This window comes from Melioribacter sp. Ez-97 (assembly GCF_051488665.1).
Classification (GTDB): Bacteria; Bacteroidota; Ignavibacteria; order Ignavibacteriales; family Melioribacteraceae; genus Melioribacter.
The window spans coordinates 1-57,671 of the sequence record NZ_JBPSEG010000010.1 but is presented as its reverse complement, the minus strand read 5'-3'; the positions used below and the strand labels follow the sequence as shown (position 1 = coordinate 57,671).

At 36.3% G+C, this 57,671-nt stretch carries 52 protein-coding genes and 5 tRNA genes; 44 read left to right on the top strand and 13 right to left on the bottom strand.

Annotated features, from left to right (window positions below; all coding sequences use genetic code 11):
* Positions 1-239 precede the first annotated feature (239 nt).
* The 25 genes from ACSSWA_RS11380 to wecB all read left to right on the top strand — a co-directional run bounded on the left by ACSSWA_RS11380 (position 240) and on the right by wecB (position 22,351).
* A complete protein-coding gene (locus tag ACSSWA_RS11380) occupies positions 240-416 on the top strand; it encodes an NAD-dependent epimerase/dehydratase family protein (protein WP_437356698.1) in 177 nt (58 codons plus the stop codon).
* A gap of 52 nt (positions 417-468) precedes the next feature.
* Positions 469-1,515 carry a GDP-mannose 4,6-dehydratase gene (gmd, locus tag ACSSWA_RS11375; RefSeq protein ID WP_437356697.1) on the top strand — a complete coding sequence of 349 codons (1,047 nt, stop codon included), beginning with the start codon at positions 469-471 and terminating at the stop codon, positions 1,513-1,515.
* A 2-nt stretch (positions 1,516-1,517) separates the two neighbouring features.
* Positions 1,518-2,045, top strand: a complete 528-nt coding sequence (locus ACSSWA_RS11370; protein WP_437356696.1) for a dTDP-4-dehydrorhamnose 3,5-epimerase family protein — start codon at positions 1,518-1,520, stop codon at positions 2,043-2,045.
* A gap of 1 nt (position 2,046) precedes the next feature.
* Positions 2,047-3,231 carry a DegT/DnrJ/EryC1/StrS family aminotransferase gene (locus ACSSWA_RS11365; RefSeq protein ID WP_437356695.1) on the top strand — a complete coding sequence of 395 codons (1,185 nt, stop codon included), beginning with the start codon at positions 2,047-2,049 and terminating at the stop codon, positions 3,229-3,231.
* 172 nt (positions 3,232-3,403) lie between these two features.
* Positions 3,404-3,931: a GNAT family N-acetyltransferase gene (locus ACSSWA_RS11360; RefSeq protein ID WP_437356694.1), complete on the top strand. Its 528-nt coding sequence runs from the start codon at positions 3,404-3,406 to the stop codon at positions 3,929-3,931.
* A gap of 157 nt (positions 3,932-4,088) precedes the next feature.
* Complete coding sequence (locus tag ACSSWA_RS11355; protein WP_437356693.1) at positions 4,089-4,373, top strand: hypothetical protein; 285 nt, start codon at positions 4,089-4,091, stop codon at positions 4,371-4,373.
* A 4-nt stretch (positions 4,374-4,377) separates the two neighbouring features.
* A complete protein-coding gene (locus ACSSWA_RS11350; RefSeq protein ID WP_437356757.1) occupies positions 4,378-4,494 on the top strand; it encodes a hypothetical protein in 117 nt (38 codons plus the stop codon).
* Positions 4,495-4,556: 62 nt separating this feature from the next.
* A complete protein-coding gene (locus tag ACSSWA_RS11345; protein WP_437356692.1) occupies positions 4,557-5,510 on the top strand; it encodes a glycosyltransferase family 2 protein in 954 nt (317 codons plus the stop codon).
* Positions 5,510-6,955, top strand: coding sequence for a lipopolysaccharide biosynthesis protein (locus tag ACSSWA_RS11340; protein WP_437356691.1), 1,446 nt, complete (start codon positions 5,510-5,512; stop codon positions 6,953-6,955). The genes ACSSWA_RS11345 and ACSSWA_RS11340 overlap by 1 nt, the downstream gene beginning before the upstream one ends.
* Positions 6,955-8,145 carry a glycosyltransferase family 4 protein gene (locus ACSSWA_RS11335; protein WP_437356690.1) on the top strand — a complete coding sequence of 397 codons (1,191 nt, stop codon included), beginning with the start codon at positions 6,955-6,957 and terminating at the stop codon, positions 8,143-8,145. The genes ACSSWA_RS11340 and ACSSWA_RS11335 overlap by 1 nt, the downstream gene beginning before the upstream one ends.
* 61 nt (positions 8,146-8,206) lie before the next feature.
* Positions 8,207-8,680 (top strand): hypothetical protein, encoded by a 474-nt coding sequence (locus ACSSWA_RS11330; protein WP_437356689.1) that lies wholly within the window; start codon positions 8,207-8,209, stop codon positions 8,678-8,680.
* A 104-nt stretch (positions 8,681-8,784) separates the two neighbouring features.
* A complete protein-coding gene (locus tag ACSSWA_RS11325) occupies positions 8,785-9,090 on the top strand; it encodes a hypothetical protein (protein ID WP_437356688.1) in 306 nt (101 codons plus the stop codon).
* A 65-nt stretch (positions 9,091-9,155) separates the two neighbouring features.
* Positions 9,156-9,596, top strand: coding sequence for a hypothetical protein (locus tag ACSSWA_RS11320; RefSeq protein ID WP_437356687.1), 441 nt, complete (start codon positions 9,156-9,158; stop codon positions 9,594-9,596).
* Between the two features lie 254 nt (positions 9,597-9,850).
* A complete protein-coding gene (locus ACSSWA_RS11315; protein WP_437356686.1) occupies positions 9,851-10,900 on the top strand; it encodes a glycosyltransferase family protein in 1,050 nt (349 codons plus the stop codon).
* 7 nt (positions 10,901-10,907) lie between these two features.
* Positions 10,908-12,371 carry a hypothetical protein gene (locus tag ACSSWA_RS11310; RefSeq protein WP_437356685.1) on the top strand — a complete coding sequence of 488 codons (1,464 nt, stop codon included), beginning with the start codon at positions 10,908-10,910 and terminating at the stop codon, positions 12,369-12,371.
* Position 12,372: 1 nt separating this feature from the next.
* Positions 12,373-13,347: a glycosyltransferase family 2 protein gene (locus tag ACSSWA_RS11305; RefSeq protein ID WP_437356684.1), complete on the top strand. Its 975-nt coding sequence runs from the start codon at positions 12,373-12,375 to the stop codon at positions 13,345-13,347.
* 311 nt (positions 13,348-13,658) lie between these two features.
* Complete coding sequence (locus ACSSWA_RS11300; RefSeq protein ID WP_437356683.1) at positions 13,659-14,738, top strand: glycosyltransferase family 4 protein; 1,080 nt, start codon at positions 13,659-13,661, stop codon at positions 14,736-14,738.
* Positions 14,725-15,876: a hypothetical protein gene (locus ACSSWA_RS11295; RefSeq protein ID WP_437356682.1), complete on the top strand. Its 1,152-nt coding sequence runs from the start codon at positions 14,725-14,727 to the stop codon at positions 15,874-15,876. Before ACSSWA_RS11300 ends, ACSSWA_RS11295 begins: the two co-directional genes overlap by 14 nt.
* 102 nt (positions 15,877-15,978) lie before the next feature.
* The gene (locus ACSSWA_RS11290; RefSeq protein ID WP_437356681.1) at positions 15,979-16,173 is read left to right on the top strand and encodes a hypothetical protein; all 195 of its coding nucleotides are present in this window, start codon (positions 15,979-15,981) and stop codon (positions 16,171-16,173) included.
* Between the two features lie 178 nt (positions 16,174-16,351).
* A complete protein-coding gene (locus ACSSWA_RS11285) occupies positions 16,352-17,275 on the top strand; it encodes a polysaccharide deacetylase family protein (RefSeq protein ID WP_437356680.1) in 924 nt (307 codons plus the stop codon).
* Positions 17,272-17,907, top strand: coding sequence for an HAD family hydrolase (locus ACSSWA_RS11280; RefSeq protein WP_437356679.1), 636 nt, complete (start codon positions 17,272-17,274; stop codon positions 17,905-17,907). The genes ACSSWA_RS11285 and ACSSWA_RS11280 overlap by 4 nt, the downstream gene beginning before the upstream one ends.
* Positions 17,886-19,052: a carboxylate--amine ligase gene (locus ACSSWA_RS11275; protein WP_437356678.1), complete on the top strand. Its 1,167-nt coding sequence runs from the start codon at positions 17,886-17,888 to the stop codon at positions 19,050-19,052. Before ACSSWA_RS11280 ends, ACSSWA_RS11275 begins: the two co-directional genes overlap by 22 nt.
* Entirely contained in the window at positions 19,030-20,148 is a 1,119-nt protein-coding gene (locus ACSSWA_RS11270; RefSeq protein WP_437356677.1) for a DUF354 domain-containing protein, read from the top strand. Before ACSSWA_RS11275 ends, ACSSWA_RS11270 begins: the two co-directional genes overlap by 23 nt.
* Before the next feature lie 355 nt (positions 20,149-20,503).
* Positions 20,504-20,881 carry a hypothetical protein gene (locus tag ACSSWA_RS11265; protein ID WP_437356676.1) on the top strand — a complete coding sequence of 126 codons (378 nt, stop codon included), beginning with the start codon at positions 20,504-20,506 and terminating at the stop codon, positions 20,879-20,881.
* A gap of 369 nt (positions 20,882-21,250) precedes the next feature.
* A complete protein-coding gene (gene wecB, locus ACSSWA_RS11260) occupies positions 21,251-22,351 on the top strand; it encodes a non-hydrolyzing UDP-N-acetylglucosamine 2-epimerase (protein WP_437356675.1) in 1,101 nt (366 codons plus the stop codon).
* Positions 22,352-22,360: 9 nt separating this feature from the next.
* Here the strand turns inward: wecB and ACSSWA_RS11255 are convergent, their stop codons facing one another.
* Entirely contained in the window at positions 22,361-23,485 is a 1,125-nt protein-coding gene (locus ACSSWA_RS11255; protein ID WP_437356674.1) for an O-antigen ligase family protein, read from the bottom strand.
* A 65-nt stretch (positions 23,486-23,550) separates the two neighbouring features.
* Here ACSSWA_RS11255 and ACSSWA_RS11250 point away from each other — a divergent pair, with 65 nt between their 5' ends.
* The 4 genes from ACSSWA_RS11250 to ACSSWA_RS11235 all read left to right on the top strand — a co-directional run bounded on the left by ACSSWA_RS11250 (position 23,551) and on the right by ACSSWA_RS11235 (position 27,269).
* Positions 23,551-25,482, top strand: coding sequence for a sugar transferase (locus ACSSWA_RS11250; RefSeq protein ID WP_437356673.1), 1,932 nt, complete (start codon positions 23,551-23,553; stop codon positions 25,480-25,482).
* A 1-nt stretch (position 25,483) separates the two neighbouring features.
* Positions 25,484-26,170 (top strand): YjbH domain-containing protein, encoded by a 687-nt coding sequence (locus tag ACSSWA_RS11245; protein ID WP_437356672.1) that lies wholly within the window; start codon positions 25,484-25,486, stop codon positions 26,168-26,170.
* A gap of 647 nt (positions 26,171-26,817) precedes the next feature.
* Complete coding sequence (locus tag ACSSWA_RS11240) at positions 26,818-27,027, top strand: 2-oxoisovalerate dehydrogenase E1 subunit beta (RefSeq protein ID WP_014857326.1); 210 nt, start codon at positions 26,818-26,820, stop codon at positions 27,025-27,027.
* Positions 27,024-27,269: a type II toxin-antitoxin system HicA family toxin gene (locus ACSSWA_RS11235; protein ID WP_437356671.1), complete on the top strand. Its 246-nt coding sequence runs from the start codon at positions 27,024-27,026 to the stop codon at positions 27,267-27,269. Before ACSSWA_RS11240 ends, ACSSWA_RS11235 begins: the two co-directional genes overlap by 4 nt.
* Before the next feature lie 748 nt (positions 27,270-28,017).
* Here the strand turns inward: ACSSWA_RS11235 and ACSSWA_RS11230 are convergent.
* Together ACSSWA_RS11230 and ACSSWA_RS11225 are read right to left on the bottom strand one after the other, a co-directional pair.
* Positions 28,018-28,647, bottom strand: coding sequence for a sugar transferase (locus ACSSWA_RS11230; RefSeq protein WP_437356670.1), 630 nt, complete (start codon positions 28,645-28,647; stop codon positions 28,018-28,020).
* A gap of 589 nt (positions 28,648-29,236) precedes the next feature.
* Complete coding sequence (locus ACSSWA_RS11225) at positions 29,237-30,727, bottom strand: PAS domain S-box protein (protein ID WP_437356669.1); 1,491 nt, start codon at positions 30,725-30,727, stop codon at positions 29,237-29,239.
* Positions 30,728-31,556: 829 nt separating this feature from the next.
* On the opposite strand from ACSSWA_RS11225, the gene nifJ reads away from it, so the two are divergent.
* Together nifJ and ACSSWA_RS11215 are read left to right on the top strand one after the other, a co-directional pair.
* A complete protein-coding gene (nifJ, locus tag ACSSWA_RS11220; protein ID WP_437356668.1) occupies positions 31,557-35,147 on the top strand; it encodes a pyruvate:ferredoxin (flavodoxin) oxidoreductase in 3,591 nt (1,196 codons plus the stop codon).
* Positions 35,148-35,218: 71 nt separating this feature from the next.
* On the top strand, positions 35,219-36,217 hold the full coding sequence (locus ACSSWA_RS11215) for a dihydroorotate dehydrogenase-like protein (protein WP_437356667.1): 999 nt from the start codon (positions 35,219-35,221) through the stop codon (positions 36,215-36,217).
* Between the two features lie 98 nt (positions 36,218-36,315).
* Here ACSSWA_RS11215 and ACSSWA_RS11210 read toward each other — a convergent pair whose 3' ends face one another.
* Positions 36,316-36,453 (bottom strand): hypothetical protein, encoded by a 138-nt coding sequence (locus ACSSWA_RS11210; protein WP_437356666.1) that lies wholly within the window; start codon positions 36,451-36,453, stop codon positions 36,316-36,318.
* A 63-nt stretch (positions 36,454-36,516) separates the two neighbouring features.
* Positions 36,517-38,325, bottom strand: coding sequence for a TonB-dependent receptor (locus ACSSWA_RS11205; RefSeq protein ID WP_437356665.1), 1,809 nt, complete (start codon positions 38,323-38,325; stop codon positions 36,517-36,519).
* A gap of 112 nt (positions 38,326-38,437) precedes the next feature.
* Between ACSSWA_RS11205 and ACSSWA_RS11200 the strand changes: the two genes are divergently transcribed.
* On the top strand, positions 38,438-38,911 hold the full coding sequence (locus tag ACSSWA_RS11200; RefSeq protein ID WP_437356664.1) for a GlcG/HbpS family heme-binding protein: 474 nt from the start codon (positions 38,438-38,440) through the stop codon (positions 38,909-38,911).
* Positions 38,908-39,741 carry a VOC family protein gene (locus ACSSWA_RS11195; protein WP_437356663.1) on the top strand — a complete coding sequence of 278 codons (834 nt, stop codon included), beginning with the start codon at positions 38,908-38,910 and terminating at the stop codon, positions 39,739-39,741. The genes ACSSWA_RS11200 and ACSSWA_RS11195 overlap by 4 nt, the downstream gene beginning before the upstream one ends.
* Positions 39,742-40,414: 673 nt before the next feature.
* Here ACSSWA_RS11195 and ACSSWA_RS11190 read toward each other — a convergent pair.
* From ACSSWA_RS11190 to ACSSWA_RS11155, 8 genes are all read right to left on the bottom strand, one after another.
* Complete coding sequence (locus tag ACSSWA_RS11190) at positions 40,415-42,202, bottom strand: M20/M25/M40 family metallo-hydrolase (protein ID WP_437356662.1); 1,788 nt, start codon at positions 42,200-42,202, stop codon at positions 40,415-40,417.
* 13 nt (positions 42,203-42,215) lie between these two features.
* Positions 42,216-42,938: an MBL fold metallo-hydrolase gene (locus ACSSWA_RS11185; protein ID WP_437356661.1), complete on the bottom strand. Its 723-nt coding sequence runs from the start codon at positions 42,936-42,938 to the stop codon at positions 42,216-42,218.
* A gap of 10 nt (positions 42,939-42,948) precedes the next feature.
* Positions 42,949-44,973: a FeoB small GTPase domain-containing protein gene (locus tag ACSSWA_RS11180; RefSeq protein ID WP_437356660.1), complete on the bottom strand. Its 2,025-nt coding sequence runs from the start codon at positions 44,971-44,973 to the stop codon at positions 42,949-42,951.
* 2 nt (positions 44,974-44,975) lie between these two features.
* Positions 44,976-45,203 (bottom strand): FeoA family protein, encoded by a 228-nt coding sequence (locus ACSSWA_RS11175; RefSeq protein ID WP_437356659.1) that lies wholly within the window; start codon positions 45,201-45,203, stop codon positions 44,976-44,978.
* Positions 45,196-45,654: a Fur family transcriptional regulator gene (locus ACSSWA_RS11170; RefSeq protein WP_014857312.1), complete on the bottom strand. Its 459-nt coding sequence runs from the start codon at positions 45,652-45,654 to the stop codon at positions 45,196-45,198. Before ACSSWA_RS11170 ends, ACSSWA_RS11175 begins: the two co-directional genes overlap by 8 nt.
* A 92-nt stretch (positions 45,655-45,746) precedes the next feature.
* A complete protein-coding gene (locus ACSSWA_RS11165; RefSeq protein ID WP_437356658.1) occupies positions 45,747-46,445 on the bottom strand; it encodes an ABC transporter ATP-binding protein in 699 nt (232 codons plus the stop codon).
* Positions 46,438-47,664, bottom strand: coding sequence for an FtsX-like permease family protein (locus ACSSWA_RS11160; protein ID WP_437356657.1), 1,227 nt, complete (start codon positions 47,662-47,664; stop codon positions 46,438-46,440). Before ACSSWA_RS11160 ends, ACSSWA_RS11165 begins: the two co-directional genes overlap by 8 nt.
* Before the next feature lie 2 nt (positions 47,665-47,666).
* Complete coding sequence (locus ACSSWA_RS11155; protein ID WP_437356656.1) at positions 47,667-48,881, bottom strand: FtsX-like permease family protein; 1,215 nt, start codon at positions 48,879-48,881, stop codon at positions 47,667-47,669.
* 133 nt (positions 48,882-49,014) lie between these two features.
* Between ACSSWA_RS11155 and ACSSWA_RS11150 the strand changes: the two genes are divergently transcribed.
* From ACSSWA_RS11150 to ACSSWA_RS11100, 11 genes are all read left to right on the top strand, one after another.
* Positions 49,015-49,089: transfer RNA gene (locus tag ACSSWA_RS11150), tRNA-Pro, on the top strand.
* Between the two features lie 49 nt (positions 49,090-49,138).
* Positions 49,139-49,212: transfer RNA gene (locus tag ACSSWA_RS11145), tRNA-Arg, on the top strand.
* A gap of 39 nt (positions 49,213-49,251) precedes the next feature.
* Positions 49,252-49,325 (top strand) — tRNA-His (locus tag ACSSWA_RS11140).
* Between the two features lie 7 nt (positions 49,326-49,332).
* Positions 49,333-49,404: transfer RNA gene (locus ACSSWA_RS11135), tRNA-Glu, on the top strand.
* A 32-nt stretch (positions 49,405-49,436) separates the two neighbouring features.
* A tRNA-Glu gene (locus ACSSWA_RS11130) sits at positions 49,437-49,508 on the top strand.
* Positions 49,509-49,661: 153 nt separating this feature from the next.
* On the top strand, positions 49,662-50,447 hold the full coding sequence (locus ACSSWA_RS11125; RefSeq protein ID WP_437356655.1) for a lysophospholipid acyltransferase family protein: 786 nt from the start codon (positions 49,662-49,664) through the stop codon (positions 50,445-50,447).
* A 77-nt stretch (positions 50,448-50,524) separates the two neighbouring features.
* The gene (locus ACSSWA_RS11120; protein WP_437356654.1) at positions 50,525-51,310 is read left to right on the top strand and encodes a hypothetical protein; all 786 of its coding nucleotides are present in this window, start codon (positions 50,525-50,527) and stop codon (positions 51,308-51,310) included.
* A gap of 85 nt (positions 51,311-51,395) precedes the next feature.
* Positions 51,396-52,142 carry a T9SS type A sorting domain-containing protein gene (locus ACSSWA_RS11115; RefSeq protein ID WP_437356653.1) on the top strand — a complete coding sequence of 249 codons (747 nt, stop codon included), beginning with the start codon at positions 51,396-51,398 and terminating at the stop codon, positions 52,140-52,142.
* A 121-nt stretch (positions 52,143-52,263) separates the two neighbouring features.
* Positions 52,264-52,884, top strand: coding sequence for a hypothetical protein (locus ACSSWA_RS11110; RefSeq protein WP_437356652.1), 621 nt, complete (start codon positions 52,264-52,266; stop codon positions 52,882-52,884).
* Between the two features lie 184 nt (positions 52,885-53,068).
* Positions 53,069-55,867 carry a TonB-dependent receptor domain-containing protein gene (locus tag ACSSWA_RS11105; RefSeq protein WP_437356651.1) on the top strand — a complete coding sequence of 933 codons (2,799 nt, stop codon included), beginning with the start codon at positions 53,069-53,071 and terminating at the stop codon, positions 55,865-55,867.
* A gap of 15 nt (positions 55,868-55,882) precedes the next feature.
* The gene (locus tag ACSSWA_RS11100; protein ID WP_437356650.1) at positions 55,883-57,520 is read left to right on the top strand and encodes a T9SS type A sorting domain-containing protein; all 1,638 of its coding nucleotides are present in this window, start codon (positions 55,883-55,885) and stop codon (positions 57,518-57,520) included.
* Positions 57,521-57,671: the final 151 nt, after the last annotated feature.

Below are 57,671 nucleotides of genomic sequence, written 5' to 3'. Positions count from 1 at the left end.
GGTGGAAGGCGAAGACGAAACTGAAAATGCTTGTTAACATTAAGGTAAATGGCGAATTGAAAAGAGTTATAGAAATAGGATATGAATCATAAAATTAACTGTCCACTGAACACTGATATACTGAACGCTAATCAACTGAACGCTGAATATTATGAAAAACAAACGAATCTACATCGCCGATCATACCGGAATGCTTGCCCGTCTCTGACGGGGTTGGTTAAAATAATAGGATTGATTACATGAATTTTCAAGATAAAAAAATTTACATCGCTGGTCATACGGGAATGGTAGGTTCTGCCGTTTTGCGAAAATTATCCGCTGAAGGTTATGACAGTTTTGTTTTAAGAACATCAAAAGAATTAGATCTCAGCAATCAAAAAGCGGTAAATGATTTTTTGAAAAAGAAAAAAAATTGATTTTGGCTTAATGTAAATTATATTAGTAATTTAATATTATGTTGGAGAGATAATGAGTAATAAAGTTGCATTAATAACAGGTGTAACAGGACAAGATGGTTCTTATTTAGCAGAATTTTTACTTGAAAAGGGTTATGAAGTTCATGGTATAATACGTCGTGCTAGTGTTTTTAATACTGAGAGAATAGATCCGATTGCTGATAAATATAATAAAGATGAAAAAAGATTTTTTGGATATTATGGTGATATGACTGATTCAAGTAATCTAAACCGGATATTGGAAAAAGTTCAACCAGATGAAATATATAATTTAGCTGCTCAGAGTCATGTTCAGATATCTTTCGAAGTACCAGAGTATACTGCGGAAGTAGATGCTCTTGGAGTGCTCAGATTTTTAGATGCTATTAAAAATACGAGAATAAATACGAAATTCTATCAGGCTTCAACAAGTGAATTATATGGTAAAGTGCAAGAAATACCTCAAAATGAGAACACTCCTTTTTATCCTAGATCTCCTTATAGTGTAGCAAAATTATATGCATTCTGGATAGTGAAAAATTATCGTGAAGCTTATAATCTTTTTGCGTGTAATGGTATATTATTTAATCATGAATCTCCTAGACGAGGGGAAAATTTTGTTACAAGAAAAATTAGCTTATCTGCCGCCAGAATTAAGTTAGGACTTCAAGAAAAATTATACTTGGGGAATTTAGATGCAAAAAGAGATTGGGGCTTTGCACCTGAATATGTGGAAGGAATGTGGAAAATATTACAATTCGAAAGACCAGAGGATTTTGTTTTAGCTACAGGTGAAGCTCATTCGGTAAGAGAGTTTGCTAATAAAGCATTTGAAATTCTTGGGTTTAATATTGTCTGGGAAGGAGAAGGAATTAATGAAAAAGGAGTCGATAAAAATAGTGGTAAGATTTTGATTGAAATTGATCCTAAATATTTTCGACCTACGGAAGTAGATTTATTATTGGGTGATTATAATAAAGCAAATAAGTTACTTAAATGGGAACCTAAAACAAAATTTGAAGAATTAGTGGAAATAATGGTAAAAGCAGATTATGATAATTTGAAAAAAATAGGGATATAGCTATGAATATAAAAGATGTAAAAATAGAAAGGTCTGGAGTATTGCCTGAAGTAATTATTTTTCAACCAAGCGTTTATGTTGATAACAGAGGTGATATATATACTTCTTATTTTAAAATTATATATGAAGATTTTTTACCAGCAAACTTAATGTTTAATCATGATAAATTTGCTACTTCGAAAAAGGATGTATTGAGAGGGCTGCATGGAGATCATAAAACTTGGAAGTTGGTTTCTTGTGTCTACGGAAAGATATTTGAAGTAGTTGTTGACATGAGAGAAAATTCGCCTACCTATTTAAAATGGGATAGCTGGATTTTGGATGATAAAAATAAAAAAGCGGTATTAATTCCTGCGGGCTTTGTAAATGGATATTGTGTTATTAGTGAAATAGCTGTTTTTCACTATAAATTGGCATATGAAGGAGAATATGTGGACTCAGACCAACAACTGGTAGTAAAGTGGAATGATGCAAGATTAGATATTAATTGGCCTTGCAAAAATCCTATATTACAAAAAAGGGACGAATGACATGAAAATGAATGACAAATCTTTGGCCATAAATGAAGGCAGGCCTGTTTCAAAAGAAATAATTCCGATTCATAAACCCTATCTTGATGAAGAAGATTTTCAGGCAATTGATAAAACGGCACGAAGTACTTTTATTTCGGGTAATGGCCCTCAATGCATGCAATTCGAAAGGGAATTAGGCGAATACCTGGGGATGAAGCACGTTCTATTTACAAACAGCTGTACTACTGCTCTCGATCTGGTATTTAAAGCAAAAAACTTTCCCGCTGGCAGCGAGGTTATTGTTCCCAATTTTACTTACACTTCAACCGCACTAGGACCGTTATTGAACAACCTGAAAATCCGTTTATGCGATGTATATGAAGATAACGGAAACATTAATCCCGAAAAAATTGAAGCGCTTATTAATAAAAAAACTGTTGCTATAGTGCCTGTGGATTATGCAGGTAATCCCGCTGATATGGATATAATAAATGAAATTGCAAAAAAACACAATCTTTTTGTTGTGCAGGATGCTGCACAATCCATTGGTGCTGTATATAAGGGGAGAAAAGTTGGAACATACGCTGATGTAACCTGTTTTAGTTTTCACGGAACCAAAAATATTACAACAGGTGAAGGGGGGGCATTGGTAACGAATGATGATGAACTGGTAGATCGAGCAATTTTTATTCGGGAAAAAGGGACAAATAAACAATCTTTTTTAATAGATAATAAAAACAGGGGCTTTTATGAATATGTAACCATTGGGAGCTCGTTTGTTCAATCTAATATTCTTGGAGCCTTAGGATGTACGCAGCTAAAAAAAACTGATTGGATAACTGCAGAAAGAACAAGGATTGCTAAATTTTATTATGAAAATCTTAAAGACCTGCCCAATATTAAATTTAACAGAGTTACCGATAGTGCGGTACCCAACTGGCATATTTTCGGTATTCTTGTTCCGCCCGAACACAGATACTGGATAATGGATGCGTTACGTGCAGAAGGTGTGATGGCAAATGTTCATTACACCCCTTTACATCGAAATAAATTTTATATGGGATTAGCAACAGATGAAGAAATGCAAGGATCGATGAAATATTTCAATCAATTGCTTCGTTTACCAATTTATCCTTCACTTACACATGAAGAAATGGAAAAGGTAGTGGAAGCTACAAGAAAAGTAATGCAGGCATTATTGTAATATGAAAAAAACTATCCTTGTTTTCGGTGCGGGTTTAAATCAATATCTTTCGATCAAAGCTGCAAGAGACATTGGGGTCACTTCAGTAGTACTAGATCCCAATCCGGATGCACCGGAACAAGACATCATAGTATATTTAACAGAGCAATAAACCATTAAAATAAGGTATCATATGTTCATTTATAAAGATATTGCATTTCGAGTTATAGAAAAAGAAGATTTAGAGATTTTACGCAAGTTACATAATGATCCTTCAACATGGATTAATTTATATAACATTGATTTCGTAGACGAAGAAGGGCAGATTGAGTGGTGGAAAAATCTTCATAAAAATAAAAATGATAAGCGATACGTTATCTGCTTTGCTGAGAAACCAAAAGAAATAATTGGACGACTGCGAATACAAATTATTAATCACCAACATCAAAACTGTGAAATTGGTTTGGATATTTTATCTGAATATCGTGGAAAAGGATATGGAAAAAAAAGTTATGAAATGATTCTCGAGTTTTTATTCAATCATTTTAATATGAATATGGTATATTTAAAAGTTGCTGACTTTAATCCCAATGCAAAGAAACTTTATGAAAAAGTAGGTTTTAAAGAGACAGGCAGACTACCTCAATCATATTTTAGAAATGGAAAATATTGGGATTATATTATAATGTGTTTAACAAAAGACGAATTTAAAAAAATATAAACTTTCCCTATTAGGTCTTCCAAAAACCTTACTTTTAAATTTTCATTATTTCCCTTTCCATATTGCCGTTAAGCTTCCGGTATGGTTAACGCATAAGGTTCGATTGAAATGCATAAAAGGTAAAGCCGTTTTAGAATCAAAAAATATCAGGCGGGGGATGATTACGATTGGTTATGCACATGTAAGTATTAATGATGTGAATGAAAATTCTCTATGGAATGTTGAAGGTACTGTGATTTTTAAGGGAAGAGCTGGATTTGGAGCCGGTACGAAAATTGCCGTAGGTGAGGGGGCAATCCTTACCTTTGGAAATAATTTTTTAATTACTGCCAGGACAGAAATAGCTTGTTTTAAAGAAATTACTTTTGGTGATTATTACCTTCTTTCCTGGGATATTCTTGTATGGATACAGATGCTCATCCTGTTTATAATAAAAAAGTGAAAGAATAAACGAAGACAAGCCAATTCAAATTGGTAATCATGTATGGATTGGGTGCTGGTCCGTTCTATTAAAAGGAACTTATATCGCAGATGGGTGTATTGTCGGAGCAGGGTCGTTTTAACCCCAAAATATGCCTTAAATAATACAGTAATTGAGGGAATTTAGGAAAAACAGTTTTTGAATATGTCTGATGATAAGAAAAATTCTTTAATGGTTACCGTAGCAATACCTGTATATAATGGAAAAAAATTTATTCGAAATGCTATTGATAGCATACTAAAACAAAGAAATTTAGTAAAAAGTATATTCGTTATCGATGATGCATCTAACGATGGAATTGATGATATTATTAAAGAATATCAATCTAAAACTGAAATAATAGAATATTATAAAAATCCAACCAATCTTGGATATCCAAAGAATTGGAATAATTGTTTTTACCATTGTAAAACAAAATATTTGATAATATTGCATCAGGATGATGAATTGACGCTAAATTCAATTGAAAAGCTAATAAATTTCATACAAAATCATCCGGATGTCGCATTAGTAGGCGGATTGGAAGATTTTATTGATGAAAAGGGTCGATTAATTAGTAAAAGTCATACCAAAGAAACAAAAATATTTCAAAAGGGACAAATTTATGAATTTGTTAAAGAAACCGGTTCCTATATACCTTGCTCCAGTGTGATGTTTGATATGGAAAAAATAAGAAATGTGGGTTTTTTTGATGAAAACTATCTAGCTACAGATGAACTATTTTGGCCAAAAGTATTGACAAAATTTCCTATAGCAATTCTTGGTGAATCTTTGATATTAAGGCGTATACATCCGGAACAAACAGAGTATAGCGATTTTGCCAACAAATTCGATAAAATCATAGAAGCAGCAAAAGAACAGTATCATATAGCCAGTTATGAAGAAAATTTGTTTCAGCGAAGAAAAACTTTGAAAATTTTACAAGAAAAGGCATCTCGAAATTGTATTCGAATTGCTTATAAAGTATTTAAAACGCAAAAAGATTTTTATACTGCATTAAGATATTTGAAAGTTGCATGGAAGGAATATCCGAAAATATTCTTTTCAAAGTTTTTTATAAAATTTAGTATAAAAGCTATTTTGGGAAAAATACATTAGTGGATTTGAAGAAGAAAAGCCTCAGCGCTTTAATTTGGAGTTTTGTTGACTCTTTTGGCGTATATGTAGTTAGGTTTGGTTTTACAATTGCTATCGCCAGAAAATTATCTCCAAAGGATTATGGTTTAGCAGGGATGGTTACGATATTTATCGCTCTTGCAACACTTATTGCAGAGAGTGGTTTTTCAATGGCTCTGATACAGAAGAAGAATAGTGATCAGAGGGATTACTCTACCGTTTTCTTTTTCAATCTTATCGCTTCCATATTTTTGTATATAGTTCTTTTTTTTTCTGCTGGTTTAATTGCTAATTTTTATAATGAACCGATTGTTAAAGACATTACAAGAGTAGCTTCTATAGGAGTAGTTTTTAGTGCTCTTATCACAGTTCATATTACAATTCTTACCAAAAATTTAGAATTCAAGATTCCTGCTTTTATTAGGATGTGCTCTGCGCTCATATCTGGTGTTTTAGGTGTCTTTATGGCATATAATGGTTTTGGAGTTTGGGCGTTAGTTTATCCAACTCTTGCTGGTTCCTTGCTATCTGTTTTGTTATTTTGGATTTTCAATAGATGGAAGCCTTCTATGGTTTTTTCTATTGAGTCATTTAAGTTGTTGTATAAATATGGTGTTAATATTTTTGCACAAGGATTCACTTCGATATTGCTAGACCAAATATATTATCCTCTTATTGGAAAATTTTATAGTGCAACGGAATTGGGATATTTCTCAAACGCAGATAGGTTTTATCAGATATTTGTGAGAAGAATAACCATTTCCTATGGTAGGGTTGCCTTCCCAGCGTTTTCAAGTTTGCAAGATAAACCAATTGATTTTGCAAATGCTTATCGAAAAACAACCATTTCTTTAGCTTTTATTTTACTGCCGTTAACTGCCTTGCTTATTGTATCAGCAAAACCGGTGATACTAATTTTATTAACAAATAAATGGGCAAATAGCATCCCCTTTTTGCAATTACTTTATTTGGATGGATTTATATTTCCTTTTTTATTACTGAACCAAAACGTTTTAAATGCTCTTGGTAAAAGCAAATTATCCCTAATTATTGATACAGTAAAAAAAATATTTGTAATAATTGGTGCATTTATAGCATTTAAGATTGGTATTCAAGCGTTGATTATTAGCCAAATAACAAGCACTGCAATTGGACTTTTAGTGAGTATCTTTTTTATAAAAGAAAACATTATTAAACAGAATTTAATATATGATTTAATCATAATAATATTTACCACACTTATATTTACTTTATGTTCAATATTAGTTTTAAATATAATTTTATCGAATATTGTCACTGTGTTTATTCAAATACTTTTATTTCTGATGTACTTCTTCACACACAAATATCTTCAATCTAATGGGTATAAGTATTTTATTAAATTTATTTCCCCAATAATTCCTGAACCAATTCAAAAATATATTTGATGAAAACGAAGACATTTTTGACATTTTTCCCAGGGTATGAGGATTTTCATTTTTGGAAAGATCCGGGACAAATTCCATTTAGATTTATGCGTCTTGGATACAAATCGAAAATATTAACAAGAAAAAGCGGAGATTTTTTAATTTCTAAAAAATATTTAGATGTTGAGATTCTTGAAGTGAAGCTTTTTTTAGGTAAAGATATTAGTACGATTTCATACTTTTTGAAACAAGGTAAAAATATTGATATTCTTAACATATTTCACTTGCATTGTTTTGAGAGTCTGCTTGCAGCATATATTTATAAATTACGCAACCCGAAAGGTTTTGTATACTTAAAGATGGATAATTGCCATTCTTCAGGTATTTATCCATGGGAAAAAATTTTCGATAAGAAGGTTGTTCCAGTTTCTTTTTTGGCAAAACCAAACGAGACATTTAAGTGGAGGATTAAAAAATTCCTAATCAAAAATCTCTTTATTAAAAAAATTGATTTGTTCAGTGTGGAGGATGAAGAAAGTAGGAAGTATTTTGAGAATAAGTATTCTTTTTTTAGGAATAAAATTATTGTTGCTTATAATGGTCATACAGTAGATTTTGTACAAAGTAATATTAAAGTGAATTCTTTCGAAGAAAAAGAAAATTTAATAATAACAGTTGGAAGACTAGGCACATTCCAAAAAAATACACTTAATCTCCTCAAAGGATTTGCTGAAACTGCAAAACAACATAACTGGAATTTAGAACTTGCTGGTCCAATTGTCCCAGATTTTTCTGCTGAAATAAATAATTTTATGGTGCTGCACCCGGAATTATCCAAAAGAATTAAGTTTTTAGGAAATCTGGATAAACCAGAGCTATATAATTTATATAATAGAGCTAAAATATTCTTATTGCCATCTAGGTTTGAGGGTTTTGCAATTGCTTATTCTGAGGCTGCATACTTTGCTAATGCAATAATTACTTCGCCATACACGTCAATTAGTAATATTTTGATAAAAGAAGAATTCAGTGTTTTGGTTGCTCCTGAAAAGCCGGAAGAGATTGGACAGGCATTATTGCGGTTGATAAATAACCCAGCACAATTGCAAAAATATTGTTCTAATTCGAAAAAATTTGCAGAAAATAATTTAAATTGGAATGAAATTGTGAAAAAAATTGATAAACGAATTATGAAAAGATTTTATAAATGATATTCTTTCTATAATCATCGTATGTATATTAACGAAATTTATTATTAAAAATAGGATAAAAATGAAGATACCATTTGCGAAGTACTTGCGTCCAATTAAGAGAATCTGGGTGATACTAAAAAAACATAACTATAGTATTAAAAATATAGTTGGTATATTTTCATCCAATGAGGCGAAACGTCACCCTTTAGTTTCAATAAAAGAAAAAAATGGTTTTAGTATTATAGAAATACAGGAATATATTAATTTACCTATCTATGATAATAAAGAGAAAAAAGATAGGGGTTATCATAAGTTTGGTAATACATGGTGGTATAATTTGAACTGCCCATATTCTTTTCATTATTTTGATATAAATTCATTTTATCCGAAAAAATATTTTAAAACAGAGTGCACAGGTCATCCAGATTCAAATGTTGGTGAGGAAATTTATCACTATATGCAGAAAGTATATCAAAATCTTTTTGGTAAAACCTTTGATAGTGTGCTTGAATTAGGTACTGGGGGGGGGAGATTACTCGCCAATTTGAAATAAATAAACTAAATTATATAGCAGTCGAGGGAACAATAGAAGGTTACAATAAATTATTAGATATTGGGATTCCAAAGGAAAAAATTATTAATGAAGACTTGAGAAAAATGAATTACTTAAATGAGAAATTTGATATTGTAATGTGTACTGAAGTTATTGAACATATTGAACCTTTTTTTGCAAGTAAAATTGTTGATCTCTGTACAGCTCATGCCGATGTAATCTGGTTTTCTTCAGCAGATAGAAATAGACAACCGCATTATCATCATATTAACGAAGTGAGCAAAGAAGTATGGGATAATATTTTTGCCTTCTTTGGATTTAATCATTTTATTGAGTTAAATAGATTACACGGAAGAGCTGACCGTTTGTACCTTTCAAAAGAAATAGTTAAGAACATTTTTGAAAAATAATTAAAATAATTTTTAATTAATTTTTATTCTGCGAAAAAATTATTACAATTAACCATGGTTAAATAATGATAAATAAAATTTTCCAAGCTCTTTATTGGCGTGTTGAGCGTAGGTTACATAGTTCCTTTTTAAAAAAGAAATTAAAATATGGGAAACTCAATAATATCAGGCTTCATTTTGGATGCGGCTCAAATCCATTAATTGGGTATATTAATGTTGATTTTCAATTATCTAAAGGAGTTGATCTAATTGAAGATTTAAATTGTCCTAAAATATTTAGTAACAATTGTGCAAGAGAGATATTCAGTAATGCATTTTTTGAACATTTATATCGAAAAAACAGAATAGAGCATTTACGGAGATGTAAAGACATTTTAAAACCGGGTGGGATAATTTGTTACTTAGGGATACCATATTTTCCAGAAGTAGCAAAACTCTATGTTGAGGGAGAATTTACATTGTACCAAGTTTATAGATATACTCACGGTGACCCGGAAACAGATTGAGAAGGTAGTAATACAAAATGGTTAGCGCAATTACATAAATCTCTGTTCGATAAAAATGAAATTAAAAATTTATTAGAAAAAGCTGGGTTTAAAAACTATTTTATTTTTAAATATTGTTATCCAGGTGAAGAAAGACCTGTAAACTGTGGATTTATTGCTATAAAAAATTCTTTATTAGATAAAAAAGACTGTCTACTTTATTTAACATCATTAAATAATAAAAAATTACTCATTGATACTTTGGAGTTTTTGTAATGAAAATCGCTTTCCCAAATAATAGTTTTCCAGGTGGATTCTTAAAATCAATAGAAAAAGTATTTATTAATCTTGGGTATAAAACTTTTACTACCAAGAAATTCTCTGCTCCAATAATAAATAGAATAGCAAGGAAAGCTAAATTCCCTTACATATATGAAAAGGCTGTTTATAATAAAATAATTTATTTTAATAATGACTTTATAGAACAAATCTTAGATTTTAAACCGGATATTTTCTTTAATTACAGCGGGAGTGGGTTGTTCCCTGAGACTGTTAAGAAGATAAAAGAAGAAACAAAATGTTTAATGATATGTTTTGTAGCTGATAATCCTTGTGATCCAGATCCGAGGAGAGATCAATTTTTCCCTATGACACTTCAATACTATGATATTTTTCTTAATCCTGAACCTGTATGGGACAAAATAATCTATAATTTATGCAAGAATCCTAAAATTATTAGATTTTATGGCGGTTATGATCCAGAAAAGTTTTATCCTATAGATATATCTTCGATTAGTGAGGATGAGAAAAAAGAGTTAGAATGTCAAGTATCTTTTACTGGAGGTAGTTATTATAAAAGCGCTGAGGGAGCTTATAGAGCTGGAATTTTAGGTCAATTAGAAGGATATAATGTCAAAATATGGGGGGATGAAGGATGGAAATATCGCTTTCATTTTTATCCAAAGATTAAAGAAGCTTACCAGGGACCTCGATTATCTTATGATAAATTATGCAAACTTTACACATTATCTATGATAAATTTAAATATACCAAGCCCACAAATATTTACTTCTTTTCAGCCACGTGTTTTTGATATTGCAGCGACTAAGGGCTTTCAGATTATTGATTTTAGTCCAAAGTTATTAGAAGTCTTTGATAACATAAATATAGTAACATTTAAAAATATTAACGAATTAAAAGAAAAGATTAATTATTATACTAAGAATGAGAGGGACAGAGACTCAATAATAGAAGAGATGTACTGTAGAGTTAAAGATGAATTTACTTGGGAAAACCAAGTCAAATTTGCTTTAAAACAATTTTAATCATTTTATGAAAATAAAAAGCGACCTTATTAAAATATTCATTTTATTATTTCTATCGATTGTAGCAATTTACTTTGTTCCAGCTCTAAAAACGTTTTTTTTGGTCACAACGCTAATTTTATTTTATTTTGATAAACCTCAAAATGATTACTTTTGGGTTTTTTTTGTTTTATTATTTGTTGATAATCCAGGGAATTTATTTTGGAAGGAAACAGAATCGATAATAAAAGTTGGACCTATTGTTTTTTCTTTTCTTCAATTTTTTATAATAATTGCTGTACTTAAAATTGTTATTAAAAAATCTCATTATAATAATATCAAAGTATTTTATGCTAAATCCAGCATACCTTACTTAATTTGGTTAATCTTCCTTCTTATTGAAGGTTTAATTTTGGGAATCGAGGGGGGGGGTAGAACAGGTTATAGATATTTGTATCAATTTGGGCTAACATTTTTTATTTTTCCTATCTTCTTTGTTATGCCATATATGATAAAGGGTATGGCAGATTTAGTAAAATTTTTTAGGATTGTATCAATATTTGTTGTATTAAATTTTATTAGTCAAGTATATAATTTAATAATAGGGCAAAGTTTTCATACTTTATTTGGAGGAACAATCCCACTTGGTTATGATGATTCCACAACTTTTGAAAATTATGAAAGGATGTTACGCCCTGTATATTTTGTCTATTCTTCATTTTATGCTTTCATTTTAGCTCCCTTTTACCTTTACACTAAAATGAATGGCTTCAAACGAAATTATTTATATTTTATATTTGTTGTTTCTTTATTATCAGTATTTATCACGGCAACTAGGGGTTGGATACTTGCTTTCTTTGCTTATATTATAATTCTAACAATAATTGATACATTTATTACAAAAAAATTTACTACTCCCAAAATTATTTTCAGTTTATTTGTTGTAATGATTATTATGGTAAGTACAATCCCGATAGCTAAGCAACAATTTTTTGCAAGTTTAGAAAGATTTGAGACATTGAAGTTGTTATTACAAGGCGATCCAACATTAGGAGGTACTAATATTAGATTAACTTCTCGGCTATCTCCAGTATTAGATAAATTTAAAGATCGCCCAATTACTGGATGGGGTTTTTCTAAAGTTGGGATGGAAATACATGATGGGCACGTTGGTAATGCTTCACTAATAATGGTAGGGGGTATTATAGGTGGAATTGTTGTATTTATTTTTTTATGGAACTTAATTCACAAGCAATTAAAACTTTATAAACATCTTACTTTATTTAACGTATATCGATATGAGATCTTAATAATATCATCATCTTTAATAATACTTTTAATAATTCATTCAACTTCAGCGCAAGTATTTGGTTTTTATAGATATGTCAGAGATGGTGGTTCAGGTGCATATTGGATAGCAATTTATTTAACAATATTAAATGTAATATATAACTCTTTCAAGCGAAAAAATCAACTAATTAATAAAGTTTAACATGATTTCATTTATTGTTATTGGTCGTAATGAAGGTTGGAAAATCACAAAATGTTTTGAGAGTATTTTCAAAACAATTGAATATAATAATTTAAAAGGATATGAAGTTATTTACGTTGATTCAAATTCTACTGATGATAGCATCGAGAGGGTTAAGAAATTCCAAAGAGTAAGAATTTTTAAACTGACTGGTGATATCAATGCAGCAATAGGAAGAAATGTAGGGGCATATGAATCAAAAGGGGGTGTTTTGTTTTTTATTGATGGGGATATGGAAATTCAAAGTGATTTTCTAAAAAAAGTATATAATGAAGAAAGTGGCTTGAAATATGATTTTGTTTCTGGTCAATTTTGTAATTATTATTATGATTATAGCGGAAAACTATTAAACACAGAAAATTATCATCAAGTGTTAGTTAATGATAATATTGAATTCACAACAGGTGGGCTCTTTTTAATTAAACGCGATTTATGGCTAAAAGTTGGTGGTATGCGAAAAAAACTTAGGAAAAATGAGGATATTGATTTTGCAATAAGATTAGCAAATTTAGGTATTTATTTGATAAGGAAGAAAGAGTTAATGGCGATTCATCATACAATTTCCTATAGTGATGTGAAAAGAACATGGAAAATGTTATTTGATGGTAATGAATTGTATCGCTCAGTTTTAATGAGAGATAATTTTTTAAATAAGTTTCAATGGAAATATTTCGTAAGGACTAATTATACTAGTATATTATTGATTATAATAGTCTTGTTCATGTTGCTAATAAAAAATTTATCCATTTTGCTTTTATATTTAACAGCAATTTTACTTAGAGCAATGATTAAAAAGGTTCCGAAAATAAATAGGAAATTTTTATATCGAACTAATCTAGTAATATACTTCTTGATCCGAGATATTTTAACTTGGTTTGCTTTTCTATTTTTTTACCCTAAAGAAAAAAAGAAAATTAAATATATTATAGTTTCTTAATTAATATATAACACCTTAATGATTCAAAAAAAATTTCTTCAAATATTGTTTTTTCTAGTAAAATATTAGATTTATATCTTGATATTATTCAATTGCCTTCTGGTAAAATTATAGATGATTACCATATATTAAATATAAATAATAAAAGAATTAAAAGTAAAGTAGTTACTCATTTAATATGTGAAAATAAAAATAAATAGCAAAAAATAATTTAATTTATATAGGGAATAATTAAGAATATATTTAAAATAATAATATATTTATATTTACTATTATTTATAATGCGAAAATAATACTAAATATAAATTTAAATGTCTAAAAAAATAAATATATTAGTTACAGGCCCTTATAAACAGGAAGGTGGTGTATCAAATTTTTGTAATACCTTACTTAATTTCCCCAGCAATTTTAAATATCAATTATTTAAACGTGGTTCAAGAAAAAAATATAATCGTATTATTAAAATAATTATTGAACAAATTATTGATTATATAAAGTTTATAATTTTATTATTTAAATATAACTATGATCTATTATTTATTAACACCTCACTTAGTAAATCAAATTTAATTAGAGATGGTTTGTTTATATTAATATCTAAAATATTTAGGAAAAAAGTATTATTATTTATACATGGATTCGATGATAAGTGTTTAAAAATGAGTTTATTTATAAAATTACTATTTTTATCAGATACAATTATTGTACTTGCAAATGAATTTAAGGAAAAAATAAAATTAGTTGGATACCATAAACCGATTTTCGTTAGTTATAACCCTGTATCTAATAAAATATTTGATTCTATTACTAAAGAATTCATTGAAACAAAAAAATTAGATAAACCTGAAAATATTCTTTACCTTGCAAGAATCGAAGAAGAGAAAGGAATTTTTATTTTATTGCAAGCATTTAAAAAATTAAAAATCATTCATCCAAAATATAAATTGTTTATTGCTGGTAGTGGTAGTAAATATTATGAGGTTAATAAGTACATACATAATGAAAAATTGAATGATGTATATTTATTAGGACATTTAAATGAAAATGAAAAAATTGAATTGCTAAAAAAAGCTGACATGTTGGTTTTTCCGACTTACTATAAGGAAGGTTTACCCATAAGTGTTTTGGAAGCCATGGCTGCAGGGCTACCAATTGTAACGCGACCAGTGGGTGGTATAAAAGATTTTTTTGTTGATGGAATAATGGGATATTTAGTATATAGTACAGATCCTAATGAGGTTTTTGAAAAAATTGTATTATTGTCTAATTCTACTAATTATTATGAAATTTGCCAATCTAATTACTTTTATGCTAAACAAAACTTCACATCTGAAAAAGTATTTGATAAAATAGGAAAGATAATTGAAGAATTGGTACATGAAAAAAATTGAATATTCTTTAACTAAACTAATTAATTATATTGAATCGGAAGGATTCAAGGGATATGATCCTTATGATACTTTGAATTCGAGATTCAATTTTCAAAAATTAGGTAGGTGGCCAGCTATTATATTAACTCAAGTTCAAAAGCGTAATCCTATTAACATTAGACCAATATTAGGAATCAGAAAAGATTTTAATTCTAAGGCTATGGGTTTATTTTTAGAATCATATTCAATGCTATATGTAAAAACAAAAAACGAAAAATTTAAAAATCATTGCAATTTTTTTTATAATTGGTTACTTGAAAATTATTCTAAAGGATACTCTGGATATTGTTGGGGATATAATTTCCCCTGGGCAACTCCAAAAGAATATGTTAATTCTTTGATCCCTTCTTCCGTTGCTACGGCTGCTGTGATTAAAGGGTTGTATCAATTTTTTAAAATCACGGGTGATAAAAAAATTCCAGATATTATTAATAGTTCTTCAAGATTTATAGTGAATGATTTGCATATGTACGAGGATGATTCGGGTAAATGTTTTAGTTACACACCATTAGGACAGGATGTTTGTTATAATGCAAGTTTGTTTGCTGGTGAGATTTTAGCAATTAATTATAAATTTAATAAAGATAATTATTTTAAAAAAATATGCATAGATTTAGTCAATTTTGTTGTATCTAAGCAGAAAAAGGATGGAAGATGGAATTATAGTTTTGATATAAAAACAGGTAAAGAAAGAGAACAAATAGATTTTCATCAAGGGTATATTTTAGTAAGTATTTATAATATTAAAAACCTTTTAGAATATAGTTGTTCAGAATGGGAAGATGCCCTTAAAAAAGGTTTAAGGTTTTATTATGAAAACCAGTTCTTTAAAAATGGACAATCTTTATGGAGAATACCAAAAAACTATCCTGTTGATATACATAATCAGTCACAAGGTATAATCACTTTTAAAATGCTTCAAGAATACGGTCAAATTTATGATAAATTTGCTCACAAAATCGCTGAATGGACTATTGATAACATGCAATTAGAGACAGGGTATTTTATATATCGGAAAAATCGTTTTATTAAAAACAAAATTCCATATATGAGATGGGGACAAGCTTGGATGTTGCGCGCATTTACTGAGTTGATCTAATTTATCACGCAAAAAGATTTTCCTCTATAATAGCAAAAGTGCTACACCTTTCATATTTATAATGAAATATATTTATTAAAAGAAATATTTTTAATATACCTAATGAAAACTTTGAATTTAGTTAATAGTCCTGACGAAGTTGATAAACAAACATGGTCTGATTTTGTATTAAACCACCCTTATGGCAATGCATTTCAAACACCTGAAATGTATGAAGCATACAGAAATACACCAAATTATGAACCCATTTTTGTTGTTGCTGTCGATAATCAGAAAATTTTAGGTGTCTTGAATTAGTAGCTAAAGTTGCAGTATGGACAATAAACAATATGCAGGACGAATCGGGATATTTTTATTATCAGGTTCATCGTTTTTATAAAAACAAAATATCTTACATGCGCTGGTCTAACGCCTGGATGTTTCTAGCGCTGAGTCTTTTAATCAAAAAATAAAAAGGAAAATCTTAAATCGAAAGATGATTACTGAAAAATTTTGTTTATTTACAAATGATGTTGAAACTACTTCTATTTGGCACAATTCATTACGAGATGAAACTGGAATTAAAGTATACCGTGAAGGTATGCCTATTTTACTTGATTTATATGCAAAATATAATATTAAATCAACGTTTTTTTTTACAGCATATATAGCTAAATTGGTGCCTGATGTGGTAAAAATGGTACTAAAATATGGTCATGAAGTGGGTTCACATGGTAAATTGCATGATAGATGTTATGGATTTGATATAATGCCTCTAAATATGCAAAAGGAACACCTCGAATATTCGAAAAAACTTCTTGAGGACATTTCAGGTGAGGAGGTAATTTCTTTTCGTGCTCCCGCTTTACGAGTTAGTAAATTAACATCAGTGGCACTATTAGAAACAGGCTTTCGAATTGATAGTTCAGTTGCATCACAAAGATTTGATTTTTTTTTATCATCAGGTTCTGTAAATAAAATTAAATGGTTACTTACACCAAGGTGTCCTTACAGAGTAAACTACTACAATATTTTTAAAAGAGGGGATAGCCAATTAGTCGAGGTACCAATTTCTTCGTTTATAATTCCTTATATAGGGACTACCCTTAGAGTGCTGCCTAGAATTACAATGTTAATCAGGGGATTATTATATTTAGAGAGCAAAATTACTGATAAACCCATTGTTTTTTTAATTCATCCAAATGAGTTTTTGGATGAGAAAAAAGATTTAAGAATAATTAAAAAACAATCAAAAAATTACATTGTAAGTTTATTACAAGATATAATAAGGTCAAAAATTAAAGTAAAAAATTTAGGAATTAATGCAAAAAAATTATACGAATCTGAATTAATATTTTTTTTAAGGAAAAGTTGTGAATTCACCACGATTAAAGATTATGTAAACAAATATATTAAATGAAAAAAATAATTGTATTTGATTTTGATAAAACAGTTACTATAAATGATACTAATTTAATGTTTTATAAATACATGGGTAAAAATGATAAGATTTTTTATTTTAAATTAATAATTTATTTATTTTTCAAAATTTGTAGGAAAACAGGATTTATATCCAATAAAAAATTAAAAAATATTGGGTTATTCCTTTTTTTAAAAGGCATAAATAAAAATACATTAGAAAAGAAGTCAGCAGAATTTTCTAAGACTATATCATTAAATAAAAATATTTTAGAAATTATAAATAATTATATAAAAGCAAATTATTTTGTTTTAATAATAAGTGCTTCGTTTGAAATATATATAAAATATGTTTTTCCTAATTTACGGGTAATTGGTAGTACATTAGATTATTCAAAAAAATATCCTAAGATTGATAGACATTGCTATTCTTATGAAAAAAAAAATCAGCTAAAAAAATTAGGTTTACAAAATATTGATGCTTTGTATACAGATAGTGGCGATGATTTGCCCCTTGCAGAAATGGCTAAAGAAATTTTTTTAGTAAAAAAAAATAGAATTATAAAATGCTCATCACTAAAAGAATTTAAGATATTATCCAATAAAAGATTATGGGGCAAGTATTTATATTAGACGGAAGATCTAGAGCAGCATTGTCAATAGTCAGGTCTTTGGGTAGAAAAGGATTTGATATAACATTAGGAGAAGAATTTAAGAGTTTTTCTTTTTATTCAAAATTTGTAAAGAAAAAAATCATTTATCCCTCTCCTTCAAATAAGAAAGAGTTTTTAAATTTTATATTAAATTATATAGCCAATAACAAGGTAGATTTAATTATTCCTGTAAGAGATCAATGTACAGAAATAATATCAAACAACCTAGACCAAATATCTAAATACACCAAATGTGTGGTTCCACCTATTGAGTCATTTAATATAGCAAGAGACAAAGAAAAGACACTTGAATTATGTAGGAAATTATCAATTCCTCATCCTAAGAGTGTACTTTCATCTGAAATCAATGGCAGTTTAGATGAATTAAAAAAAATTTTTAGTTTGCCTATAGTCATTAAACCTAGAATTAGTTCAGGCTCAAGAGGTATACAAGTTGTAAATAATTGGTCTGAGCTAAAGTACAAATATCAAATTGTCAGTGAATCTTATCCTAATCCGATAATTCAAGAATTTATTCCGCATGGGGGTGCATATGGTGTATCATTATTATTTAATAAGGGGAATTTTAGAGCATTTTTCACACATAAAAGACTAAGGGAATATCCTATTTCTGGAGGGCCAAGTACCCTTAGCGAAGGGGTTAGATTCCCTGAAATCGAGACATATGCAATAAAATTATTAGAAGAATTGAAATGGCACGGTGTCGCAATGGTTGAGTTTAGGATAGATAAAAGAAATAATAATCCATTACTTATGGAAATTAATCCAAGATTTTGGGGCTCACTAGAGACAGCAATATTTTCTGGTGTAGATTTTCCTTACCTGTTATACGAATTAGCAATGTTGGGGGACTGTGAAGAAATACAAAATTATCAATTAGGTAAAAAAGTAAGATGGTTATTATTCGGTGATATTTTATGGTTTTTAAGCGGAAGAATATCACTTCCCAAGATAAAAGAATTCGTTAAATTTAAGCAAAAGGATTTAAGATATAATATATTTTCTTTAGAAGATTTTGGCCCTGTTTATGGCATTTTTTACGAATCAATTAAATCCCTATTTAATATTAAAAGATTAACTCATGTACTCAAAAGAGGCTGGTAAAAAGCATATTCTGTTCTATTGTGGGCACCCTGCACATTTTCATCTTTTAAAAAATCCTGCTGCCCGATTATTGGAAATGGGCAATGAGATTACTTTCGCTATTAAGGCTAAAGATGTACTTGAAAACCTGTTAAAAAGTTCAGGTTTCAGATATTATAAAATATCCGGGAAGGAGAGTTCTAATCGATTTATTAAATACCTTGATGCATTCTTACGATTATTTAAATATGCCTACATTATTAAAAAGACAAGAGCTTTTTTGTTAGTTGGCACTTCTTGGGAAAATTCGCGGTTAGGGAAAATATTAAATATCCCCTCAATTTGTTTGAATGAAGATGATGCTGAAGTGGTTCCTTTATTTGTAAATAATGCTTATCCTAATGCTACAGCAATATTGCTCCCTGAGTGTTGTAGTTCTGGTAAGTATCGTAATAAAGTAATTGCTTATAATTCACTTCACGAGCTCGCATATTTGCACCCTAAATATTTTACTCCAGATTTTAATAAGGTTAAAAACTTAATAACTCACCCTGATGAAAAGTATTTCATCATTCGTCTTGCAAAGCTTAAAGCACATCACGACATTGGTAAAAAAGGAATTGACAGGGAAATAGTGCAAAAGATTATTGAAAAACTCTCTCCATACGGCAGAATTTATATAACTACCGAACGTGAACTCGGACCGGAATTTGAGCAATACAGAATCAAAATAAATCCTTTAGAAATTCACCATGCTATGGCTTTTGCAACGATGTATATTGGCGACAGTCAGACAATGGCTGCAGAAGCTGCCGTTCTGGGCGTTCCCTCAATCCGTTTTAATGATTTTGTCGGCAAACTTGGTTATTTGGAAGAACTGGAACACAAATATGGTCTTACTTATGGGATTCAAACATCGGAACCAGATAAGCTATTTCAGAAAATCGATGAGCTACTCATGATGCCTGATTTGAAAGAAGAATGGCAAAGACGTCGATATCGAATTTTGAATGATAAAATAGATGTTACAACTTTTTTGGTTTGGTTTATAGAGAACTATCCTGATAGTGTGAAGATAATGAAAGAAAACCCAGATTATCAATATCAGTTTAAATAATCCTTCACATTTGAGAGATTTAAGTTTAAATGTTTTTATTTATTTTATTAAATTTCTTCAAAACCAAAAGGAAACAAGAAATTTATCAGAATTTAAAAAATATATTATACGTCATGACATAGATCGCCTGTCATCATCCATCTCACAAATGGCTTCCTATGAAAGAGGGCTTGGCATAATGGCAAATTATTTCTTCCGTAAAGATTTTTTTCTAAAATTTCCACGTCTTCTGAAAGAAATACAAAGTAACGGGCCTCAGATAGGTTATCATTACTAAGAGCTTGCAATTACTCAAGGTGATGTTGATAGGGCTTTTGAATTATTTAAATCAAATTTAGAAAAAATTAGAAGAATTGTGCCGGTTAAAACAATTTGTATGCATGGTAGTCCTTTGAGTAAATGGGATAACAAGAAAGTTTGGGAAAAATACGATTACAAGGAATTTGGTATAATTGGTGAACCATATTTCGACATTAATTGGAAAGAGGTTTTATATCTCACTGATACTGGTAGAAGATGGAATGGAAACAATGTAAATATCAGAGATAAAGGGAATTCGAAATTTAAGTTCAATTTTAAACTAACAGAAGATATTATTCAAAACTTAGAAAAATTGCCAGATAAAGTAATGATAAATGTTCATCCAGAAAGATGGAATAATAATGTATTGCGTTGGTTTCAACAATTTGTATCTCAAAATATTAAAAATATAATAAAAAGATTATATAATTAAATTTCAATATTAGATATTAGTAAGTTAAGAAAACTATTATATGTGATCTTTTTTGCATTGTTTATGAATTGCAATAATCAATTTTTAAAAAAGCTCCATTCAAAAAAGCTTACTGAATTAAAAAATAATCTGATGAGATTAATTGATATTAATTTATTGATTTTCATTTTTTTTGATTTTGTTTTTTTTATTAGATGGACAAATAAAGAATATAATTGTTAGTTATTTAGTTCTATTAATTCTAAGTGGAGCGATACTTATACTTTTATGGGATTTCGAATCATCATTTCAACAAATAAAAAAATCATTTAATAATTTTTCATTTTATATTTTCTTATGTATGTTTTATAATAATGAGAACTATTTATTATGAAAATACTTTCCGTTGTTGGTGCCCGACCAAACTTTATGAAAATTGCTCCATTTAAGCGTGCTATCGATGAATTTAATTCAACGAACGGCTTCCATATTGAACATTTGCTTGTTCACACAGGTCAACATTATGACGAAAAAATGAGCAAGATTTTTTTCGAAGACCTGGAACTTCCCAAACCGGACTTTTATCTTGGAGTAGGGGGAGGGAGTCATGCCGAGCAAACCGCCAAAATAATGATAGAGTTTGAAAAAGTTTTATTAAATGAAAAACCTAATCTTGTTGTTGTGGTCGGCGATGTAAACTCAACGTTGGCTTGTTCTCTAACGGCGGTTAAAATGGGTATAAAGGTAGCGCATATTGAATCGGGCCTTAGAAGTTTTGACAGAAATATGCCCGAGGAAATCAATCGAATTGTCACCGATTCGATTTCCGACTTTTTATTTGTAAGCGAACCAAGCGGCATAAAAAATCTGACTAATGAAGGCGTAAGGCGTGAAAAGATATTTTTCGTCGGCAACGTAATGATTGATTCGTTGAAATATTATTTGAATAAGAACGGTATCGGTAAATTATTAAATAAAAATAATATTACCCCGCATCAATATTGCCTGGTTACGTTACATCGTCCGTCAAATGTTGACAATCCGGAAAATCTTGATAAAATAATCGGTCTGTTAAACAATATATCGAACGAACTTACTGTCTTTTTTCCGGTTCATCCCAGAACAAGTAAAAATATTGCAAAATATAATTTGTCCCAAAAGCTTAATTCTAATATTATTATATCCGAGCCGGTTGGATACCTGGATTTTATTAATTTATTAAAAGAAGCAAAATTTGTACTGACCGACAGCGGAGGAATCCAGGAAGAAACTACCTGGTTGGGAATACCTTGCATAACATTACGGAATACTACCGAACGCCCTGTAACTGTCGAAGAGGGCACAAACTATCTTGCCGGCGAAGATGTCGAACGCGCATATTATTACGTTCAAGAAATTATGAAGGGTAATGTTAAAAAAGGAAACATACCCGAATTATGGGACGGAAATGCGGCAAAACGTATTGTTAACATATTAGTTGAAAGATTATAAGGAATAAATCTATTCGTGTTGTATATCAAAATCGTTAACCCGCTTCTCAATCATTCCCACGTACATCCACAAAACCGTCTGCGTGGAAATGTCTTTGGAGAAAAGAGACCACCAGAAAGCGAGCAGAGCAATCGAAAATAGGAATTTTGATTTTCGATAAGCGGAAATCAATATTTTGTAAAGAAGAAAAATCAGCAGTATTATTCCCGTTAATCCCATTTCGCTCCCTGCTTCAAGAAATATATTATGAGGGTATTTGTAAATATGAACAAACGGTTTATATGTAGAACATTTAAATCCTCCCAGTCCGTAACCCGTTAAGGGTTTCTCCCTTATTTTTTCCATAGCCGTTTCCCAGAGATCGAGTCTGCTTTCTATCGAATAATCGTTTTTATTTCCGGCGGAAAAAAGATTCTTGTACCTCTCCGTCTTTTGAGGAAATAAAAGAAAGGCAGTTACTAATGACGAAATCAATAAACAGCCGGTTATAAATCGATTCTTACCTGCAAAGATAAAATAGATGGTAATTAGAATAACTCCTGTCACACTCGCCCTATGCGCAATGAAAATCAACCCTGTATTTAAATACAGAACCGGGAAGAATATCTTATAAATTGTATTTTTATTTTCCTCGGTTGAAATCAAATAGTTGAACCACAGAATTAGTGGCGATAATATCCTGGAGGCAATTACATGACTGTATTCCAGGTTGAGTATTTTATAAGTCCCCGCATAAGTAAAACTTCCCGTAAATAATAAAAATGTCATGAATACAATACCGCCCGCGAACAAGAAAGGAGTTAATATGCACAGGAAAGTTTTGTCGGCTATTTCTTTAATGTAAATAATCAGTAAAATTGACGGCAGCGTCCCTATAACGAAATTTGTCAGCTTTAGCGCTCCAAACTCCTTATTACACGAATAAGTCAGATTTATCACAAAAATCAAAAGTATTACAAACAGATATTTGAATTTAATTTTATCTTTCCTTATTATTGTGGCGTATTTGATACCGTTTGATTTTAAACTGGCAACCGTAAAGGGCAGTAGAATAATTAATAGGGCGGATTTGAGAATAAAACCGTAGGGCAGGTAATTAGAAATCTGAGCACAGCCGACCTGAAGAATAAACAAAAAAATTAAAATTATTTCCGTTATTCTCTTTCTGTTCATATTATTTATAAAGGGCAAATTTTATTATGGGCTCAAAAATTGTTTTTGACCTGTTTACTTACTTATTTATCTATTTTTCATTCGGTTTCTTTTTGACAAGTAAACTAAAACCCGTTGCGGGCGACCCTCTTGTCATTCTTATACTTTTAGCTTCGGTTTTAATAAGTTCCCTCTTGACGCGGCAATATTCTACCGCCAATAATAAAAAATTTTACGAATATGCAAAACAGCTCCTGATTACTACGTCTGTAATTTTGGTCACCGTAACTCTCCTTGTGAATCTTACAAATATATCTATTCCGGAAATCAGGATAATTCTAATCGGAACAATAGCCCTTGTTTTTTCTCTCAAATTATTTCTGCTCGTTTTCGATTTTCTTTTCAAGGAAAAGAAACAAAAAATAGCCGTAAATTTTTCGCCTATGCTGTTAATTGCAGACATACTGCTGATAGCCGCTATTATTTCGTATGCTCATTTTATACGCGGAAACGGAAGCCTCGGAAAAGGCGATTTATTGGCAATTACTATATTTATTACGCTCTGGTTTATAACCGGTTTATTGATTCACGGTTATAACAGATGGAACGGATACGATAATTTTTGGAGATTTATCTGGACGCACATCAAATCCAATTTGCTTTTAATTGTGTTTGTTACGACTGTCTACTTGTTTCTGGAACCTGTTATTAATATAACAGCCGAATCTTACTGTATAAGTTATGTCTTCGGTATCTCTTCCGTATTGGTAAATACGTTTCTTTTCATAATTTTCAAGAAGCCCGGGGAGGATATAATCAACTATAAATTAATGCGCGCTTCGGAAATATACGACGAACCTTTGTTGAAGTATGTTGAAAAAAACAACGGGAAATACGCTCCGGAAGAGAATCCGTACAATCCGTATTTCTTTGACGAATTATCGAACATATATCTTAAAAAATTTCCAGAAGTGCTCGAGTTTGTAAACGACACAATCGACCTCTTCAGAGTTGATTTCAGAAAATCCGTTGTGCACCGATCATCCGATACTTATAACGTGGAAGTTTTGCCTGAGGATACAATCGAACTCTATATGAATCTGCACGAAATCAATGATATGCGCAGAATAAATAATTATTTGATTCAGGTAAATAAGAAACTAATCGATGGCGGCGTATTTGTCGGTTGTGTCGAACCGATAAATCTGCGGCGTAAAAAGTTTATGGAAAAATATCCTTACTACATGGCGCTTGCTTTCTATTTCCTGGATTTTGTTTTTAACCGGGTCATACCCAAAATCTCTGTATTTAAACAAATATATTTCTCGTTAACAAAGGGAAAGAGAAGGGTAATTTCGTTGTCCGAAACGCTGGGAAGACTCTATTACTGCGGCTTTGAAGTAATTAACTTGAAATCTATCGGTACAAACGTCTACTTTGTCGCCAAAAAAATTAAAAATCCCCTTTCGGACGAATCGCCTTCTTACGGTCCTTTGATTAAATTGAAGCGAGTAGGCAAAGACGGAAATATTATAAAAGTTTATAAGTTCAGAACAATGTATCCGTATTCTGAATATTTGCAGAGATTTATTTATGAAAAGGCTAATTTACAGGAAGGCGGTAAATTTAAGAATGACCTTAGAATAACAAGTTGGGGGAAAGTGCTTCGCAAACTCTGGCTTGACGAACTACCGATGTTAATTAATTTCTTAAGGGGAGAATTAAAAATTGTTGGCGTAAGACCTATTAGTTTGCAGTATTTTTATTTGTATAAAGAAGAATTGCGCAATCGCAGAATCAAATATAAACCCGGATTATTCCCTCCGTATTATTACGACTTGCCGAAAACACTCGAAGACATTATGGAATCCGAAAAAAAATATTTGGACTCTTACGATAGACACCCGATTTGGACGGATATTAAGTATTTTTGTGTTATTGCTTATAATATATTAATTAAAAAAGCGCGTTCAGCTTAAAGTGAAAAAATTATTATTGCCGTTGGCGTTATTCTTGCTAAACTTTCCCGTACACTCGCAATCCCTGACAGGCATGAACGGTTTGCTTTCGATTCCGGTTCCTTATATCGGAGAAGATGCCAAAGTAACTTCGGGAGTCAATTTCATAGATCGTAAATACACGGATTATGCCAGAGGTAAGCGTGATTTGCTAAATATATTTGTCTCGATTAATTATCTGCCGTTTGTTGAACTAGGAGTACGAGCGACTCGTCAATTGAATTATAAGGGTAACAGCCATACGGTAGATCGTATGTTCAACATAAAAATACGGTTAATTGAGGAAGATAAATATTTGCCTGCGCTGGCTGTGGGATTCAATAATCCCTATAGTTCGGTTCAAAGCGCCAATCATTTTAACTCGACATTTATGGTAGTTGCCAAAAAAATTCGAACAAGTTTAGGACAGGTTTCAGCGGTTTTGGGATACGGTAAAGATATTATCAAAGCCGCCGATTATCAATTCATCGGTCTGTTCGGCGGCGTTTCTTATAGACCGTATGACTTTATCGAATTGATAGTTGAAAACGACGCCGAGCGTTTTAACGGAGCCCTCCGCATGCGCTTCTTCAAACATATCCATCTCCTCGCCGGAATGATGAACTTCAAAGACTTCAGCGGCGGCATTTCTTTCAGTTTCGCGCTTTGATTAATCGCGCGCACATGTATTAAGAACAAGGAATGCAGTATTGTGTCTTTCTGAGGAAGTCCGAGATAGACGGATTGACGAAGAATCTGAGTAACTATTTGATTTACTTAACTGACTAAGAGATACTTCCCACGCCGTTGGCGGGGTCATTATGACACTATTTTACAAGGCCTTAACGTTCTTCACGCCCTTAGCAGTTGATAATATTTAAGAGTTTGCTTCGTCATTCGCTTACCAGCTCATTCCTCGCAAAGACAGATACATAACAAATCAGTTTCGGTTTTTTATTACAAGATTACAAAATTACTAGTTAGCAAGATTACAAAATTGCAAATTACCAAGAACATCAAAACCCCAAAACTTCAAAACCAAGAACTAAGAACCCCAAAGACGGGATGACGAAGAATCTGCTTTTTTAATATTTAAATGATCGACGTAAGCATATACGCCAATCCTTGGATAACTCAGAATTACGCCTTGGGAGTTTGCTTCGTCATTCGCTTACCAGTTCATTCCTCGCAAAGACAATATTTGTTAGACTTCCTACCGACAGCCGGACTGCCAGGCGGTCATATTATTTAAGTCATTGTCTCGGATATTAATTTTTAATATATTTTTAGAGTAATAATTAACAAACGAGCTGCAAAATGAAAAATGAAATTATTTTTGTTGTTGAAGATTCGCTTGACGGAGGATATGAGGCGAAAGCATTGGATTACTCCATTTTTACAGAGGCTGAAACAATGGAAGAACTAAAGAAAAATATTGTTGAAGCGGTCAATTGCCATTTCGATGAAGAAGAAAAGCCGTTAATTATAAGACTCCATTATATAAAAGAAGAATTGTTATCCGCATGAAAATTCCACGTGATATCTCAGCGGAGAAATTAATTAAAGCTTTGGAGAAATTTGGATATAATATAACGCGTCAAAAGGGAAGTCATATAAGATTAACAGTTGATTTAGGAGATAGGCTGCATCATATTACAATTCCAAATCATGATTCTATAAAAATAGGAACTCTTAATAATATTTTGAGCGATTTGTCTAAAGTTCATAGAATAGATAAAAAAGATATAGTTAAAAAATTATTTGAATAAAAGTACGTGAGTGTTACGAGAAAACAAAAAAACAAATGACTCGAATTATATAATAACCCCCGAATATTAAGGGGGTTTTTATTATGAAAAGAAAGTATGACTTTAATCGAATTGAAGATACTTCATCAGACTCCGACTGATTCATCAGTCCCTTGACTGATTCATCAGACTCTGACTGATTCATCAGACTTTGACTGATTCATCAGTCCCTTGACTGATCATTATGACACTATTCTACAAGGCCTTAACGTTCTTCACGCCCTTAGCAGTTGATAATATTTAAGAGTTTGCTTCGTCATTCGCTTACCAGCTCATTCCTCGCAAAGACGGATACATGAAAATCAATTTCGATCTTTTATTACAAGATTACCAAGATTACAAAATTGCAAATTACCAAGAACTAAGAACCCCAAAAGACGGGACGACGAAAAATATTTATGTCAGAGATTCTTCACCCGTCTGCGACGGGATTCAGAATGACAACATGATTATTTTTTTACTTTAAACGTTGTATGATGGACACGAAATGCAACATTATGTCATTCTGAGGAAATCCGACATAGACGGAATGACGAAGAATCTGAGTGACTATTTGATTTACTTAACTGACTAAGAGATACTTCCCCCGCTAAAGCGGGACTCATTATGACAATTCCCTAGTCCCCAGACCCTAATTGCACAAAGAACCTTGAACCCCAAAACTACGAACCCAAAAACACTCTAACCCCTAACCCCCAGTCCCTAATCCCTAATCCCTAACTCTAACCATCATCCTGCAAGTCTTAATCATAATTTTAATATCTAAAAGCAGCGACCAGTTTTCGAGATAATACAGATCAAGTTCGAGACGCGCCGCCATTTTACCGTGTCCTTTCACAGCGCCGTGCAAACCGTTGACTTGAGCGAGTCCCGTAATTCCGGGAAGCGCCGTATATCTCAACCGGTAATTGTCGATTGAACCCGAATACTCATTGTCGTGATTTATTTCGTGCGGACGGGGACCTACAATACTCATTTCTCCTTTGAGTACATTGACGAATTGAGGCAGTTCATCGAGAAATCGGTTGCGTAAAAATCTTCCGAGAGCCGTTAATCTTTCATCTGAATTTTCAGTTTGTATCAGTTTGCCGTTTGTATCATATTCCTTCGGCGGATATTTCATTGTGCGGAATTTATAAATGTAAAAAGGTATTCGTTTATATCCGTATCTCAATTGTTTATAAATTACAGGCCCGCGGTCGAAGATGATATTGTAAATAAAAATAAACAGATAGAAAAACGGCAGGATAAATATTATTACAAGTAAAGAAATGACTATGTCGATTGCGTGTTTTAGGCATTTGTTGTGAATTTTATAAAGAGGGGAATTTAAGGCCATCGTCGCCCTCGATTTATTTATTGCCAAGATTGCAAATTAGCAAGATTACCAAGATTGAAAATTACCAAGAACATCAAAACCCCAAAACTCCAAAACCCAAGCACTCCAAAACCACGAATGCACGAATTCACTAAAGGATGACCGACGAATAATCTGCGTATGACTTTTGATTAATATTTACAAATGATTAGTGATTGAGATACTTCGCCCGCTAAAGCAAGACTCAGTATGACAATATACTGCAATGCCTTGGCGCTCTTTGCGCGCTTCGCGGTTAAGCAATATTGAAGAGTTTGCTTTCACTGTATAATGCGGGATTACAAAGAACAGTCTCTTCGCCATTGATTTTGTCTATTATCTATATTGCAAATTACCAAGAACATCAAAACTCCAAAACTCCAAAACTCCAAAACCCCAAAACCAAGAACTCAAAAACTCACTAACCCCCAGTCCCTAATCCCTAATTCCTCACTTTTAGGAATCCCGACACAGATATTGTGTTTTACTTCTCTGACTAAGAGATACTTCCCCAGCCGTTGGCGGAGTCAGTATGACAGTTCACTAACCCCCAGTCCCTAACCCCTAATCCCTAATCCCTAATCCCTGCTTTTATCGTAAACGATATCCGGGTGCCTTTATTGGGCTCGCTTTCAATTTCCATTTTGCCGTTATTCATTTCAATAAAATCTTTGCATAGAATTAACCCAAGTCCGGTGCCTTTTTCTTTGTTTGTGCCCAATGAGGATTCCACTTTGTTATTATTGAGGAGATTATTGATTTTGTCCTGACTCATTCCTACACCGGAATCCGAGACGGTAATTTTGATTTCGCCGTTTATACTTTCCGAAATCACTTCGACTTTGCCGCCTTCCGGAGTGAATTTAACGGCGTTCGATATCAGATTCCTAACTATTATATCGACCAGGTCGGGATCGCCGTACGCCCATAAATTGTCGCCTGTATTATTGATCAAATTGATTTTTTTAGACGATGCGGCAATACTCAGTAATCGAATGTTTCTCGAAATTACGTCGGAGAGATTGAATTTCTGAGGCGTGTAAGAAATGTTGTTCGTTTGGGCTCGAGACCAATAGAGCAGATTTTCGAGCAAGTCGTAAGCGGATTTGGCGGAGTTTTCGATCTCGGTCAAATATTCCAATTTTTCGTCTTCGCTCAAATCGTTATATTCTTCCAGAATAATATTTGAAATTCCCAGCAGTGAGATAAAAGGATTTCTCAGGTCGTGCGCGATTATCGAAAAGAGTTTGTCTTTTGTTTCATTCAATTCTTTCAATTCTTCGGTAAGTGATTTAAGCTGGTCTTCGGCTTCTTTGAACTGAGTAATGTCTCTCGAAATTCCTACTATTCCTTTTACATTTCCTTTTTTGTCGAATACGGGAACTTTGGTTGCCGATACCCATATAAACTGATTGTCCGAGCCTCGTCTTACTTTTTCAACTTTATAAATTAACGGTTTGCCGCTTCGTATTATTTCCTGTTCGTCGGCGTATGCCGCCTCGGCGTGTTCTTTTGTGAAGAAATCGAAATCGGTTTTGCCGACGGCTTCTTCCGGATTTTTTAATCCCAATAATTTAGCCTGAGCTTCGTTGATCATAGTAAAGCGCGAGTCTTTATCCTTGAAATAAATCGTATCGGGCATATTGTCCATCAAAACCTTGAAGAAATTATGTTCCCGCTCGTAACGCTCTAATTTGTTAATGTGCGAAGTTTCGTCTCTGAAGGCAAACAGATAACTTTTATTTTTCTTTGAAGCCGAAAGAAGGGCAACTGTGCAGACTGCTGATATTTTTTTCTTCTTAGCCGTATTAAGTTCGCATTTGAATTCAATTTCGCTCTTCGTTTTATTTAATTTGTTGATTTTGGTTTTGAGCGACTTATGCAGTTCCGGGTCGAATAATTCGAGAAGCGTTTTACCGGTTAATTTCCTTCGATCGAAACCAAGAATATCTTTAACCGATGCGGGGCATTCGGTAATAATAAGCTCCGAGTTAAAAATAAAAAAAGACGATTTGGTGAGAGCCAAGGCTCTGTTGAAAAAGGTTGTTTCGGCTGTCGGCATAATCCCTCGCTTGAATTTCTACGTAAAATAAATAAATCTTGATTTAAATCAAATACTCAGATTTACTACGCTCGGGTTTTCGGTATCGCGTAAAATAATCATGTCACCCCTGCGGGGTTGAGTTTTTATGTCGATGGTTTTGTTACAATAATGCCACGCCTCCGGCGTTTATCCCTATTGCTGACTTATAACATAACTCCGAAGGAGTGAAATTATTATAGCACAGGTGTCAAGCAGAAGATAAAAACCCCGGAGGGGTGAAATAATTGTAACACGGAGAAGCCAACAGAAAAATCAACCCGGTACGGATGACATGATTATTATTGTGTGCTATGCCACCCCCGCGGGATTGGGGATTATATGTAATCGGTTTGTTACAAAAATGTCACGCCTCCGGCGTTCTGGTTTCGAGAGATGTTTGAATATATTATAATAATGACACGCCTTCGGCGTTTTTGTTTAATGACATTTTTCCATGTACTAAAAAATAATACGTTCCCGGTGTTTATCTTATTCCGGATTTGCTAGATAAAAATCCCGAAGGGGTGAAATATAAACCAGAAAAATTCAAATTATTTAGACATACGTGTCTTTATTTATTCGGAAATTATTTCTATAATTACCGATTAGATTCGGAATATTTTCTTACAAATAAGAGTTAATTTCCCAAACAATAGGATATTGAGACCGATTTTTATTCAAAAAAACTAAAAAATAAGAAATTAATATGGCAGGGAATTTGATGTATAAAATTATTAGACACACTCGGCAAAAATCATAAATAAAAAAGAAGAAATAAATTTTGAACAATCAAAATAAAGGTGGATTGATGAATAGAGAAAAAGTAACAATAGACGGAAACGAAGCCGCCGCGCACGTGGCTTACCGTCTTAGCGAAGTGATTGCTATTTATCCGATTACGCCGTCGTCCCCGATGGGAGAATTGTCGGATGCATGGGCTGCGGCAAAAGTAAAAAATATCTGGGGTTCGGTTCCGAATGTAACCGAAATGCAGAGCGAAGGCGGCGCAGCCGGAGCCGTTCACGGTTCGTTGCAAGCCGGCGCTCTTACCACTACCTTCACCGCATCCCAGGGTCTTCTTTTGATGATTCCTAATATGTACAAAATTGCCGGCGAATTGACGCCCGCTGTTTTCCACGTCAGCGCGCGTTCGATTGCAGCTTCTGCTCTTTCGATTTTCGGCGATCATTCGGACGTTATGGCTACACGTCAGACCGGATTCGGTTTGATAGCTTCGAATTCCGTGCAGGAAGTCATGGATACGGCTTTAATAGCTCATGCAGCTTCTTTGGAATCGCGCGTTCCTTTTGTGCATTTCTTCGACGGATTCAGAACTTCGCACGAGGTAATGAAAATTGAAAAACTGAGCGACGAAGATATCCGCGCTATGATTAACGACGATTACGTTAAAGCTTTCAAAGAAAGAGCTCTCAATCCGGATAATCCGTTTATCAGAGGAACGGCTCAGAATCCCGACGTTTATTTCCAGGGCAGGGAAGCCGTCAATAAATTTTATAATGCCTGCCCCGATATTGTTCAGGACGTGATGAATCGTTTTGCAAAATTGACCGGCAGACAATATAATCTGTTTGACTATTACGGCGCACCCGACGCTAAGCGAGTTGTTATTTTAATGGGCTCAGGCGCGGAAACTGCCGAAGAAACAGTCGAATATATGACCCAGAGAATGGAAGAAAAAGTCGGCATCCTTAAAGTGCGTCTCTATCGTCCTTTCTCCGCAAAACATTTTCTCGCTGCGCTTCCGAAAACTGTTGAAAAGATCGCGGTACTCGACCGCACTAAAGAACCGGGCGCATTCGGCGAGCCTCTTTATCTCGACGTTGTTTCTGTTATCAGCGACGCAATGAATTCCGACAATCCTCCGTTTGAAAAAATGCCTAAGATCGTCGGCGGCAGATACGGACTCTCGTCGAAAGAATTTACGCCCGCTATGGTTAAAGCTGTATTCGATAATCTGAAAGAAGAAAATCCGAAAAATCATTTTACTGTCGGTATTATCGACGACGTTACGTTTACAAGTCTCGATTTCGATCCTTCATTTATAATTGAAAGCGACGATGTTACAAGATGCCTTTTCTACGGACTCGGCGCCGACGGTACGGTTGGAGCAAATAAAAACTCAATTAAGATAATCGGCGAAGAAACCGACAATTACGCTCAGGGTTATTTCGTTTACGATTCTAAAAAGTCGGGTTCTACAACGGTATCTCACCTCCGTTTCGGAAAGAAACCGATTCATTCCACTTATTTAATCCAGACTGCAAGTTTTGTAGGATGTCACCAATTCAACCTTCTTGAAAAATTCGACGTTTTAGGGAATATAAAAGAAGGCGGTACATTCCTGCTTAATTCGCCTTACAGCAAAGAAGAAACCTGGGATAAATTGCCCAAAAAAGTTCAGCAGCAAATTATCGACAAGAAACTCAACTTCTATGTAATAGACGGTTATACAGTTGCAGCTCAAACAGGAATGGGCAGCCGTATAAACACAATCATGCAGACATGCTTCTTTGCAATTTCGGGAATCTTGCCGAAAGAAGAAGCAATTGAGCAAATCAAAAAGGCAATTAAAAAGACGTACGGCGCTAAAGGCGAGGAAATTGTTAAGAAAAACTTTGCGGCTGTAGATCAAACTCTCGAACACTTATACAAAGTTGACGTTCCCGATCATGTAACGAGCACAATCGAACTGCCTCCGATTGTTTCCGATAAAGCTCCCGACTATGTGAAAAATGTTCTGGCTAAGATGATGGCAGGCAAAGGAGACGAAGTAAAAGTCAGCGAAATGCCCGTTGACGGAACGTTCCCGTCGGCTACAACTCGCTGGGAAAAACGAAATATCGCCCTCGAAGTGCCCGAATGGGATCCCGAATGGTGTATCCAGTGCGGCAAATGCGCGCTTGTATGTCCTCATGCCGCTATCAGAATAAAAGTATACGACAAGAAATATCTCGAAACCGCTCCGGCAACATTTAAGCATACGGACGCAAAAGGGAAAGAATTCCCTGAAAACAGCGCATATACCATTCAGGTTGCAGTGGAAGACTGCACCGGATGCGAACTTTGTTATGAAGTCTGTCCGGCAAAGAACAAACGCGAAACCAAATTAAAAGCTCTTAATATGGTTCCGCAGATTCCGATCAGAGAGCAGGAAAGAGCCAACTTCGATTTCTTCCTCGAATTGCCCGAAATCGACAGAACTCAGGTCAATCCGGCATTGATCAAGAGCAATCAGCTGCTCGAACCGTTGTTTGAATTTTCGGGCGCATGTTCCGGCTGCGGCGAAACCCCGTATGTCAAACTCGTATCGCAGCTGTTCGGCGATCGCGCATTGATTGCCAATGCAACAGGATGCTCGTCTATCTACGGCGGCAACCTGCCAACAACGCCATGGGCTAAGAATAAAGAAGGAAGAGGCCCGGCATGGTCGAATTCACTCTTCGAAGACAATGCCGAATTCGGACTCGGTATGCGTCTTGCAGTTGACAAACAAAATGAATATGCAAAAGAATTACTGCAAGGACTGCGCGATAAAGTCGGCGCCGAACTTTGCGACGCAATTCTTAATGCGGATCAGAAAGACGAAGCCGGTATTAAAGCTCAACGCGAAAGAGTTGCCGAACTCAAGAAGAAACTCGAATCAATCGATACTCCCGAAGCCAAAACTCTCCATCATATTGCCGATTACCTGGTTAAAAAATCCGTCTGGATTATCGGCGGCGACGGCTGGGCTTATGATATCGGTTACGGCGGCTTAGACCACGTACTTGCTTCAGGAAAGAATGTAAATATATTAGTGCTCGATACGGAAGTCTATTCAAATACGGGCGGACAGATGTCGAAAGCTACCGGAATGGGCGCAGTTGCCAAATTCGCGGCTGCAGGCAAGCCGACTCCTAAAAAGGATCTGGCAATGATGGCTGTAAATTACGGCAATGTTTATGTGGCTCGAGTCGCAATGGGAGCAAACGACGCTCAAACCGTTCGCGCATTCCTGGAAGCAGAAGCTTACGACGGTCCTTCCATTATCATTGCGTACAGCCATTGTATCGCTCACGGTATCAATATGGCAAAAGGACTCGAAAGCCAGAAGCTTGCAGTTGACAGCGGTTACTGGCCGCTCTTCAGATTCAATCCGGAAAATCTGAAAGAAGGTAAAAATCCGATGAAACTCGACTCGAAAGCTCCGAAAATAAAACTCGACGAATATATCTATCGCGAAACGCGTTATAAGATGTTGACCAAATCCCATCCGGAAATTGCAAAGGAATTGTTGACTCATGCCCAGGAAGAGGTGAAGAAACGCTGGAAATTGTACGAACAGATGTCGCAGATGGATTTTTCGCCGAACGGAGAAGATAAAGAATCAGTCAATTAATATATAATGGGGCTGTCCGAATGGTAAACTTTCGGAAGCCCCACTATTAAAAAAAATTAGAGGAGTTTATTATGGATTTAACAACAAAATATATGGGATTGGAACTGAAGAATCCTATCGTTCCTTCGGCTTCGCCCCTTTCTCATACTGTCGACAGCGTAAAGCAACTCGAAGACGCGGGAGCCGCTGCTGTTGTAGTGTATTCATTGTTTGAAGAACAAATTCTCCACGAAAGCGGTGAATTGGATCATTACCTTTCGCATCATACCGAAAGTTATGCCGAGGCTCTCAATTATTTCCCTGAACCGGACAAATTCAATCTGACTCCGTATCAATATCTCGATCATATTGCAAATCTAAAAAAATCAGTCAGTATACCCGTTATCGGAAGTTTGAACGGAGTAAGCAAAGGCGGCTGGATTCAATATGCAAAAAATATCGAACAAGCGGGCGCCGACGCTCTGGAATTAAATATTTATTATGTTGCTGCCAATCCGAATATGACCTCTGCGGACGTTGAAAAAATGTATATCGAAACGGTAAAAGAAGTTAAAAGTCAGGTTAAAATTCCCGTCGCCGTTAAACTCAGTCCGTATTTTACGTCGATGGCTAATATGGCAAAACAACTTGACGAAGCAGGCGCGGACGCTTTAGTTCTCTTTAACCGTTTCTATCAGCCCGATTTTGACCTTGAAAAATTGGAAGTTGTGCCGAATCTGGTATTGAGCACAAACTGGGAAATGCGTTTGCCTTTGAGATGGATCGCTATTCTTTACGGTCATATTAAAGCCAGTCTTGCCGCAACAAGCGGAATCCATTCGCACGAAGACGCTATCAAAGTTATAATGGCAGGTGCCGATGTGGCTATGGTCTGCTCGGAATTGTTGACTAACGGTATCGGTAGAATTACCGAGATTTTGAAAGGCATTGAAAACTGGATGGAAGAAAATGAATACGATTCGATTTCTATGATGAAGGGAAGTATGAGCCAAAAATCGGTGGCTGAACCCGCCTCCTTTGAAAGAGCTAATTATATGAAAATGCTTCAGAGCTATAAAACGCTTATCTGATTTTTTGACGGCAGAGGGGATGCGGGTAATTTCTCCTCTGCTTTCCTTTCTATTATAACCAATTATACACGGAAAAATAATAGCCGCGAATGCACGAATCAGGCGGCTTTTTTATTCTGTCTTTTGATATAATGAAAACCGCTATTGTCTTCGTATCCGAAAGGAGCGTATTTGAACGAAAGAAATATGAAAAGGGCAAAGAGGATAAAATAACCGATAATTGCATAGAGTAACATAACTCACCTATAGCTATAGTTACTCTATTATCGAATATTTATTTAAAATGTTTAGTCTTCTTTTTAAAATTCCGTCTTTATTCCTGCAAGAAAATTAATTCCCGGCATCGGATAACCGTAAACCGTTTGATAATCGGTATCCAAAAGATTATTTACTTTGATATATAACTTAGCATTACGAGCTATGTCATACCCGGCTGACACGTTAAGCAATAAAAATTTCTCCTCGGTTAATTGATTATTGTGGTCTAAGAGATAAAGTTTAGCTGCCGATACTAAATTCAATCCGAATTCAATTTTATTTACAGAATAACTTGCATTGAAGAGTGCGTGAATTCCTGGCGCTCCAGGAATTTTTGTTTTCATATCGGTATAATTAAAGCCTGCGCTCAGCCGCAGATATGTCAAAGGAGCAATCTTCAGATTTATTTCAAATCCTTTGTTTTGAACATTTGCCACATTCCGGTTCTTAATATTCGGGAATTGTCCGGTAACGGCAATAAAATCTTTCCCTTCGGAAAAATAGAACGCGCCGGATAGATTTGCAGTTTTGTCAAGAAAATTCAGATTAAATCCGGCTTCGTAATTCCATAATTTTTCCGGGAGCAAGTCGATGTTTGCTCCAAATATGAAAAATTCAGCCAGGGTGGGATTCCTGAATCCTTTTGCGACCGAGAAGTAAAAATCCGTATAATCTGCCGGAGCGTAATTTAGAGATGCCTGAGGCACAAATTCGGTCCCGTATATTTCATGATAGTTCAAACGCGCTCCTGCGGTCAATTTCAATCTTTGATTAATATCCGTTTCCGTAACTAAATAAAATCCTGTTTCATACAATGTAGTATCGATTAATTGACGATTGTTACTTGCCTTACCGCCGTAAAAACGAGTATCATTTCCGGCAGTGATAAGTAAGTAATCCGATAATTCAAAAGTCTGCCGTCCGTTTAAGCCTGCCACATAATCCGTGGAATGAAACCCGTCGAAGAAATCGTGCACTCCCGTGTTTATATAAAAAGTATAAGTTCCTTCTGTCGATTTGTAACCGTTAGCCAGACTTAACGATATGTTTGATCGTGTAAATTCGGTCCAAACTGAATCATTAAGGTACGGATCGGTCGTCGTGCCGGGATTGAATATTTTAGCGTATCTGATATTCGATTTAATATTAGCAGACCATGCTTTACTCATTTTATAACCTATAGTTAAGCTTATTCCTCTCGAGTCGTAATTTGATGATGGTCTGTGATTGTCCGAATGATAATTATAGAGATTTACGGACGAAGCGAAAGACTTTGAGCTGTATCCTGATTTTAATGAAATGTTAAAAGTATTAAACGACCCGTATGAAATATCGCTGCCGATAGAAAATCCTTTGGGTGCCTGATTCGACGTTCTAATATCGATTGCTCCCGCCATTGCTCCGGAGCCGTAAATCAAAGAAGCCGGACCTTTGATTATCATTAATTCTGAAGCTGCATCCGTGTTGTAAACGTCGGAAACAGGGTGTCCGAAAATACCGGCGTATTCCGGATGCCCGTCGATAAAAACGGTGAATTGCTGAATGCCGTTGAAACCCCGGACGGATAATTTACCCGCCGATAATTGACCGATTCCGAAACCGTTATTTCCATATTCCGTTACAAATATGCCCGCGGAATTGTTCTTTAGATTGGCTATAATGTTTTTGTTGATCGTTAAATTAACTTCTTTTATGTTAACCGTTTGAAGCGACGGATTAAGGTATTTGATTAACGAATTGTATTTTTCGGATTTAATAGTGATTTCATTTAACTCGTAAGTTTTTATGGAATCTTGTTGAGATAAAATAACCTGAGAAAATATAACGAAGACAATAAGTAAATATTTCATTTTAGCCCTTTCAGAAAAATTGAGTTAACAAAGTTAAAAAATAATCCTGTAAATATTCCAAAAATTCTTTATTTTGCGGATTAAACGGTTAAGTAATTGGTACGGAGGGAGTATGAAGATAATTAAGCCGGCCTTATTTGCAATTCTTTTAACGGGAGCAATATACGGTCAGACAGCAACAAAGCATACTATAACGCTCGAACTTGCCAAAAAAGTGGCTTTAGCTGCCGAAAATAAAGCCAAAGAGATGAATATTGACGTTGTAATTGCCATTGTGGACGACGGAGGCAATCTGGTCTATTTTGAAAGAATGGACGGCGCTCAATTGGGAAGTATTAACGTTGCCAGGAAAAAGGCGGTATCGGCTATCTTTTTCAAAAGACCCACTAAATCCTACCAGGAGCGAGTCGCAGGGGGCAACAACGCATTGTTGTCGATACATGAAATTCTGCCTTTTGAAGGCGGAGTGCCGCTAGTATATGAAAATAATTATATCGGGGCGATCGGAGTAAGCGGTGGAACTCCGGAGCAAGACGGCATTGTTGCCGAGGCTGGCGCTAGAATTTTAAATGAGGAGGCAAAATGAAAAAGTTAATCGCGTTAATCGCGCTCTTTTTATCAACTACTTTAACGGGGCAACAAAATCAAATTAAATTCGAGCATATTGCGCTTTTATTGCCCGATGCGGAAAAAGCCGCAGAATGGTATTGCTCTAACCTCGATATGAAAATCGTAAATAAAGGCACAGGTTCCATATTTGTTACCGACAAGGCAAAAAACATTATGTTCGAATTTTTAATTAATAATGAAGTGAAACATCTTAACTTCAAAGAAATAAATGCCTTAAGCATGCACATTGCATTCCATGTAAGAGATGCTGAAAAGCTTAAAAAGAAGCTGGTCGATAGCGGCGCAAGTATCGAATCGGATTTAACTTTAACGAATTCGGGCGATAAAATTATGATTTTACGAGACCCCTGGGGTGTTCCGCTTCAATTTGTCGAAAGAAAAAATCCGATGCTCCGTTTTGAAGGAATTTATGTGGAGCATATAGCCTTTAACATGGAAGACGCAATCGGAGCAGGGAAATGGTTCGGGGAAAATTTAAATATGGTAATCGTAAAAGAAAGCGGCGCTCCGGATTACGGCAGATTTGTGGCGGATTCCGGGAAAAACATGATGTTTGAATTATATCAGAAAAACGAAGTCCCGGTATTGAATCTGCGTGATATTTTACCGGCTCAATTCCATATTGCATTCTCGACTGATACGATTGAAAAGCTTAAAGAAAGTTTGAAGGATTGCGATGTTGTACAGGATTTATTCACTACGGATTCGGGCGATAAAATAATGGTTCTTAGAAATAAAGAAGGATTCCCGCTTCAATTTGTTAATAGAAAAAAACCGATGATGTGAGATTGGAAGGTTTTTGGGGATTAGAAAATTACCAAGATTGCCGAGATTACAAATTATCAAGATTACAAAATTACAAATTACAAAGATTGCAAGATTACAAATTACCAAGAACTAAGAACGCCAAGTGATTGACGAATAATCTGACAGAGACTTTTTGCTTTACTTCTCTGACTAAAAGATACTTCCCCCCGCCTGCAGCGGGGTCAGTATGACAATTTTCCAGTCCCTAATCCCTAACTCTGAGAAGTCCCGACGTAGTCGGGACGACGTAGAATCTAAGTGATATTTGATTTAATTAACTGACCAAGAGATACTTCGCCCGCTAAAGCGGGACTCAGTATGACAATTGTTGTATAAGAACTTTGCGTTCTCTGCGCCCTTAGCGGTTAATAATATTTGAGAGTTTGCTTTCCCCGTATACTGTGGAGTTGCAAAGACGAATAGATAACAGCCGGTTTCGATTTTGTCTATTGCCAAATTACCAAGATTACAAGATTGCAAATTACCAAGAACATCAAAATCCCAAAACTAAGAACGCCAAGTGATTGACGAATAATCTGACAGAGACTTTTTGCTTTACTTCTCTGACTAAGAGATACTTCACCCGCTAAAGCGGGACTCAGTATGACAGTTCACTAATCCCTAACCACTAATCCCTAATCCCTAAAAAAAATCACTTTGCAACCAGGTCGACAATAAATTTCATTTCCTTGCCGTCTCGGAGTACTGCAACTTCGACTTGGTCGCCGGGTTTATATTCCGCCATTGCGCGCATAAAATCGTAAATATTGCTTATTTTTTGAGCGCCGAATCGAATAATAATATCGCCGCTCATCAAGCCCGCTTTGGCAGCCGGACTTCCGTCCGTAACTCCGGACAATTTATATCCTTCGCCGTTATATCCGAATTCCGGCACGGTTCCTACATAGACTCTCGATTTGCCGATGCGTCTGTTAGTCGGGGCTTCAACTTTAACATAATCCGGTTTTTCTTCGAGTTTGTCGATTCCATTAATTACGTCGAAAATGTAGCTAACGATTTTCTTTTCGCCTTCGTAATTAATTTTGTCCGCATCGTCGGAAGGTTTATGGTAATCGGAATGAGTGCCCGTAAAGAAAAAGAGTACCGGTATGTTTTTATTCGAAAAAGCCTGATGGTCGCTGCCGCCCGTTCCTGCGTCGTCGAAAGTAAGTTTTAAATCGTATTTGTTTTTTTCGTTTAGCAAAGGTTTCCACGCGGAGGATGTTCCGGCTCCGATAACAGTTAATGAATTCTCTTCGTTCAACCTGCCAACCATATCCATATTGACCATTGCAATAATTTTGTCGAGAGGAACGGGCGAATTATTCGTAAAATAAGTCGAACCGAGAATACCGAGTTCTTCGCCGGAAAAAGCGAGAAATATAATATTCCTTTTCAATTCCGGTTGATTGGCGGCAAGCGCTTCGGCAAGTTCGAGCATAGCAGAAGTACCAGAGGCGTTGTCGTCGGCTCCGTTATGAATCTGCCTGTCGCTGCCTCTGTACATCGAAGAAGATTTCAACTGATCGATACCGAGATGATCGAAATGGGCGCCGACTACAATATATTCGTCGCTGCCCGATTTGCTCTTTAATAATCCGCCGACGTTTCTGGCGCTGCTTATAATTTCCTTTACTTCGGTTTGTATTTCCGCTGTGCAATTTTTTAATTCTACCGGATTGCCTTGTTTGGTCGAATCGATTTTTTTCTGGATTGCTTTCAGGTCGAGATTATTTGCTCTGAATAAATTTTCTATAATATTTCTTTTTACCTGAATAACGGGGAAATCGTTTATAGCCGGAGCTCCGTCGTATCTTAATTCGACAAGATTGTCGTCGTCGGAGGGAAAATATCCGTTGACGAAAATTATTCCCGCAGCGCCTTTATCGCGCGCAATGGAAGCTTTGCTCCTCAACGAAGCGTATCTGTCGAATTCAGAATGAGCGGAATCATGTTCCGGATGGTCTCTTAATATTATTACGATTTTGTCCTTAACGTCGATCGATTTATAATCGTCGTATTCGAGATTTGCCGAGGAGATGCCGTAGCCTGCAAATACAAGCGGAGCTTTTAATTTTGACCTGCCGGAAAAAGAAACGGTAGTAAAGTCCTCGTTTATTTTTAATGATACTTTATGCTCGTTAATATTTAATTCCGCGCTGTTATTCGATGTTAGTTCGAGCCTTTCGACAAACGGAAAATCCTGGAAATAATTACCGTCGAACAGCGGTTCCAAACCGTACGATTCGAATTGATTCCTGATATAATCGGCGGCAATTCTCTCTTCCGGCGATCCGGAAAATCTGCCTTTCATATCGTCGGACGCCAAATAATAAAGATGAGCCTTTAAATCTTTTACGGAGATTGAAGGATCAGACCATTTTTTTTGCGCGCTTATAAATGCGGGGAGAATCAGCAAGAAGAGTAAAATCTTTTTCATATCATACCTCGTTTTATTCTTCGGGTACGTGGACAAGGAAGAATTCCCTGGCGGTTTTGCCAATTTCTTTGGCTTGCGTTATTGTCATATGCAGATCGGTCGATTCTTCGTCTAAAGCGCCTGCTTCGATTATCGCCAGGTCGCTTCCTTTTGCCATCTTAACAAGATTTTCGCAATACGCAGTATCGCCGCCGTAACATATTGATTTCGAATCGTAGTAATATTTAAAACCGAGAGACGGTATTTCTGCGCTTGTCCCGTCGGGATTTAATTCTCTGTGATTAACTTTAAAAGGTTTTATTCTTACGGAATTTCTTGTAAACGCTTTTTGATCGGAAATCGGTTTAAGAGTTATCTTATAAGAAAGTTCCTTGCCGTAGACTTCGTTGAAAGCCTTATAAATACTCTCTATTTCGACGCATCCTTCGGGATAATAGATTGACAGGGGAGTTTTACGGCGCAGAACCGACCAGTACGTCAATAAAGACCAAACGCCGCCGACGTGGTCGTGATGTCCGTGGCTGATGAAAATATCCGATACTCTCAATATGGTTTCCGGTCCGACGTCTTTAGTCAGATCGCGCAATATGCCGTCGCCCGGATCGATTATGAATGCCGTTTTGCTGGTTGTGAGAAGTATTCCTGTCGATACGTTTGGAATCGAACTGTAAATTTTAATGAAGAAATCGTCTTTACGCCATACCAAAGGATATTGATGTAGGTTCTTTTGCTTCATATTTTTTCTCTTAAACTATAAACTGAGCTACCAGACCGCCGATAAAGAATGCGGTAACCCACGTGCCCAACCAGATAGTTAAACCTTCTTTCCAGCCGCGTTCTTTTAGCATCACAACGAAAGACGCAATGCAAGGCGTGAAAAGCGTTATTGTTATTATGGCGACTGTAATTTGCATAACGGTAAGATTCATCGCAAAAAGTCCGGCGGCTCCGAAATCCCGTCTTACCATACCCATAACGAATGCATTGGCAGCTTCTTTGGGAAGCTTGAGCCAGTGAGTTGTCAACGGCGCAAGGATATCCTGCCAGACCGTCAATAATCCTGTTATGTCCATTACGCCGACAGCCAGAGCGCCTACGAAGAACCAGAATCCGGCTTCTTTCATAAAGCCGTAACTTCTGTACGCCATCTTTTTGAACACATTCGTAATTTTCGGTAATCGCATGATGGGAAGATCGATTAGAAGAGGCGAACTTTGACCGGGAATCAATTTATTCAAAACCGTAGACAATATTATTAACACCGAGCCGATAACGCCGATAAAAATCAATAGCGGGACTAATCCGGCTCCGCTTAAAAGAACCGTAATAACCGCAAGCTGTGCCGAGCAGGGTATAACGAATTGCAAGATTGCCGTAGCTATCGACTTTTCCCGTTCCGAACCGAGCAGACGGGTTGTAATATTAGCCATTGTTATACATCCGAAACCCAGAATGATCGGTATGACGGCTTTCCCGTTTAATCCGATTTTATTAAATGTTCTGTCGAGCATCGTAGCCAGACGCGGCAGATAACCGCTGTCTTCCAACAGAGCCATTACAAAATAGAATCCGATTACGAGCGGCAGCAAAAGGAAAAGGAGGTATGTAGTAGTCATAGTTATAACGCCGAATTCGCCGAAAAACAATTTTACTATCGGATTGGAATAATGAAATGTAGTTTGCGCTCCGGGCTGAGAAGAAAAGTTTTCGAAGTCGGATTTTAAATCGGTATTGGCGTTCATACCGTCGGGAAAATTATAAATCTTTTTGTCGATTAAATTTTCATTTTCGTCGAGAATTTCAACGTCGATAATCGACGAAGCGTAGTTCGAAACGAATGATTTAATGTTGTATTCCACGATTCCGACGCCGACCGTATTTTCAGTAAAATCGACTACCCGCTGCGATATGAAATCTCCGATGAAGAAATAAACAAGAGTTAAAATTGCCAACAATATCGGAATGCCGGTTATCGGATTAAGCGACATTCTACCAAGCAGATTCGAGATTTCGCCTTTTCTGGAATCTTCGTGTTCTACAATATCGATAATTTCGTTTACGCGGTTTCGTCGCGTAATATAAATTTTCTCGCGCTCGTCTTTATTAATCGGTTTGTTGTATTTATTCGCCGTAAACTCGTCGCCTTCGAGTATCAATAAAGCTTCAGCCTGCGGAATTCCTTCGTCCGTAAACTGCTGCAGCAGGAAGTGCAAATCGAGCTGCTGGTTCCCGACGCGGGCGTTTTCGATAGCTTTGTCGATCTGGTCGAGTCCCGCTTTATTAACAGCCGCAGTTTCGTAGACCTCTATTCCAAGCAGTTCGGATAACTTTTGCGTGTCGATCTTAATCTTTCTTTTTTTGAGCTCGTCAGCAAAATTGAGAATGAGGGAAACTTTTTTGCCCATGTCGATTAATTGAAGAGTAAGAAACAAGTCGCGTTCGAGGTGGAGGGCGTTTACAATATTAATTACTATGTCGCCTTCCAGGATAATATCTTTAGCGACTTTTTCTTCTTCGTTGAAAGAAGAAACGCCGTAGATGCCGGGTGTATCGTAGACTTTTTTGCCTTTATAATTGCAGCGCGTAATTGAAACAGTCGTGCCGGGATAATTGGAAACGTCGACATATTTTCCGCTCAGATAATTGAATACGCACGATTTACCGACGTTGGGATTTCCTACCAGAACAACCTTTTCGGTTTGGACGTGTTTTATATCGATGTCGACGTTCGAAAGTTGAGAATTAATGTTAACAATATTATCAGATTTCATATTTACCGCAGAATAATTTTAATATTTTTTGCCAGGTCGTAGCCTACGGCAATTTCCTGTCTGTTTTTCTGTAAAATAATCGTACCGCCGGGAAGGCGTTGAAGGCATACTAAAGTTTCGCCTTCGGCAATACCGATTCGAATCAACTGGGCGTTTATTTCTCCGCCGGGCAAGTTGACGATCGTAATCAAATTTCCTTTACGCGCTTTATCGAGAGTAATATTATTCATTGTCTTTATGTTTGCAGTTAGCATTGTTGCACTTTCCGAAAATATTAAATGAATGACCTTGCGGTTTGAAACCGAGCTTCTTAGCCACCTGAGCTACAATCTCTTCGATTTCGGGTTCCGTAAATTCTTTGATTGCTCCGCAGTTAATGCATATCAGATGGTCGTGCGATTTTCTCCCGTAGTTCGATTCGTAACGGGTTTTGTTTTCTCCGAAGTTTCGTTTAGCCAGAAGTTCGCATGCGGCGAGTAACTCGAGTGTGTTATAAACTGTAGCTCTCGAGACGTTCGATTTGTTGTTTTTCATTCTCAGATAGAGTTCGTCGGCTCCGAAATGTCCTTCGTATTTCAATGCGAAATCGAGAACTTCGAATCTTTCCGGAGTTACCCTGTGCTTCTCCTGTTTCAGATACTTGCGAAAAACTTCGTGCGCTTCGTTTAAATTTACCGACATAATAATTTTTGCATATAATTTAGATTAAGTCTATATAAAATTACTTACTTGTTCTTAAAAAAGCAAATGTCTATGTCTTATTTTCGGGAAAATTATTGTGGACTTAAATTTCCGTCTATTATTGTGCCGTCTTTGATTTCGTGGACTATGTCGCCAAGCTTTATCAATTCAGGATTGTGGCTTACGACGAGAAACGTATAGCCGTGATTATTTTTCAGTTCGGTGAAAAGGGAATGAATGATTTCGCCGTTAGCCGAATCGAGATTTCCCGTCGGTTCGTCGGCAAATATAATTGACGGATTATTTGCAAGAGCGCGGGCTACGGCTACCCGTTGCTGTTCGCCGCCGGAAAGCTCGGACGGTTTATGAGTCGACCTGTGGGATAGTCCCACCATTTTTAATAATTCCCGGCTGCGTTCCACGGCTTTGCCGTAGGCCTTTCCGTCGAGCATCATCGGTATTGCAACATTTTCTTCCGCCGTAAATTCGGGCAGCAAGTGATGAAATTGAAATATAAAACCGATTTTATTATTTCTGAATTTCGATAATTGAGTATCGCTCATTTTCGATATGTCGCTTCCGTCGATTAAAATTTTGCCTTCGTCCGGTTTGTCCAATCCGCTCAAGATATGGAGCAGAGTGCTTTTGCCCGCTCCCGAAGCTCCCACAATAACCGTAATCTTACCCGGTTCGATTTCGAGCGATATTCCTTTTAATATTTCCAGACTTTTGTCTTTCGAAATCCTGAATGATTTCCGAATTCCTTCCGCGACAATAATTTTCTCATTCATATTTAATTGACTCGATAATGTTTGTTTTTGAAGCGCGCTTAGCCGGATAAATCGAAGCCAGAAAAGTTAAAAGCAGCGACATGCCTCCGATTGCGATTATGTCCGTTATCATTACTTTAACCGGCATTGCGTTTATTATATATTTCGTCGGATCGAGCGGATAAAAATTGTATCGGATTTGCAAATAGCAAACCGCCAGCCCAAGAATAATTCCCGCTGCGGTTCCGATTAAACCGACCATCAATCCTTCGTACATAAAAATTCGTCTCACGGCGCTCGCATCGGCTCCCATCGAACGCAATATCGCTATATCCTTTTTCTTTTCGAGGACTGTCATTGTAAGCGATGCAAAAATATTGAACGTGGCTACGGCAATTATTAAACTCAACAGAATATAAGCCGACCACCGTTCTACAGACATTATACTATAGAGGTCTTTGTGGAGATCGTACCAAGTGTAAAACGAAAAATTATCGGTTCCGAATTTGTCTATCAATTTTTTCTTCAAGGCTTCCGATTTTTCAATATTGCCGAGGCGAACGTCGATACCCGATATTTCGCCGCCGAATCCGAGAAGTCTTTTTGCTTCCTCGATTGAAGTAAAGGCGTAAGAAACGTCGTAGTCCCTGTTGTTTGTTTCAAAGAGTCCGGCGACTATAAATTTTTGCGACCGGGGAAGCGAAAAACTCGTTATCATTTTTTCGATATTCCTCGCCGATGTCACGGTTACAGTGTCTCCGACCCCTAACGACAATCTCAAAGAAAGGGGGAGTCCTATTATAATTTTACCCAAGCCGCCGCTCTTCAAATCATAATGACCGCTGATGATTTTTTCTTTGAGCCCCCAGTTTTGACTCTGATTTTCGGCGGGAATTCCTTTGAGGTTTATTATTTCGTAACTTCTTTTGTTGTATGCAATAACTTTACTTTCGACGTATGGAAAGAAAATTTTAACTTCCGAATTGCTTTTCAAATAAGAATTAATTTCTTCGATTTTATCGCTCATTTCGTTGCCGGTAACGACAATTCTGAGATGCGGATCGAAACTAATAAGTATCGATTTTACCAGCGAGCCGAAACCGTTAAAAACCGACAGCACAATTATCAAAGCCGCCACGCCGATCGTTATTCCTCCGACAGAAAGGGCGGAAATCACCGTTATTAGATTAAATCTGTGTTTGGCTTTCAGGTATCGTTTCGCTATGAAATACTCAATCATTCTCATTCGAATTTAATTGCCGAAATAATTTCTATCTTTGACGAAATATACGCCGGTATAAACGAAGTAATAAGGGATATCAACGCGGTTATGAAGCTGATCGTCAGGTAATTATTAATATCGATATGAAGAGGAACATGAGTAACGAAATAGACATTCTCAGGCAGTTTGACGATATCGAATTTCATCTGTAGCAGAGTAAGTATGTACGCCAGAAAATTTCCGAAAACAATTCCTATCGTCGTCAGGTAGAATCCGTGCAAAAGGAAAATCGAAGTTATTTTTTTTCTCGTTGCGCCGAGCGTTCTCAGTATTCCGATGCTTTTTGTCTTTTCCAGTACAATCATTAAAAGAGTTCCTACAATATTAAATACGGCGACGAAAATTATTAATCCCAAAACTATCGGAATCGGTTCTTTCTGAAGGTCGATCCAAGTAAAAATATTCTGATAAATCTGGAATACAGAACGGACGTAATAAGGATATCCCAAATAATCCTGCAACTCTTCCGTAATCGGTTCGATGTCGTCGATGTTTTTCAGTTGAATATTGTAACCCGAGATTCTGCCGAACATACCGAAAAATTCCGAAGCTTTGTCGAAACGGATATAGGCGTTCAGGTCGTCGTATTCCGACATGCCGCTTTCGAAGATACCGGCGACTCTGAAAACGTCAATAGCGGGCGGCGAGGCGGGCGAAGGAATTTCTTCTCCGTAGACAGTAAAAAGAGTTAATTTATCGTTTAATTTTACCCGCAGTTTTTCCGAAAGTTTTCTGCCGATAATTATATCGTTTTCTCCCAGACTGTCGATTGAACCTTCGATTAAATAAGCTCCGATATTTCTGCGAAGACCTTCGAAGTCGAGTCCGGTTACAGTAATTCCGTCCGCAAATTTTTTCGACTTAACCAATACAAGTTTCGAAATGAACGGTTCGATATTATTAATTTTGTCGCCGAATTTTTTTTCTATTTCAGTAATAAGGGATTCTGGAGAAGGCAGGTTGCGGTTCCCGAAACCGGTAATTTTGACGTGCGCGTTTAGAGTTACGATTTTTTCCGAGACTACTTTTTCGAAGCCGTCGAGAACCGTCAGCGCAATAATTACCACCGCCATTCCGACAGCTATGCCCGCAGAAGCAATAGCCGAAATCGAGGAGATAAATCTCGACTTACGGTACGATTTGATATATTTGCCGGCGACGAAGAAGGAGAACATAAAACCCAAATTTTTTTATATCCAAAGATAGAGAAAATAAACAAGAAAATGACCCGGAAATTGACATTTCGATTTCAAACGATTATTTTTGTAAGCCGTAATTGTTTGGAGTTCTTTTAAAGATTGAACGTAACGGGGAGTAGCTCAGCCCGGCTAGAGCACTTGGTTTGGGACCAAGAAGTCGCAGGTTCGAATCCTGTCTCCCCGACGCTGGTACAATCGAAATAATTTTCTTATTTTGGTTGGTGATTTTAAGTGCGCCAGTAGCTCAACAGGATAGAGCATCAGCCTTCTAAGCTGAGGGTTAGTGGTTCGAGTCCACTCTGGCGTACAATTTTTTTATATATTCGTTTTTTTGAAATACTAAATGGTGAGCATAGCTCAGTTGGTTAGAGCACCTGGTTGTGGCCCAGGAGGTCGTGGGTTCAAGTCCCATTGCTCACCCGGTTCAGGCCCCATCGTCTAACGGTTAGGACATCACTCTTTCAAGGTGAAAATACGGGTTCGATTCCCGTTGGGGTCACTACTTTTTTAATAATGCTCTTTTTTTATTCAGGCCCCATCGTCTAACGGTTAGGACATCACTCTTTCAAGGTGAAAATACGGGTTCGATTCCCGTTGGGGTCACAATGCTAATCTTGTTTTTTTCAAAAAATCCATTCAATAAATTTTGCCGGCAAATCAGCCGGTTTTTTTGTACCGGTAATTTTCCGCTTTTTGCTAATTTCACCTTGAAAATAGTTTTTCTTAAATTATCGGTATAATTAATTCGGAATAAGCATGAATTATTTAGCCGAAAAAGACGAATATATCACGCCTGAAAGGAGTAAATCAATTCTCCCGTCCCTCGGATTTTATTTATTGAGACTTCTCAAAGTAGTTTATACTTCCAACCGCCTGGCTGTTAAGGGCAAATACGACGACGAAAAATGGATTGAAGCTTCGTACAATATATTAAAGGGATTGGAAAAGACCGGAGTCCGATTTCATATCAGCGGGATGAGCAATATCAAAAAAGTCGAGGGACCCGTAATTTTCGTATCGAACCATATGAGCATACTCGAAACGTTCGTATTTCCGTGCATAATACATCCGGTCAAAAAAGTTGTATTCGTAATGAAAGAAGAGCTCGTACGATTTCCGTTGTTCGGACCGGTTTCCGCTGCGCGCGACCCGATTCTGGTATCGCGCAAAAATCCTCGCGAGGATTTGATGGCTGTTTTGATTCAGGGGGCGGAAAAAATCAAAGCCGGCAAATCGATTATTATCTTTCCTCAACGCACCCGCTCGCTTTATCTCGACGTCAAATCGTTCAATACGCTCGGAATTAAACTGGCGAAGAAAAATAACGTTCCCGTCATACCCGTGGCTTTAATCTCGGACGCGTGGGCAAACGGAAAATTCTTGAAAGACTTCGGCAAAATCGATCCTTCCAAAGAAGTTAAGATCAGCTTCGGAGACCCGATAGAAATAAAATCGAACGGCAACGAAGAGCACCTTCAAACAATCGAATTTATTAAGAATAAATTCATCGAATGGGGAAGAGCGGAACTGATACGTGAATAAATTCGGCAGCCGTTTTTTGTTGATTTAGAGCAGTTTAATCTGATACATTAGACAAATATTTTGTAATATTCCGCCAAATGAACAAACGCTTACGAATATTAACAATTGCTTTTACTGCCGCCGTTATATCCGCAGCCGGATGCAGGGATAAAATTGTCGAAACTGAAGAGCCTGCGATTAAATACGGCTTCGATGAAATCGGCGCTAAGTTGGAAGAGGCATATCAAAGCGACTCTCAAGAAAAACTGGATTCGGTTTTTGCATTGTGGCGGGATGCGATACCTTCTTTTACGAAAAGTCAACGGAGTTCCCTGAACGATACGGTAAGGCAGATTTACGAGATATTCGAAGAATTTTATACTCCGGAAGATTTGAACCGGATTACGGGCGGCTACCATGAAAATTTCGAAACCGATTTCAGATACGTCGTTATCCAAAACAGTATCGATTATGCCGTAACCGATACCAATCCTCGTTTTTATTATTATAAGGGAGTCGAGACTCTGGAGCGTAAAATATCCGATTTTCGACCTACGCCGCAGGTAAATTTTCCTGTAGTATATCTCTCTTCGGAAGCCGACTCTATGATATATCGTTTTCTTTACGAGCTCGACGGCGAAAGAAAATCCGATCATTCGGAACGAGTCGCTTTTCTGCGTCACGCAATCCAGTTGACTCATCATCACTGGATAAGCGATTATCATAAAGCTACGATGCCGATTGTATTTAAAATCTATGTCGACAATAATTTATCAAATGCTTTTGTAATCTTCCGGGTTTTTTATCAATTCGGGGAAGCATATCTCGAAAGAAATAATGGCGAATGGCAATTGATCGACTCTCATTTGACGGCAATTGAATAATCGGATGTTGATTATTAATTATTTACTATTTACTATTTACTATTGATTATTGATAGAATGCATTTTTCGTTAGGGGGCGGATAAGATGAAAGTTATTCCGCATATTTTACTCTTCATTCTGTTTATTACAGTCGTTCGTGCGCAGAGCATTGTATTTGTGCCAGAAGCCGACACAATAAAGTTGGTAAGCGGACGCACGCCGCCTAATGTGATTTTTAAATTGCGTCGCGGAAACCTAAGCGATACAATAAAAGTAATCGCGGGTTTCAATACTATGATCTTTTGTGACGAATCTGAAAATCCGTTTATGCAAAATGAAACCGTCGGATTTATCTGCAATTCTAAAAATGAAGACGATTTATATGAATTGAATATTCGGTCGCTGTCCGGCGAACAGAACTTTCCGGAAATTGTGCCGCTCGATTCTTTGTATGAAAATTATTTGATAGGATTGTTTGACGTAATGCTAAAAGTAAAAAGAAACGACGTTTATATCGATTCGCTTTCGCAATTATTTTGGGGTATATCTACCGGATTGGGAGTGGAAAATAATTCAGAAAAGATACCGGATAATTTTGAAATTCTTTCCGTCTATCCGAATCCGTTTAATCTCTCGACAAAAATTATATATGAACTGAATAGAAGGGCTTATGTTAAAATCGGCGTTTATAATTTGCTGGGAGAACTTGTAGAATTAATAGAACAAAATTATAAATTGGCCGGAAGATACGAGTTGATTTATCAGGCTGGCGCTCTTGCTTCGGGCGTTTATTATATTGTGTTTACTGCATCCGAACGTGTGTATTCAAGAAAAATCGCTCTTATAAAGTAGAAACTGATATATATAATAATAGTCAAATTAAATGCTTACAAAAAAAATTATTATTATTTCATTATTCTTACTTTCAGTGAATACTTACAGTCAGTCTTTATACTTGGGTATCGGCGGCGGTATGTCAAAAGTACAAAACAATAATTATTATACCCGGGACTTGGGATATCCCGGAGCGCATTACGTAAACGGAACATTAACTATGTTCGGAGGTCTTGCCTTTAGAAAAAATTATTTTGCCTCTATTAAATTCAAATACGAATTATCGTCTTTCGGGATTGTTGCTCAAGCGCGTTACATTCCGTTTCGCGGACGTCAGAGCGCAGAGATTTATAACCTCCTCTACATGCAAACTATAAAGGAAGACGTTACCACGATTATCGATGTCTGGTCTTTCGGATTCGGGGGCAGATATATAATTGATATAGATAAATTCAAGCCTTACGCCGCAGTTTCTTTACTTATGAATTACTGGGGAGACGCATGGTTCAGGTTCGAGTATTTCGATCAAATCGTACTGGGCAGGAGCTATAAAAACGGTATGCGATTCGGTCTGAATTTCGGGCTGGGCGTCAGTTATGAAATAATGAAAAATGTATTGTGTGAAATCGAATCGAATTATAATTATATGAATTTGTGGAACAGGAGAAGAGTTGATCCTGCCGACGAATTACATCCTTCCTCGGAAGAAAAAATGAATACGCTTAACGTCGAATTTACCGTTTATTATCGTATCTATTGAACTTTCGGTAAAACCCGCGGAAATATAAAATCGGTATTCTTTCCGCTTTGAGTAAGAAAATTTCTAAGATCAATTTTCATTTACGCCTCGCCCTTCAATATTAACATTACCTTAACGCCCGCTTAACATTGCGTTAACATTAGTCTCGTAGGTTTGCAATGTAACATTCAAGGAGAGAGGAAAAATGAATTTATTTACTGCAACCAAAACGAGTCCGTCGAAATTGATAAAAACAATTCGGTTAATCTTATTAATCGCCGCGGTGATTTCTATTCATACGAATGCGCAGACGAATAAAGGCACAATAAAAGGGAAAGTGGTAGACGCAGCGAGCGGAGAGCCGATTATAGGCGCCAATGTTTTTCTTACCGGAACTTCGCTCGGCGCTGCAAGCGATATCGAAGGCAACTATACGATCGAAAACGTACCCGCAGGCAATTACGAAATGGTCGTCAGTTATATTTCGTATGCAAAAACCAGGATACCGAATGTAGTCGTTAAAGCGGGCGAGTTTGTAGTAAGAAACGTAGCGTTGAAAGCCGAAGCAATAGCCGTCGATGAAGTGGTAGTGACAAGCAAAGCCGACGAATCCTACGAGGCGGCGCTGCTTAATAAACAAAAAAATTCTATTTCTATCAGCGACGGTATAAGCGCAGAGCAAATTAAAAGATCGCCCGACGCCACATCGAGCGACGCTTTGAAAAGAGTGACGGGAATCTCCGTAGTAGACAATAAATTTATTTTCGTAAGAGGAACAAGCGAGCGCTACAGCAATGCGCTGTTGAACAATTCGCCTCTGTCGAGCGCCGAGCCGGACAAGAAATCGTTCGCATTCGATTTAATCCCATCGAATTTGCTGGCAAATACCGTAATCGACAAATCATATACGCCGGACAAACCGGGCGACTTTGCCGGCGGTCTTGTAAATCTGAACACGATCGATTTTCCCGATAAACTAAAATTCAACCTTACAATCAACGGCTCGTTTTCGAACAATACTTCTCTGGAGGATTTTAAATCTTATAACGGCGGCAAACTCGATTTTCTCGGCATCGACGACGGTTCGCGTAGCCTGCCATCTTCGATTCCTTCCGACTTGAGCAAAGGAAATTATTCGTCCGAAGAAATTTTACAATTTGCAAAAACGCTGCCCAACAACTGGTCTACCCGCACTAAGAAAGCGCCTCTCAACGGCGGATTCATGATTTCTCTCGGCGACGGAGTTACTCTGCTGGGTCCCCGTTTTGGTTTTGTTGCAGCTTTATCGTACAAAAATAATTTTAATAAGACCAATCTTGAACGCAACGAATTCGAATCGAGCGGTGAAACGCGTTTCAGCTACAGAGGCAGTCAATATAAATATTCCACTTTATGGGGGGGATTGTTAAATCTCAGTTATAAACTCGGCGGCAAACACAAATTAAGTTTCAAAAATACATACAGTCATACTTCCGACGACGAGGTATCGGAGCTGAAAGGAGCGCAGTATACCGATTCGGGAACGGAACAAATTCAAAGCGCTTTCCGATTTACTTCGCGCGAAGTTTATTCGGGACAGTTTTCGGGCGAGCATTATTTCGGTAGTCTGCTTCAAGCTGAGTGGCGTTTGTACAATTCAATATCGAAGCGCGACGAGCCCGACTACAGACGCGTAATCTATTCGCGGGACCTCGGCAGCGACAATCAATTTGCGGCTTTACTGGGACCGCAAGTCAATCTTAAAAACGGCGGACGCTTTTATTCGAATCTCGACGAGACTACTACCGGTTTTGCAGCCGATTTCAAAATTCCTTTGAAAGCGGTTAATCTCAAACTTGGCGGACTTTACGAGGACAAAAACAGGGAATTCAGTTCCCGTTTGATCGGCACCATTATCAACGCGCCGGGCAACGGTTATACCGATTTCAAACTTCTTTATTTGCCTCTCGATCGAATCTTTAATCCTGAGAATTATCGCCGGAACGGTTTTTCCATTCAGGAGTATCTCAACGGAACGAACAATTACAACGCCGGTCAGAAAATATCGGCTTTCTACTTTATGTTCGAATACGGGTTCGTCTTTCTTGGAAGAGAACTTAAATTGGTAGGAGGCGCCCGGCTTGAAAATTCGAGACAAACTGTCAATTCGCGCGACCTTTCCGACAGGGAAGATATTTTTATTGAACTTGCCAATAACGATCTTCTGCCGTCTTTGAATCTTATTTATAAACTGAACGAAAATGCAAATCTGAGATTGTCGGCAAATCAAACCGTTAATCGTCCGGAACTGAGAGAATTGGCTCCGTTTGCATATTTCGACTTTTATACGCAAACATCAATTCGTGGCAATAGCGAATTGAAGCGGGCGATAATTAAAAACTACGACCTCAGATACGAATCGTATTTCGGAATCGGAGAAATGATATCGGCAAGTCTATTCTACAAAGATATGAAAGATGCAATAGAGCAGGTTGTTGTAACCGGAAGCGCATTGGGATCGGAGAGAACATTCAGAAATTCAGATAAAGCCGAGGTTTACGGTCTCGAACTCGAAGGCAGATTGGGTTTGGGAAGAATTTCGGGTGGGCTTTCGAATTTTTTTGTCAATGGAAATTACACTCTCGTTAAGTCTTCGGTTACTGTTAACGGCACGGAAACTACAATTGCCCGCAACGGCAGACCGCTGCAGGGGCAGTCGCCTTATACTATAAATTTCGGATTGTCTTATAACAGCGACGATTACGGTCTGACGGCAAGTCTGCTCTATAACAGAATCGGAGAAAGAATAATCGAAGTAGCAACGGCATACCAGGAAGATATTGTGGAAGAGCCGAGGGACGTTATCGATTTTGTAATCAATAAATCATTAACTGAAAACTTGTCGTTGAAATTTTCCGCCAAAGATATTCTCGGCAAGGATCAGATATTCAGACAGGGAGATAAAAGAGCCCGCCTGAACAGCAGGGAATCTGCCGTTTCAATAAGTATTTCTTACAAACTATAATTAAGGAGGAACTCTATGTACAAGCGTATTTTACTAATAATCTTCATATTATCCGGAATCAATCTCTACGCTCAGCTTGCGCAATACGACGAAGCTCTCGAGGGAGATATCAATTCGGATTTAACGTTGGATGCCAATAAAAAATATTTATTAAAAGGATTTGTCAATGTTAACGAGGGCGCGACATTGACAATACCCGCAGGGACAATTATCTACGGAGAGAAATCGTCAAAAGGAACTCTCATCATTAATCGCGGTGCAAAGATAAATGCCGTGGGCGCTCCGGACAATCCGATTGTATTTACAAGTCAGCAGCCTGCTGGGCAGAGAGCGGCAGGCGACTGGGGCGGTATTATAATAGCAGGTAGAGCAAGCATAAACGTCCCCGGGGGAACTGCAGTAATTGAAGGCGGCACGGGCACAATTTACGGCGGCGGAGAAAACCCGGACGATAACGACAACAGCGGACGTATGAGCTATGTGCGCATTGAATTTCCGGGCATAGCTTATTTACCCGACAACGAAATAAACGGTTTGACGTTGGCGGGAGTGGGCAGAGGTACAACTTTAGACCATATTCAGGTAAGTTATTCAGGCGACGACTCATATGAATTCTTCGGAGGAACCGTAAACGCAAAGTATTTGATAGCTTATAAAGGAGTCGACGATGAATTCGATACGGACTTCGGGTACAGAGGCAATTTGCAATTTTTAGTCGGATACAGAGATTTCAATATAGCCGACATCAGCGGCAGCAACGGTTTCGAATCCGACAACGACGGAACCGGCACGCTGAACGAACCGCGTACTCGACCGGTCTTTTCGAATGTAACTTTGATCGGACCGCTTGTAAGTCCCGATTATACGGAGTTCAATCCGAATTTCAAACGCGGTATGCATTTACGAAGATCTACATTGACGTCGGTATATAATTCGATAATTATGGGTTATCCTGTGGGTTTGTATCTGGACGGAGAGAACAGCGTAGCCGGCGCTCAATCAGATAGTTTACAGATACGCAATACGATTATAGCCGGCGCTCAGAGCGGAAAGAACCTTACGACCAACGTTGAGAGCTTTGACGTTGTCTCGTGGTTCAAGACCGAATCGTATTCGAATCGCGAATACCCGACAAGCGCGGAAGTCAAGTTAACCGACCCGTTTAATCAGAGCGCGCCGAATGCGACTCCCATGAGCGACTCGCCCGCGGCAAGCGGCGCTAATTTCGACAATCCCCGTTTGAACGCGGGATTTTTCGAGCCGGTCGAATTTATCGGAGCCTTCGATCCTTCGGGCGCCAGATGGGATGAAGGTTGGACTAACTACGATCCGCAAAATACCGATTATACGCTCACAAGCGTTGATGAAGAATATTCAAACGTAATTCCCGCGGCTTACGAGTTGAGTCAAAATTACCCCAATCCCTTCAATCCTGCAACTACAATTTCTTTTGTGCTGCCGAAACCGGGCAACGTAAAATTAACGGTCTATAACGCGCTCGGACAGGAAATTGAAAAATTAGTAAGCGGTTATAAAGAAGCCGGAATATACAATGTTACATGGAACGCTAATAATCTGCCTTCCGGTCTTTACGTATACAGGTTGGAAACCGAAAATTTTGTCGTGTCGAAAAAAATGACATTATTGAAATAAACTTCTCTCTCCTCTCTTCCAGAAGGCGTTCCGTTCTCCGGCGGAACGCCTTATTTTTTTACGGTTACTATCTGTTCATTTGAGTAATATTTATAGGCGTCCCAGTTATCGGTTGATAAAATAGCTATAAGTCGTTAAAAGACAAAAAGAT

Coding starts and splice junctions, on each gene's coding strand:
- ACSSWA_RS11355 (WP_437356693.1), top strand. CDS start 4,089: ATGATTACGATTGGTTATGCACATGTAAGTATTAATGATGTGAATGAA.
- ACSSWA_RS11160 (WP_437356657.1), bottom strand. CDS start 47,664: ATGATTGAGTATTTCATAGCGAAACGATACCTGAAAGCCAAACACAGA.
- ACSSWA_RS11225 (WP_437356669.1), bottom strand. CDS start 30,727: ATGCCGACAGCCGAAACAACCTTTTTCAACAGAGCCTTGGCTCTCACC.
- ACSSWA_RS11285 (WP_437356680.1), top strand. CDS start 16,352: ATGATTACTGAAAAATTTTGTTTATTTACAAATGATGTTGAAACTACT.
- ACSSWA_RS11315 (WP_437356686.1), top strand. CDS start 9,851: ATGAAAATCGCTTTCCCAAATAATAGTTTTCCAGGTGGATTCTTAAAA.
- wecB (WP_437356675.1), top strand. CDS start 21,251: ATGAAAATACTTTCCGTTGTTGGTGCCCGACCAAACTTTATGAAAATT.
- ACSSWA_RS11305 (WP_437356684.1), top strand. CDS start 12,373: ATGATTTCATTTATTGTTATTGGTCGTAATGAAGGTTGGAAAATCACA.
- ACSSWA_RS11195 (WP_437356663.1), top strand. CDS start 38,908: ATGAAAAAGTTAATCGCGTTAATCGCGCTCTTTTTATCAACTACTTTA.
- ACSSWA_RS11330 (WP_437356689.1), top strand. CDS start 8,207: ATGAAGATACCATTTGCGAAGTACTTGCGTCCAATTAAGAGAATCTGG.
- ACSSWA_RS11240 (WP_014857326.1), top strand. CDS start 26,818: ATGAAAAATGAAATTATTTTTGTTGTTGAAGATTCGCTTGACGGAGGA.
- ACSSWA_RS11235 (WP_437356671.1), top strand. CDS start 27,024: ATGAAAATTCCACGTGATATCTCAGCGGAGAAATTAATTAAAGCTTTG.
- ACSSWA_RS11155 (WP_437356656.1), bottom strand. CDS start 48,881: ATGTTCTCCTTCTTCGTCGCCGGCAAATATATCAAATCGTACCGTAAG.
- ACSSWA_RS11180 (WP_437356660.1), bottom strand. CDS start 44,973: ATGAAATCTGATAATATTGTTAACATTAATTCTCAACTTTCGAACGTC.
- ACSSWA_RS11215 (WP_437356667.1), top strand. CDS start 35,219: ATGGATTTAACAACAAAATATATGGGATTGGAACTGAAGAATCCTATC.
- ACSSWA_RS11300 (WP_437356683.1), top strand. CDS start 13,659: ATGTCTAAAAAAATAAATATATTAGTTACAGGCCCTTATAAACAGGAA.
- ACSSWA_RS11205 (WP_437356665.1), bottom strand. CDS start 38,325: ATGAAATATTTACTTATTGTCTTCGTTATATTTTCTCAGGTTATTTTA.
- ACSSWA_RS11105 (WP_437356651.1), top strand. CDS start 53,069: ATGAATTTATTTACTGCAACCAAAACGAGTCCGTCGAAATTGATAAAA.
- ACSSWA_RS11295 (WP_437356682.1), top strand. CDS start 14,725: ATGAAAAAAATTGAATATTCTTTAACTAAACTAATTAATTATATTGAA.
- ACSSWA_RS11335 (WP_437356690.1), top strand. CDS start 6,955: ATGAAAACGAAGACATTTTTGACATTTTTCCCAGGGTATGAGGATTTT.
- ACSSWA_RS11345 (WP_437356692.1), top strand. CDS start 4,557: ATGTCTGATGATAAGAAAAATTCTTTAATGGTTACCGTAGCAATACCT.
- ACSSWA_RS11250 (WP_437356673.1), top strand. CDS start 23,551: ATGGGCTCAAAAATTGTTTTTGACCTGTTTACTTACTTATTTATCTAT.
- ACSSWA_RS11360 (WP_437356694.1), top strand. CDS start 3,404: ATGTTCATTTATAAAGATATTGCATTTCGAGTTATAGAAAAAGAAGAT.
- ACSSWA_RS11290 (WP_437356681.1), top strand. CDS start 15,979: ATGAAAACTTTGAATTTAGTTAATAGTCCTGACGAAGTTGATAAACAA.
- ACSSWA_RS11210 (WP_437356666.1), bottom strand. CDS start 36,453: ATGTTACTCTATGCAATTATCGGTTATTTTATCCTCTTTGCCCTTTTC.
- ACSSWA_RS11320 (WP_437356687.1), top strand. CDS start 9,156: ATGATAAATAAAATTTTCCAAGCTCTTTATTGGCGTGTTGAGCGTAGG.
- ACSSWA_RS11275 (WP_437356678.1), top strand. CDS start 17,886: ATGGGGCAAGTATTTATATTAGACGGAAGATCTAGAGCAGCATTGTCA.
- ACSSWA_RS11370 (WP_437356696.1), top strand. CDS start 1,518: ATGAATATAAAAGATGTAAAAATAGAAAGGTCTGGAGTATTGCCTGAA.
- ACSSWA_RS11200 (WP_437356664.1), top strand. CDS start 38,438: ATGAAGATAATTAAGCCGGCCTTATTTGCAATTCTTTTAACGGGAGCA.
- ACSSWA_RS11270 (WP_437356677.1), top strand. CDS start 19,030: ATGTACTCAAAAGAGGCTGGTAAAAAGCATATTCTGTTCTATTGTGGG.
- ACSSWA_RS11365 (WP_437356695.1), top strand. CDS start 2,047: ATGAAAATGAATGACAAATCTTTGGCCATAAATGAAGGCAGGCCTGTT.
- ACSSWA_RS11230 (WP_437356670.1), bottom strand. CDS start 28,647: ATGGCCTTAAATTCCCCTCTTTATAAAATTCACAACAAATGCCTAAAA.
- ACSSWA_RS11190 (WP_437356662.1), bottom strand. CDS start 42,202: ATGAAAAAGATTTTACTCTTCTTGCTGATTCTCCCCGCATTTATAAGC.
- ACSSWA_RS11280 (WP_437356679.1), top strand. CDS start 17,272: ATGAAAAAAATAATTGTATTTGATTTTGATAAAACAGTTACTATAAAT.
- ACSSWA_RS11175 (WP_437356659.1), bottom strand. CDS start 45,203: ATGAATAATATTACTCTCGATAAAGCGCGTAAAGGAAATTTGATTACG.
- ACSSWA_RS11380 (WP_437356698.1), top strand. CDS start 240: ATGAATTTTCAAGATAAAAAAATTTACATCGCTGGTCATACGGGAATG.
- ACSSWA_RS11325 (WP_437356688.1), top strand. CDS start 8,785: ATGAATTACTTAAATGAGAAATTTGATATTGTAATGTGTACTGAAGTT.
- ACSSWA_RS11185 (WP_437356661.1), bottom strand. CDS start 42,938: ATGAAGCAAAAGAACCTACATCAATATCCTTTGGTATGGCGTAAAGAC.
- nifJ (WP_437356668.1), top strand. CDS start 31,557: ATGAATAGAGAAAAAGTAACAATAGACGGAAACGAAGCCGCCGCGCAC.
- ACSSWA_RS11170 (WP_014857312.1), bottom strand. CDS start 45,654: ATGTCGGTAAATTTAAACGAAGCGCACGAAGTTTTTCGCAAGTATCTG.
- gmd (WP_437356697.1), top strand. CDS start 469: ATGAGTAATAAAGTTGCATTAATAACAGGTGTAACAGGACAAGATGGT.
- ACSSWA_RS11120 (WP_437356654.1), top strand. CDS start 50,525: ATGAACAAACGCTTACGAATATTAACAATTGCTTTTACTGCCGCCGTT.
- ACSSWA_RS11165 (WP_437356658.1), bottom strand. CDS start 46,445: ATGAATGAGAAAATTATTGTCGCGGAAGGAATTCGGAAATCATTCAGG.
- ACSSWA_RS11115 (WP_437356653.1), top strand. CDS start 51,396: ATGAAAGTTATTCCGCATATTTTACTCTTCATTCTGTTTATTACAGTC.
- ACSSWA_RS11110 (WP_437356652.1), top strand. CDS start 52,264: ATGTCAAAAGTACAAAACAATAATTATTATACCCGGGACTTGGGATAT.
- ACSSWA_RS11100 (WP_437356650.1), top strand. CDS start 55,883: ATGTACAAGCGTATTTTACTAATAATCTTCATATTATCCGGAATCAAT.
- ACSSWA_RS11125 (WP_437356655.1), top strand. CDS start 49,662: ATGAATTATTTAGCCGAAAAAGACGAATATATCACGCCTGAAAGGAGT.
- ACSSWA_RS11310 (WP_437356685.1), top strand. CDS start 10,908: ATGAAAATAAAAAGCGACCTTATTAAAATATTCATTTTATTATTTCTA.